This is a genomic window from Streptococcus rubneri, from assembly GCF_004785935.1.
GTDB classification, from domain to species: domain Bacteria; phylum Bacillota; class Bacilli; order Lactobacillales; family Streptococcaceae; genus Streptococcus; species Streptococcus rubneri.
This window is the reverse complement of sequence record NZ_SRRP01000001.1, coordinates 1,036,971-1,094,641: the sequence shown is the minus strand read 5'-3', so window position 1 is coordinate 1,094,641 and position 57,671 is coordinate 1,036,971. Positions and strand designations below refer to the sequence as shown.

Below are 57,671 nucleotides of genomic sequence, written 5' to 3'. Positions count from 1 at the left end.
TTCAAAACCCAAAACGGAATTAGTCTATGATGATGCAGAATTGGTCCATGACAAGACCACGATTGATCTTTTCTTGGCCTTTTCAAAATTGTTGACGAAAAAGAAAGAAGAATTTCGACAAAATCATACGACCATTGTTCGAGACGAGTATAAAATTGAAGACCTGATGAATGTTGTTCGTCACTTGTGTCAGCCTGGTAAGAGAATCTTGCTACAAGATATTTTTGAGGAAGCCAAGGATGTCAACGAACTGATTACAGTCTTTTTGGCGACTTTGGAATTAATTAAAGTACAAGAAGTTGAGGCTCTTCAGGAAGAACCATTTGGAGATATTATTTTAGTAGGATTAAAGAATGAGTAAAATTGCAGAGATGGAGGCCCTCTTGTTTGTTGCAGGAGAAGATGGTTTGACGGTGAGGCAGATTGCCGACCTCTTATCCCTTCCTCCCACAGGAGTAATTCAAAGTTTAGAAAAATTGGCCCAGAAGTACGAGCAGGATCAGGATTCTAGTATGGCCTTATTGGAGACAGCGTCAACCTATAAATTAGTGACCAAGTCCCAATATGCAGAGCTGTTACGTGAGTATTCAAAGTCACCAATGAATCAAAGTCTCTCTCGAGCTGCCTTGGAAACTCTCTCCATCATTGCCTACAAACAGCCGATTACTCGGATTGAAGTCGATGATATTCGAGGTGTCAACTCCAGTGGGGCCATTTCAAAATTACTTTCTTTTGAACTGATTAGAGAAGATGGGAAAAAAGAAGTCATAGGAAGACCAAATCTTTATGTTACCACAGATTACTTCCTTGATTATATGGGGATTAACCACTTAGAAGAACTTCCAATTGTTGAGGAAACGGAGTTAATTGGTCAGGAAAGTCAATTGTTTACAGAAAGAACAGAGGAAATCGATGAGAATTAATAAATACATTGCTCATGCTGGTGTTGCGAGTCGACGCAAAGCAGAGGAATTGATCAAACAAGGTCTTGTAACTGTCAATGGTCAAGTGGTTCGTGAATTGGCAACTATTATTAAATCTGGGGATCTAGTAGAAGTGGAAGGCCAACCCATATACAACGAAGAGAAGGTTTACTACCTCTTAAATAAACCAAGAGGAGTCATTTCCAGTGTATCAGACGATAAAGGGAGACCAACTGTTATTGATTTGTTACCGCAAGTCAAGGAACGGATTTATCCTGTCGGTCGTTTGGACTGGGATACTTCTGGTGTCCTGATTTTGACCAATGATGGTGATTTTACGGATGAAATGATCCATCCGCGTAATGAGATTGATAAGGTTTATGTTGCGCGTGTGAAGGGATTGGCCAACAAAGAAAACTTGCGCCCCTTAACTCGTGGTGTGACCATTGATGGCAAAAAGACCAAGCCAGCAACCTATGAGATTCTAAAGGTAGATCCAGAAAAGAATCGCTCGGTTGTCCAATTGACCATCCATGAAGGCCGTAATCACCAGGTTAAAAAGATGTTTGAAGCTGTGGGCCTTTTGGTGGATAAATTGTCTCGGACGCAATTTGGGAATTTAGATGTGTCAGGACTTCGCCCCGGTGAATACCGCCGTCTCAATAAAAAAGAAATTAGCCAATTGCATACTCTTGCAGTGACAAAGACGAAAAAATAATGAAGAAATGTGCAATCGGCCTTGTTCGTCTCTATCAACGCCTTCTTTCACCCCTCTTTCCACCTTCCTGTCGCTATAGTCCTACCTGTTCAAACTATATGATTCAATCTATTGAACGGCATGGTCTGAAAGGGATTCTAATGGGGCTTGCTCGGATTCTTCGTTGCCATCCCTGGAGTAAGACAGGCTTTGACCCAGTTCCGGATCATTTCAGTTTGAAAAGCCATTTAGAAGAGAATGAAGAAATTGGGAATGGAGATCATTTTTGATTTTTTAAGACAACTAATTTTAGAGAATAGAAAAAAAGTTTTGGAATCATTTCCAAAACTTTTTTAACGTCTAGACCAAGTTCTTGGCATAAAGAGAAGTAACATCGGGTAGATTTCTAACCGACCTGCAATCATGGCAATCGATAGTAAGAACTTCGAGATGGGGCTAAAGATAGCGAAGGTATCCGTTGTCCCAATCATCGGTCCGATATTGTTAAAGCAACTAAAGACTGCACTGACAACCGTCATAAAATTGTTGCTGTCAAAGCTGACAACCGCAATGAGGGCGATCGTAATCAAGGTATAGACCACGAAATATTTTAAAATTTTGTGCTGGGTATCCTTGTCTAAAGATGAACCATTGATATGAAGGGTCATCACCCGATTGGGTGATAGCATGGAACGGATTTGATTTTTTCCGATCCGAGCTAGAATTAAGCAACGAATCACTTTCAGTCCCCCAGCCGTTGACCCAGCGGATCCACCAACCACCATGAGCATGAGAAGGAGAAACTGAGAAAAGAGCGGCCAATCAACAGTATTGCCAAAACCAAATCCAGTCGTGGTAATGACATTGGAGACTTGGAAAAAGGACATTTCAAAACTATCTGCAAAATTATGATAGAGATGGAAAATGTTGCAGGCAATCAGAAGGGAAGAAACCCCGACAATCATCAGGTAGGTGCGAAGTTCTTCATCGCCGAAGAAGGCTTTGAACTTGCGAAGCATGATGTAGTAATAAAGGTTAAAATTGACCCCAAAGACCAAGACTCCGAAACTGACCAAATAAGTGATGAGGGTCGAATGGTAGTGGGCAATCCCGTCATTGAAGACGGTGAACCCACCAGTACCAGCAGTTCCCATAGCAATGATAAAGCTATCATAAAGAGGCATGCCAGCACGGAAGTAGATCACGACAAAGAGGAAGAAGAGGGCCAAATAGAGGTAATAAAGGATTTGAGCTGTGTTCTTCAATTTGGATACAATTTTACCAAATACGGGACCAGGCACTTCTGCCTTCATCACTTCGAGGTGGCTGTTCTTGTTATTGTCCATAATAGCTAGGGCAAAGACCAGCACCCCCATCCCTCCGATTAAGTGGGTGAAACTACGCCAGAAAAGAAGGGAAGGACTGAGGACGGAGACGTCATTTAAAATGGTTGCCCCTGTGGTCGTAAAACCAGAGCTAACTTCGAAAAATGCATCAATGATGTTTGGGATTTGTCCTGAAAAGACAAAAGGAAGAGCACCAAAGAAGGACCAGAGGATCCAACACAAAGCCACAATCAGAACGCCTTCTTTGGCATAGATGTGAAAATCTTTGGGCTTGAATAAGGTTCCCATTCCTCCAAGGATGAGGAGAATGGCAATGGTTGCAATAATGGAGAGGAAGACAGTTGGACTATCTTTGACAACAAAGTCATTCTGAAGATTTAGAAGACCTACGATGATTGGAACACCAAGAAGCATGGCTTCAATCAAGAGGAGTTTTGCTAAAAGGTAGCGAATCATACTTTTATTCATGGCTTACCCCTCTAACAAATCATAGATTTTCGTGATATTGCTGATTAAGGTGGTGACGATAATCCGGTCTCCAATCAAGAGGTGGTCATCTCCAGTTGGGAAAATAGCTTTGCCATTCCGGATAATAGCAGCAATGAGGACACCTTTTTTCAATTTTAGTTGAGCCAAAGGTTTGCCTGTCATCTTATTTTCTTCTCGAATCTGGAATTGAAGAGTCTCGATTTGACCGTTGGCAACGTGGTGCAAGGCTTCAAGATTTGAATAGCGGGCATTATAACGTCCACGGATGAAATGCATGATGGTATCTACCGCAATGCCCTTCGGTGTCACAATACTTGAAAAATCTTGCCGATCAATGATTTCCAGCAGGCTAGTTCGGTTGACCTTGGTAATATTCTTTTGTACGCCAATGCTATTCAGGAACATGGAAGCAATGATGTTCTCTTCATCAACGCCCGTCAAGGTTGCTACGGCATCAAAGTTACTAGCCCGTTCCTCCATGAGGATATCTTTTGATGTCCCATCTCCTTGGATAACATAGAGATCAGGGAATTCTTGACTAAACCATTCTGCTCGTTTTTGATCGATTTCAATGACTTTTAAGTCGATCTTCCGTTTGCTATTTTCCAAAATATTTAGGAGATAGTAGGAAATCTTACCAGCTCCGATCAGGAGGAGACTTTTAACGACCTGAGGACGAATGCTATTGTGGAAATTCACAATTTCCACTCGATTTCCCGTCATAAAAATCTTATCAAAGGCTTGTAAAGTGAAGTCCCCATCCGGAATCGTTAACTGACCTTGTCGTTCGATGGCACAGATAATAATGTTTCCATATTTTTTCCGGAATTGAGAAAGGGTCATCTGGCAGAGAGGGCTTTCCTCTTTGATTTTGAATTCCATAAAGGCAACTCGTCCACTAGCAAAGTGCTCGACAGACAAAGCATTTGGGAAATCAACGCTATTAGCAATATAGCGAGCTGCGAGGAGCTCAGGATTGACGACCAGGGAGAACCCAAGTATATTTTTTTCTTTAAAGTAAGGGTTTGAGTATTCTGGATTGCGGACGCGGACAACGGTCTCTTTAGCTCCCATTTTCTTAGCCAGGACGGCAGAAACCATGTTGACTTCGTCTTGCTCTGTGAGAGCAACAAAGATGTCACAGTCGGCCACATCTGCTTGTTCGAGAATCTTAAAGTTGGCACCATTACCAACAATACCAATGATATCGTAGCGTTTGGTAATATGATTAACAACGGCTTCATCTTGTTCAATCAAGATGACATCGTGATTTTCCGCGACGAGGGAACGACAGAGTGCTGTTCCGACTTTTCCGCCTCCAACTACAATAATTTTCATGAATATTTCCTCCAAAGTATGATTCTATCTTACTCTATTTTCAAAAAAAAATCATCTTTTAATGGGAGAAACAGTAGAAGATTCAAGTAATGAGAAGAAATTTGGAATAATATTGTAAAATTATGAAATTTTTAGGGCAAAGTAGTTGACATGACGGATGAAAGTGGTATACTGATACAGTAACTTGATTGATTTACCTCAAACCTGTTGTGAGTTAAGTTAATGAAGTCGTAACCACGCTGTTTGCTGAGCTTGACTCCGGGCAGTGTGGCTATTTTTTTGCCAGAAATGAGATCGTGATGAATATTGAAGAATTAGCTTATACAGAAACCAAATCAAAAAACCATGTAGTTCTTTACCAACCTCAAATTCCCCAAAATACTGGGAACATCGCTCGCACTTGTGCAGCTACCAATGCTCCTCTCCATATCATCCGTCCCATGGCTTTTCCTATTGATGATCGAAAGATGAAACGTGCGGGACTGGATTATTGGGATAAGTTAGATGTTCGCTTTTACGACAGCTTGGATGAGTTTATGGAGGCTGCGGCAGGCGGAAAGGTCCACCTGGTTTCAAAATTTGCTGATCAGACCTATTCGAATGTAAATTATAATGATAATTTAGAACATTATTTCATCTTTGGTCGTGAGGACAAAGGCTTACCAGAAGATTTTATGCGGCTCCATGCTGAAAAGGCAATTCGGATTCCGATGAATGATGAACATGTCAGAAGCTTGAATGTCTCCAATACCGTTTGTATGATTGTCTATGAAGCCCTCAGACAACAGAAATTTGCTGGATTAGAGCTGGTCCATCAGTATGATGGAGATAAGTTGAAGTAGGGCAAATGCTCTTTACAAAAGTCCACTTATTGTAACTTTTGATATTACAAAACACTTGCAATAGCAGGTGTTTTTTGTTATGATTAAGGGGTCTTCAGGGCAGGGTGTAATTCCCGACCGGCGGTGACTTTTACTAGGAAATGGTCTTTTCCTTTTATACTTTGTTGCCAAGCTTTACCTAACTATAAGTTATGTCTACAGCTTGGCGCCTCGTCAAAAAGAAAAGACCATTTCCATACTCTAAAAGAAGTCCGCGAGCGCAAGCTGATGTGGTGCGATTCCACAACCGACAGTATAGTCTGGATGGGAGAAGACGAGAGAGGAACAAACCTGTTCTTTTTGACGCTGGACTTGATAGAAATTTTGTTGATTTTATAAGAAATCAGTCTTCGAGCTTTTTTCTTGTAGCATTCTGACATCTTTAGTCAAGTACCAAGGAACTGTTTAAGTTTTCTTTAAAACGATTGAAATAGAATAAGGTTAAGGGAATCTTTCCAACTTCTTCTAATTTTAGTAAAAATTGGAGGAACCTGTGATGACAAATACTCGCAAACTGACCCTAGTGGCTGTTTTATCAGCACTTTCTTTTCTATTGATGTTTTATCAACTATCAATAGGGATTGATTTTTTAAAGGTTGATTTTAGTACGATTCCAATCTTACTCGCCTTAGTTCTGTTAGATTTGAAGAGCTCATTTCTGGTACTGGTGATTCGATCTGTTCTCAAATTGGTACTAAATGGGCGAGGAGCCGAGACCTTGGTTGGCTTGCCGATTAATATGATTGCTGTATTCGTCTTTATTCTAGCATTTGCAATCATTTGGAATCAGAAGAAAACCATAGTGCGGTTTGTGATGGCTAGCCTATTTGGAACCATTGGCTTAACCCTTTCCATGCTTCTGGTTAATTACTTTTATGCCATCCCTCTCTATGCTAAATTTGTTGGATTTGACATAGCGAAGATGGTCGGAGTTGAAAAGTATCTTCTCAGTATGGTTGTTCCCTTTAATCTAATAGAAGGACTGATTTGGGCTGCTACTTTCTGGTTGCTCTATAGTGTCTTGCAGCCCCTACTTAAAATCTATGAAAAATAAACAATCTCATTTTTTAAAGGGCTCTTTTGCCCTTTTGTTATTTATGATTCTAGGCTATGTAGTCAAATTTTATCCGGAAAATGTAGTCGGAATCGATCAACCGATTCAATCGGCTATTCGCGGGGATTTACCAGCCTATCTGACTGACTTCTTTACCCGTGTGACAGTGCTGATGAACACACCAGTTGTCGTATCCTGGGTTGGCGTCATTGTCCTCTTCTTTGTCTGTAAGAAATGGTATACGGAGGCCCTCCTCCTCACTGGGAGTTTAGTTACAACTGGATTACTCGTGGTGATTCTGAAACACATCTATCTGCGCCCACGTCCAGCACTTCAACACTTGGTACAAGAGGGTGGCTATTCTTTTCCGAGTGGTCACTCTTTAGCAGCCACCCTCGTATTTGGTGGTTTGATTATTATTGTAGGACAACGCATGACCTCTCAAGTCGGAAAAGTCCTGGCTCAGATTGCCCTCTTCCTTTGTATGGTGACCATTGTTGTATCTCGTGTCTACGTTGGGGTTCATTACCCGACAGACGTCACAGGAAGTATGCTTTTGGGATTCGGTCTTTTACAAATGGTCTTTCCTTATTACGACCGTTTGCGTTTTGAATGGCGCTTTAAGAGTAAGCAGAAGTAAAGCATGAACGATTTATTTGAAGAAAAGGTCCTAAAGGTCGTTGCTCAGGTTCCCCTGGGACGTGTTGCGACCTATGGACAAATCGCCCAACTCATCGGCTATCCTCGCCATGCCCGCCAGGTCGGCAAGGTCTTGGCAACTTCTACAAAAGATGTAGCCTATCCTTGTCATCGGGTCGTGACGTCTACTGGTCGCTTGGCTCCTGATTGGGAAGAGCAAGGCACGCTTCTCTGGGCAGAAGGGGTAGACCGGAAAAAGAATGGTTGTATCGATCTTAAGAAATACAAATGGAAAGCAGAGGAGACTCAACTTTGAGTTCACTCTGCTTTTTTGCTATAATGAGGGGTATGAAATCCTATTCGACCTTAAATGATTATTATCGAACTTTATTTGGAGAAAAGACCTTCAAAGTCCCGATCGATGCGGGATTTGACTGTCCCAACCGTGATGGAACAGTTGCTCGTGGGGGCTGTACTTTTTGTACAGTTTCTGGTTCTGGAGATGCCATCGTAGCGCCAGATGCTCCTATTCGGGATCAGTTCTATAAAGAAATTGACTTTATGCACCGTAAATGGCCGGATGTCAAAAAGTATTTGGTCTATTTTCAAAATTTCACCAATACCCATGAAGCTGTTGATGTCATTCGGGAGCGCTATGAGCAAGCCATCAATGAGCCAGGTGTCGTAGGGATGAACATCGGGACACGGCCAGACTGCTTGCCAGATGAAACTTTAGCCTACCTAGCAGAATTGACAGAGCGCATGCATGTGACCATTGAGCTGGGCTTGCAGACGACTTATGAAGCAACTTCTGAACTGATCAACAGGGCTCATAGTTACGAGCTCTATGTAGAAACGGTGAAGCGGATTCGCCAACAGGTCCCTAAGGCAGAGATTGTTTCACATTTAATCAACGGTCTTCCTGGGGAGACGCATGAGATGATGGTAGAAAATGTCCGTCGTTGTGTAAGGGACAACGATATCCAGGGCATTAAATTGCACCTGCTCCATCTCATGACCAATACCCGGATGCAGCGAGACTACCATGAAGGGCGATTGCAATTGTTGAGTCAGGAGGAATACGTGTCGGTCATCTGTGATCAACTGGAGATCATTCCTAAGGAGATCGTCGTCCATCGGATTACAGGAGATGCTCCAAGAGAGATGCTGATAGGACCGATGTGGAGTCTCAATAAGTGGGAAGTACTGAATGCTATTGAAACAGAAATGCGTCGTCGAGGAAGTGTTCAAGGCTGTAAAGTAGGAAAATTGGAGGACTAGCATGTTGCGACCATTAGAAATGGCCCATGATTTTCTTAGGGAAGTCATTACGGATCAAGATACCGTCGTTGATGCGACCATGGGCAATGGCCATGATACCCTTTTCTTGGCTAAACTAGCCAAAGAAGTTTATGCATTTGATATTCAAGAGCAGGCCTTGGTCCATACGCAGAAGCGTTTGGAAAAAGCAGGTCTTTCCAATGTCCACCTTCTTTTAAAGGGGCATGAAGAAGTAGATAGTTATGTCGACCAGGTCAAGGCAGCTATCTTCAACTTAGGCTATCTTCCTTCAGCAGACAAGTCGATTATTACCCAGCCCAGAACAACGATTCAGGCCATTGATAAGTTATGTCACTGCTTAATCAAGGGTGGGCGGATTGCCATTATGATCTATTATGGTCATGAGGGTGGAAATTTAGAGAAGGACGCGGTTTTAGATTTTGTCTCCCAACTTCCTCAACAAGAATTTACGGTCACTAGTTACCGGACTCTGAACCAAATCAATCATCCCCCATTTTTAGTCATGATTGAAAAATTAGAAAGTTATCGCCATGGATAAAGAATTTTTAAAAAATAAAATTGAAGATCTTCGCCACAATTTTGTGGAGTCAACCTCTCATGAACGTGCAGTCGGTTTTTTGGATGAAGCACGGATGAGCAAAAAGATGATCAAAATCAAGAAGAAGCTGGTCTCTCTTGAAATGGAACGTTGCCAGAAGAAAATTGAGCACAAGGATCTGACAAAGATTGATCAAAAGATCCAAGAACAAAAGCAACTCTTTGAGGACTGTTGTAACCAACAATCAGGAGGATAAGAGATGGAGATTCTTGTCTATGCCATTGTCTTTTCCCTGATCCTGATTGTCTCCAATGCGACCAATAAGTTGATTCCGACCTTGCCCCTCCCCTTGATCCAGATCGTCCTTGGGATTGGGATTGGCTTTCTCTTACCCAATTCTGAGTATCACTTAGATACCGAACTCTTTTTGGCCTTGGTTATTGGACCATTACTCTTTCGAGAAGCAGAAGAAGCAGACATTACCTCGATTTTGAAGCACTGGCGCATTATTGCCTTTTTAATCTTCCCAGTCATTTTTATTTCGACCCTTAGCTTGGGCTGGATGGCTCATCTCATGTGGATGGGAATTCCTTTGGCTGCTTGTATGGCAGTTGGAGCAGCGCTCGGTCCGACAGATTTAGTGGCCTTTGCCTCTCTATCGGAACGCTTTTCCTTTCCAAAACGAATCTCCAACATTCTAAAAGGAGAGGGCTTGCTCAACGATGCTTCAGGCTTGGTCGCCTTTCGTGTGGCACTGGCTGCATGGACCACTGGAGTATTTTCCTTGGGCCAAGCTAGTTGGGACTTGGTTATCTCCATTTTAGGCGGTTTTGCGGTAGGGATTGTGACAGCAGCTGTCAACCGTGGGCTTCAAAAATTACTGCTCAGTGTTCGGGCAACAGATATTGCCAGTGAACTCATTTTAGAATTGAGTCTTCCGTTGTTAACCTTCTTTATCGCAGAAGAGATCCATGTGTCGGGGATTATTGCGGTGGTCGTGGCTGGGATTCTAAAGGCCAGTCGGTTTAAGAAAATTACCCTATTAGAAGCCAAAGTCGATACGGTCACGCATACAGTTTGGAATACAGTCAATTTTGTCCTCAACGGTTCTGTCTTTGTCCTCTTGGGGATGGAGCTAGAGATGATCTCTGAGCCAATTCTTAGAACTCCCTTTTACAACAATCTGCTCTTGATTGTGACTGTTCTCTTATTGACGGGACTCTTATTCCTGATTCGCTTTTTGATGGTGTTTGGATTTTACTGGTACCGGGGTTTCCGATTAAAAAAATCCATTGATAAGTATCTGAAAGATGCCCTCTTGTTGACCTTTTCAGGGGTCAAAGGAACGGTGTCTATCGCGACCATTCTCTTGATACCGACAAATTTAGAAACAGAATACCCTGTTCTCTTGTTTTTAGTAGCAGGAGTCACCTTGTGTAGTTTCTTAATCGGGCTTCTCATCCTACCAAAACTCTCTGAAGACAAAGAGGAATCCAATGATCATTTAATGCACATTGCTATCTTGAACGATGTCGTCATGCTATTGGAAAAAGAGTTGACGGTGACCAAGCAGAAGGGTCCTTTGTATGCGGCGATTGATAATTATCATGGTCGGATAGAGAATATGATTCTCAGTCAGGAGGATAAGGCGACTCAAAGAGATTGGGAACAACTGAAACTCCTTATTCTTAGTATTGAGAATGATGGTCTGGAACAGGCTTATGAAGAAGGAAAGATTCGAGATAGAAGTTACCATGTCTATCAACGTTATCTTCGATCCATGGAGCAGAAGGTCAACCGCAATCTGTCATCCCGCTTGACCTATTATTTCTTGGTACTCTTCCGCTTAATTAGACTCCTCTTCCACGAAGTAGTGACCTTCGGTTCTGGTCTTCGGGCGTGGAAAAACGGAGAGAATTACAAGCTCGAAGCCATTGACTATGACCAGATTGCTGCCTTGTATTTGGCTAATACGGAAATTATTATCGAGAGTTTGGAAAATCTAAAAGGAGTCTATCGCAGTAGCTTGGTTTCCTTCCTTCAAGAATCTCGTCTGCGTGAAACGTCATTGATTACTAGTGGAGCCTTTGTAGAACGGGTTATCAATCGCATCAAGCCCAATAATATTGATGAGATGCTAAGAGGTTATTACTTAGAGAGAAAATTGATTTTCGAATATGAGGAACAGCATTTGATTTCGGCCAAGTATGCGCGTCGCATGCGGCAAAATGTCAACGAATTGGAAAACTATTCCTTAAGAGAAAGTGCCAATACTCTTCCTTATGATATGATCAATTACGCTCGAAATCGATAAAAATGATTTTCAGCTAAATAGAAGAAAAGAGATTGGTGACGCTTGTCCCAATCTCTTTGTTTTGTATCTTAGCAGACTATTGATTACTGGTCTGGTTGAATGTAATAGCGGTCCTCTCCGATTGGAATTAGCTGGACTTGTCCTCCATAAAAGGCGGATAGAGTCTCTTGGGTGAGGATTCCCTTCTTAGGTCCTTGAGCAAAACTTTGTCCGTCTTTGAGGAGAAGGACATGGCTAAAGGACTTGGTGATTTCCTCTGCATGGTGGGTGACAAAGAGAATGGTCGGTGCCTTTTCCATCTGTTTGATCTGGTGGATCAGCTGAAAAATCGCTTCCCGAGCAAACAAGTCGAGCCCACTTGAGGCTTCGTCAAAGATAAGAAGATCGGGTTCTTCCATGAGACTGCGGGCGATAAGAATCGTCTGTTTTTCCCCTTGAGAGAGGGTCCGGTATCTTCGCCCAATCAAAGCATTGGCTCCGATGCGACGCAACATGTCCCTTGCTTCGTCGAGTTCTTTTTCTCCATAAGCTGTATAAAGAATGCTACTTTTGTATTTTCCAGTGAGGACAATCTCTTCTGGAGAAAGAGATTCGGGGATGCGCTCTGAAATAAAGGAACTGACCACTCCGATTCGTTTGCGAAGCTCAGGAATGCCCCCTTGTCCAAATTGTGTCCCAAGAACGGAAACCTCTCCTTCCGTTTTCCAATATTCCGCCATTAAGAGACGAAGTAGGGTCGATTTACCAGCACCATTTAGTCCAAGGATGGCCCAGGTTTCCCCCTTATTGACGGTCCAATTTAAATGCGAAAGGAGATTGTTTCCATCTTTTCTTAGGGTGACCTCTTTTAGTTCAATTAAGCTATCTTTCATCTTTTTAACCTTCATAAAAATATTCTCTATTTTACCATAAATATGATAAAATAGCAGATAGGAGGAAAGGGATGTTTCATAAAAGTAAATTATTCTTTTGGACCTGTGAAGTCCTATTATTAACCATCATATTCTATATTTGGGGGACCATGGGAAATTTGATTTCGCCATTTGTGTCGGTCCTAAATACTATTATTCTTCCGTTTTTGATTGCGGGCTTCCTATATTATATTACCAATCCGATCGTGGAATTTTTAGAGAAGAGATTTCGTCTAAATCGAATGTTAGGAATCCTTTTAACTCTGGTAACTCTTTTTGGGTTGATCATCTATGGAGTAGTCTATATTCTTCCTATCTTGATTAATCAGTTGACTAGTTTGATCAATTCGACTCAGAGCCTCTATTGGGAAGTCCAAAGTTTTGTTACTAAGTTATCTAAGAATCCAGCCTTTCAGAATATCAATATCCAATCAACCATTCAGCAACTGAACTTATCCTATGTAGATATCCTACAAAATATTTTGAACAGTGTGACCAATAGTTTAGGTAGTGTGGTATCGACGATTGTCAACACGCTCTTTATTCTCGTGATGACGCCTATTTTCTTGGTTTATTTCTTGATCGATGGGAAAAAATTATTACCGATGCTAGAGCGGACCATTCTGAAAAATGACCGACGGAATATCAGCTCTCTCTTAGTGAGCCTCAACCAAACGGTTTCTCACTATATTAGCGGGATTTCAATCGATGCCTTGATAATCGGCACTCTCGCCTATATTGGTTACAGCATTATTGGTTTGAAATATGCCTTGGTCTTTGCCATTTTCTCAGCCTTGGCCAACCTCATTCCTTATATTGGGCCTACGATTGGCTTGATTCCTATGGTGGTTACCTATGCCTTCACGGATTTCAATATGATGGTCAAAGCGGTTATCTTCATGTTGATTGTTCAACAAATCGATGGAAATATTCTTTATCCACGGATTGTTGGAGGCGTAATGAAGGTGCATCCCATTACGATCATGGTTCTCTTGCTCTTGTCTAGTAACATCTACGGGGTCATTGGAATGATTGTGGCGATTCCGGTATACTCCATTGGAAAAGAAATCGTCAAATTTTTAGCAGCCTTATACGAAAATCATAAGCGGAACGAAAAACAAAAGAAACAGGAAGAATTTGGGATTATCAACAAATCCAAAGGTAGTTTTAATGAATAATGAATAGGGAGAACAGGACTCATTTTATCAAAATGACTTCCGTTTTCCCTTTTTTCTTGTACAATAGATATAAAATTATAAAGAATATGGTCCTTTCGTAAATTCTTACGCTTTTTTTAGGAAATGTGTTATAATAACTAGTGAATTGTGTAAATCAAGGAGAACTTAGGCATGTTAGAACTACTTGCTAAGAAACAACGGCGCCAAATGCGCTTGTTAGAAACATTAATACGTGAAAAACGCTGGTTCCATTTAAAGGAATTAGCAGAAATGCTAGATTGTACAGAGCGTTCGTTAAAGGAAGATCTTTCCAATTTACGGACAGTTTTTGATGACTTTTTGATTGAATCTTCTACCAATGGGATTAAAATTAGCTATGATGATTCTATCGGAATTGAGGTTGTTTACCATCACTTTTTCAAGGAATCTGTTGCTTTTTCTTTGTTAGAGTATCTATTTTTCCACAAGGATGTCTCAGCTGATCGGATCTGTCGTCGTTATGACCTGAGTCAACAGTCCTTTTATCGATTAATTCGTAATATCAACCAGATTTTACAAGAGAAGTACAATATCAGAATTACGTTGAATCCTCTCAATGTGGAAGGGGATGAGATTGATGTCCGCTTTTTCTATTCGCAATATTTCGCGGAGCGGTATTATTACTTGGATTGGCCTTTTCCAGACATCAGAGAGCAGGTTATCACAGATTTTATTACCTTTTTCTACAAGCTGACAGATTACCCCTTGTCCTTCTCTCTATTCCATTCCTACAGAATTATGTTGACGGTTTATCTTTGCCGGATCAAGCAAGGATATCGTATTGAGTTAGCGAATAAGTATGGCCAATATGCCTATCTCTACCAAGATTTACCAAAGATTAATGAGATGCTCCATTATTTCGGTCTCCAACTAGGTGTCGAATTTACTGAAGAAACCATCGAGCAACTCTTTATTATCTTCTTACAAAAACGCTTTTATTTTAGTCCTGAAGATTTGATTGCTGCGACCAAAGAAGATGCAGTCACCTATAAATCCTATAATCTAGCAAAAGAACTCCTTGAGAGAACAAGCCAAGCCTATGGCTTAGAGGTTCCAAATTTTGATGAAATGATTATGCATATTCACAATACGGCTCATTTGGAACGTCGTGAGATCTTTGCAGAATATCTTCTTTATGATACCAAGTCTAATACCAATGGAGATTACAAGACCCTCTTCCCTAAATTCTACCAAGATGTAGAGGAGAGTTTGTATCAATATTTAGTGGCGATGGGCTTCCATGAAAATCCGGAGAATCTCAAGCATTTGGTTTATACCGTCTTTTCTCATTGGGAAACCCTCTTGCCACAGCTCTTACGTCGCCGGAAGGCTGTGAAGGTTCTTATTATTAGTCGCTTTGATGATAACCATGCTAGATCGATGATTGATTTCTTGAAGTTTTATTGTACCGACAACTTTGAGTTTTCACAGTTAATTCAGCATGATGTTACGATTAGTGAATTGGAAAAATCTGAATATGATGTCATCGTTGCAAACTTCATGATTCCGAAACTGAAGGGAAAAGATTTTATTTGTACCAGCAGTTTGACCTTATTAGAACTAGTCGAAAAACTCAACACTCTCTTTTATGACTTTACGCGTCAGGAAGACTAAACCAAATTTCCCTCCGCTTTTGGAGGGAAATTTTTGCAATCATGCACCATTTTAAAAAATATGGTATAATGAGCATTATTATTTATACATTGAGGAGAAGATCCATGGAAGACCCTGGCAGTCAGGATTTAATACTGCAATTTGTTTTACTATTTATATTGACGCTATTAAATGCATTTTTCTCTGCGACAGAAATGTCGATGGTATCGCTGAATCGCTCTCGGGTGGAACAGAAGGCTGAAGAGGGTGATAAAAAATACATTCGCCTCTTAAAAGTATTGGAAAATCCAAACCACTTTTTGTCTACGATTCAAGTCGGCATTACCTTGATTACCATCTTGTCTGGGGCAAGCCTAGCCCATGATCTTGGGAAAGTCATAGCTTCTTGGATGGGAAATACGGAGACAGCGCGTGCGATGGCTAGTTTCCTCTCACTGGCTTTTCTGACTTATATTTCGATTGTATTTGGTGAGTTATATCCGAAGCGTATTGCCATGAATCTAAAAGATAGTTTGGCTATTCGGACGGCACCGATTGTTATTTTACTTGGTAAAATCGTTAGTCCCTTTGTCTGGCTCTTATCGGCATCAACCAATCTGGTAAGTCGTCTGACACCAATGCAATTCGATGATGCAGACGAAGAGATGTCACGAGATGAGATTGCCTATATGCTGGCTAAGAGTGAAACGAGTCTGGATGCTGACGAGATTGAAATGTTGCAAGGAGTCTTTTCGCTAGATGAGCTGATGGCGCGTGAGCTAATGGTTCCTCGTACGGATGCCTTTATGGTGGATATCCAAGATGATACCAGAGAAATCATCGAAAGTATCTTAAAACAGAATTTTTCTCGTATCCCTGTCTATGATGACGACAAGGATAATGTTATTGGTCTCATTCATACTAAACGCTTGCTCAACGAAGGGTTTGTGAATGGCTTTGAGAACATATTTCTTCGCAAGATTCTTCAGGAACCTCTCTTTGTACCTGAAACGATCTTTGTTGATGATCTCCTGAAGGAGCTTCGGAATACACAGAATCAAATGGCCATTTTGCTCGATGAGTATGGAGGAATGGCTGGTCTGGTAACCTTGGAAGATCTTCTTGAGGAAATCGTCGGGGAAATCGATGATGAAACCGATAAGGCTGAGAATGATGTTTTTGAAATTGAGCCTAACCTCTATATTGTTCAGGGGATTGTGACCCTAAATGATTTCAATGAGTATTTTGATGTGAAGTTAGAAAGCGATGATGTGGACACCATCGCAGGCTACTACCTGACTGGGGTTGGTCGCATTCCAGGTCATAAAGAACGCTTGAGCTTTGAAGTAGACAGTATGAAGAAACATTTGATTTTGACCAATGATAAAGTCAAAAATGGTCGTGTAACCAAAGTCAAGGTTGAGGTCAGTGATCTAGTGGATGAAGAAGAAACAATATCCAAATTACAGGATGCCTAATAGCATCTAAAACCAAGGGCTTTCCTTGGTTTTTTTGGTAGAGTGAAGATCAGCTCCTTTTGAGGCTTGGTTGCTTGTCCATCTGATTTAGTTTATAATAAAACTAAGAATCGCGAAGGAGGAAATAGGATGAAACAAGAAGAGTGGTTAGCGGAATTTGAACGAATTCATGGACGACCAGCTAGTCAAGAGGAATACCAACAAGCATGGGGATTGTTTAGAAATCCCGAAACTTCACAAGGGACGGTGGATGGAAACCCAAGTCCACAGGTTCATGCACCGACGGACGTTTCGGACTCAAGAATGGGGCAAGCAGTGCCACCAGTTGCGTCTCAGCCACAAGGAGGTCTAAACCAAGAGCAGGCTGTTTTTCCAGCGTTGAATGGGCCACAAGTTCAAGTGACTTCTTTCCCAAATGGTCAGGTGAATGGGACAATGGCGTATCCGGGTATGGGATCAATAGCTCCTAAGAAATCGAAAAAGGGATGGATTATTGGGATCTGTTCACTACTGGCAGTTGCTAGTTTGGCAGTCGGTGCTTTTTTCCTTTTTTTCAAGAATCCAAATAGTATTCAAGGGACTTGGCAGGCAACTTCTGAGACTAAAAAAGAATTGCTGTCATATGTAGGAAAAGGCTTCTTAGATGATACCGACATCCCGGAAGAATACATGAAGGATTTGAATGTTTCTCTTGAGGTGAAAGATAAAAAAGTAAAGATGGTGGCAACGGCCAAGATTGATTTCAAAGCCCTAGCTGATTATATGGTGGAAGGAAGCGGTGGAGTAATCGCTTCATCTTCAGATGCCTTGAACTATATCGAAACCTATGGTAACAGTTTACTTTTTGATCAAATAGGCATTAAGATAGATACCAAAAAGGGGACCATTGAGTACATGATGTTTCAAGGAAAGCTTAATGAGAAGGATAAAGAATTTGTATCTGAAAAAGATACAACCCTGATCAATGTAACCTTAGATTATACCACTAAGGATGGTATCTTAACTATTAAAGAAAAAGATGGTAAAGGCGACGAGAAGTTAACGTTTAAAAAATAAAAAGTCATTAAATCTATTTTGAGGCTGGGCAAAGAGTGTCCAGCCTTTGCTGTGTGATAGTAGTAGATGCATGATGCAGTACTTGATGGCTAAAGCACTGTTTTGAGCTATGTGGGAGTGGGGAAAGGAACTCTATTTAATTAGTTGGAGTCCTTTGCCACTCCCATTCTCGTTTGTGGATGAGAAAGAAGTTCCATCAAAAAATTTAAAAAATTCTGAATTTAGGGTTGACAAGGGGAAATAATTACGATAAGATAATCAACAAATAAAAAACGAAAGCAGAATGTTATGAAAAACACACACACCTCATTGTTAAATCAAAACTTTTATTTTAGCTACTTTAGATAGTGTTTGTAGACATGAACTCATGGATGCAAACGAAACGAGCAATTTGTTTGTATCTATGTGGCTAAGATTTTTGATTGTGGTCCATATAGATGATATCTAAATGGACGGCAATGCTGGCATACTTTTTAAGTTTGTGAGGAATCATACCAACCGTTTAGAGATCATCTAAACGGTTTTTTGTTTCCTGTTTGGATTTTTTAGAAAAGGAGATCTTTTTAATGAAAGTTGTAAAGAAATTAATTGCACCAGTTTTGGTTGTCGGTCTACTGATGACTTCCCTCTTGACCCTACATCAGTTGAAGACCTCCAAGCATCAAAAAATTAGGATTGGGATTTCCCAATATATTACCCATAAGTCTCTAGATGCGACTCGCAAAGGCTTTGTAGAAGAGTTGGCCAAGCAAGGCTATGTGAATGGAGAAACGATTGAAATCGACTATCAAAATGCCCAAGGCGAACAAAGAAATTTGAAAAATATTTCGAAACAATTGGCTCAAAAGAGTGATTTGGTCTTTGCAATCGCCACTCCATCAGCTCAAAGTTTAGCCAATACAACTCATACAACCCCTGTCCTTTTCTCAGCGGTAACGGATCCTCTGGCTGCCAAGCTAGTCAAGAAATTGGATCAACCTGGTGGGAATGTGACGGGAACGAGTGACCAGTCTTCAGATGCGATTGCTACTCAGGTTGATATGATTAAAACTGTCTTACCCACTGCTAAGATCGTAGGAATTCTCTACACACAAAGTGAACCTAATTCTGTCGTTCAAAAGGACGAAGCAAAAAAGATTCTTGAGGCTAAAGGCTATCTAGTGGTGGAGAAAACTATTTTAGACAGCAATAATGTGAAAGCTGCAGCTGACAGTTTGATGTCAGAGGTGGATATAGTCTTTGTTCCAACAGACAACATCATTTCTTCCACTATGGAAACCATTAAACAAGTTTCTTTGAAGCATCAGGTTCCGGTGTTTGGGGGATCTATTGAAATGATCCAAGTGGGCGGTCTTTATACCTATGGTACAGACTATAAAGCCTTGGGACGTCAATCTGCCCGGATGGCGATTCGTATCCTGAAAGGGGAAAAGGCAGCCGAACTGGCAGTGGAGGCCCCTAAGAATCTAGAATTGTATGTCAACAAAGAGATGGCGAAGAAATTAGGAATTGATCTCTCTGGTATGAACGAAAAGAAATAGGAGATGGATGATGGATTTAGTATTATCAAGTTTATCTGAAGGTTTATTGTGGTCAATTATGGCCATTGGTATTTTCTTAACATTCCGCATCTTAGATATAGCGGATATGACAGCGGAAGGGGCCTTTCCACTAGGAGCTGCTGTAGTTGCTTCCCAAATCCAAGCAGGTCAAAACCCTTGGTTAGCGACCCTCTTCTCGATTTTAGCAGGGATGTTAGCAGGTCTAGTTTCTGGCCTTCTGCATACCAAGATGAAGATCCCCGCCCTCTTAACAGGGATTGTGACACTGACTGGTCTCTATTCAATCAATATTAAGATTATGGGGGGCGTCCCTAATTTATCCATTGGTGATTCTAGTACCATTTTCAAGTCTGTAATGGGCTTGGGTTTGTCCAATGAGGCGGCTGTCTTTGCTGTTAGTATTGCTTGTTTGTTATTGGTTTGTCTGATTTTGACCCTCTTGATGAAAACCCAGATTGGTTTGGTTCTTCGTTCGACTGGTGACAATATCCCGATGAGTGAGGCCAATGGGGTGAATGTGGACACCATGAAGATTTTCGGTTACATGATTTCCAATGGACTGGTTGCATTGTGTGGGGCTCTTTTCGCTCAGACAGACGGCTTCTCCGACGTGACTTCTGGTACAGGGACCATCGTCGTAGGTCTCAGTGCTGTTATTTTAGCAGAAGTCCTAATTCATGATTTGACCATTGGAGGACGCTTGCTTTCGATTGGAGTGGGGGCAATTGTCTACCGCCTCATTATCCTCAATATCTACGAAATTCCAAACCTAGACCAAAACTTAGTCCGTTTGTTTAACGCCATTCTCTTGGCTTTGGTCTTGTTCGCACCAGAAGTACAGAAACGTGTCAAGATTCGTGGATTAAAATTAAGCAGCAACTAGAAGGAGAAGATAAATGGCAACATTGTTAAAAATTGAAGATATCCATAAGACATTCGAAGCAGGTACGGTCAATGAAAACCATGTTCTCAAAGGCTTGGATCTAACAGTAGAAGAAGGGGATTTCATCTCCGTCATCGGAGGAAATGGAGCTGGGAAATCGACCTTGATGAATATTCTGGCTGGTGGCTTGCAAGTGGATCAAGGAGATATCCTTTTGGAAGGGAAATCCATTAAGCAGACCAGTGTTCGGAAGCGTGCTAAAGATATTGCGCGTGTTTTCCAGGATCCTAAGATGGGGACGGCTTCCCGCTTGACCATTGAAGAAAACATGGCCATTGCTAAAAAACGTGGAGCAAGACGGAGCCTCAGTTGGGGTGTCAAAGAAAAGGACCGCGAGGAATTTAAAACGGCTTTGAAGGAACTCAATATTGGTTTGGAAAATCGCCTCAAAGTGGATACGCAATACTTATCAGGCGGGCAACGTCAAGCTTTGACCTTAGTGATGGCTGCCTTGGTCAAACCGAAACTCTTGCTACTGGATGAACATACCGCGGCGCTCGACCCCAAGACCAGTGAAATGGTCATGGAACTGACGCAAAAGATTGTCGAAAGCCATGATTTGACAACCTTGATGATTACGCATGATATGAACCATGCCATCGCATATGGCAATCGCTTGATCATGCTCTACCAAGGCAAGATTGTAGTCGATGTTAAAGGGGAAGAAAAGAAGAACCTGACAGTTGAAGACTTGATGCGCCTTTTCCATCAGAACAGTGGTGAAACATTGGTGAGTGACGAATTGGTATTAGGATAAACGAAAAAGAGAGTGGGACAGAAATCGGTAATTCGTTAGAATTCGATTTCGTCGTCCTACCTCCGCACAGTTGAGTAGGGCTGTAAAAGCTGATGAAATCAGCGTAGTAGAGCCCACTCAACCACTGCGTCTTGCTCGATAATCCAAAGACAATTGAGAGGCTAGGACTTTTGTCCCAGCCTCTTTTATATTGAAGAAAAAGTAATCCTAGTAACTTTCCTTAGGTGAGTGCGGACGTCAGCGAACTTCTACGAAATTCCATGACTTAGTTTTGAATCTAAGGTTTCAAAACTCCCGAATGCTTGAAAAAAACAGTGTTTCAAGCATTTTTCTCACTGCGGAAAGTTTCAATGCTTAGCTTAATGCTAAAAAGACGAAATTTATTTTTTTATTGAAGAATCACTAATGTTCTTTTATTGATGTAGCTAACAACATCAAGCTAATCCTGTTCCTTTTTCTCTAGGAAGCTAGCTGCGAGAACAAGGCTGAGTCCTGCTAAGAAGAGTAGGTATGAACTGTGTCCAGTATTCGTTTTTGGAAGTTGTCTTTGCGAAGCCTGGTCTTGTTTAGAGTTGGGAACACTCATCAAAGCATCACCGGCCTTCCTTGGACTAGTGCTCTCTGAAATTGGCTTGTATGGCTCCCTTCTTTCTGATGTAGTCGGCTCAACTTTTTCACTGGAGTCTGACTGGTAGACAATGGCATAGGTTCTTAACTCTTGTGCCATGAATTCAATCATGCCCTCTCTGAGTGTGAATTCTAATGGTTGGAGTCCTTGATTAGGAGTCAGGACATAGAGTTGCTTCACTTCTTTTGATAGTGGAAGTCGTACCAGTACACTTCCTTTCACTGGAACTGGATTCCCTTCTTTATCCTTGAGTTGAAGGTTGAAAGCATCGTAGGTTTTACCAAAGAGACCTTGGTCAAGGACCTTTTGAATCTCTAAATGACTGTCACTACCAATCTCATTCTCTCCGCTAATGACCTCTACCTTGCTTGCTTGGTCTTTCAGTACTCGAAGGACATATTCAGGTAGAGAGTGGATAGGTGCCTCCTGCCCAGAAGTGCCGATTGGCTCTGTGTACTCAGGAAGGGTCACTACAGGTGGTTTTTGGTCTCCCAAACTTGTCACTATAGCAGGTAAGAGAGAGACGACCGGACTAGTGATGGTCTTTCCTCGGATGGCATAGGCTGAGATGATCTGATTTTGTTTTTGGTGAAAAGTTTCTGGGATCGGCAGTTCAATCTGCTGGTCCTTAATCGCTAACACTCGATTTCCATCTGATAGAGTAACGTGCTGTTCGTCCCTTTTTTTGAGGAAAATAGGATCTTTTTCGCCAGGGAAATGAAGGGCAATAGCATCCCACTCCCCAGACGGAAGTGTGAGGGTAATCGTCTGATCGCCTGCTTTTACTGGGGCTAGGCTTGGAGTATCCAGGGATACTGTTGGTGGCTTTAAGATGTCGAATGAATCTAGAGAAATCATCTTTCTGTCATCAAGAGAATTAGGATCCACTGTCAAGGTGAGGATATGATCTCCATTGCTTAAGTTTGTATACTCGCCAATTAATACGTTCTTTTCATAGTCAGCACTTGAGTAGAAGTTCAAGCTTGGCATTTCTTTTCCATCCAGGGTTACTAAGGCTTTTCCATAGTCAGAAGATTTTAAGCCGTAAATGCGAATACCTGTACCAGTGAAGGGAATGGTTGCCTTGGCCTCAGAAAACTGAGATGGATCCACGTTTTGGAGAGTCGCGTATTTTTCTGTCGTTTGATATAAGCCTGATTCATTCCAGTCCTTGAACAAGGAGCCATAGTGGATGCGGGGGTCTCTGTCATCCATCTTTTCAACAGTCGCACCTTGGCCTGGATAGATTTTAAAGTAATCCAAGGAAATTTTTGAGCGTTCATCCCCTCGGTTCAAGTGCTCCTTCTTCACAGTTAGAGTTAGGAGGTGATCTCCATCAGGAAGTCCTGTAAAACGACCGATTAGAGCACTTTTTTCCGTCTCTCCAGATGTGTGGAAATCTAGGTCTCCTATTTTTTTGCCATCGATTTGGACTTCTGCCAGGCCTAATTCAGATGATTTGAGACCATAGATTTCAATTCCTCTCCCCTTGAAAGAGATCCTAGCAGTAGCATCTTTGTCAGAATAGCTATCGACAGTTAGGTCAGCGTATTTTTCAGTTCCTGCAAATAGATCAGCATCCTCCCAGTTATGGAAGGCAGGACCGTATTGAACACGGGGATCTCTGTCGTCCATCAATTCGACAACTGGCTGGATTGACGCAGCTTCTGATGCTTGCCTTGAGCGCTCCCCAATCATGGCTCTAACAGTATAGCTATAGCTGTGGAGAGAATCAATGGAGCGGTCGATGAAATGAGTGACATTGGTTAGGAATTCCTTGACAGAAGAAGCGTCATTGCTTTCATCTTTGCTTTCTCGACGGATGACATAGTGGGTTGCATCTGTAACCGGATTGAAATCGAGTTCAGCTGTTACAGCATCTTTTCTCACAGCAGATAGGCGAGTGACCTGCTCTGGCAACTTCTCAAAGGTAATCTGATCCCCTTTTTGAGTGGCAATCTGAATCCGATTGCCCTTCAGAAGAGTTGGCTTGATTTCTTTCCCGTTAATCTTGACAATACTCGATTCGATATCTGGATAATCGACCACTAAATCTCCCCCAGCATGGGAAAGGAAAGCTAATGACTCAAGATTTTTTTCTTTCCATTTCATGCTGACTTCAAAGTTACCACGAGCGACTAGACCTGAGACTTGCCCGTCTTTCCAGGCATCCGGAAGAGCTGGTAATGGAGCAATATAGCCTGTGTGAGACTGAAGGAGCATTTCTGCCATCCCGCTGGTGGCACCAAAGTTTCCATCAATTTGGAAAGGCGCGTGCGTATCCCAGAGGTTTTCTAGAGTTGAAGATTTAAGCTGTTCAGCCAACAAACGATGGGCACGATTTCCATCTAGTAGACGAGCCCAGAGGTTGATTTTATTGGCCTTGGACCAACCAGTCCCCCCATCTCCACGATGGTTTAAGGTTGCGCGTGCGGCCTCCAGGTATTCCGGCTGATCCTTGCCAAATAAAGTACCTGGGAAGAGTCCAACTAGATGGGAAACGTGACGGTGATGGTTTTCAATTCCTTCATTAGTGAATTGAGGACTGTCTTCTTCGTACCATTCCTTGATTCGGCCCTCTTGGTTGATATGAAGTGGTTTGAGCTTGTCAAATTTAGTCTTCACTTCTGTCACCAAGTCTTGGTCGACATTGAGATGATTGGCTGCTTCCATATAGTCGTGGAAGAGCTGCCAAACTAGAGATTGGTCAAAGGTATTCCCAATCGTGATGGTTCCATGTTCTGGTGAGTAGGATGGAGAAGACACCCAACGGTCACTAGATTTGTCGTAGTGCAAGAAGGAATTCCAGAACTTAGCAGTTTCCTTGAGCATTGGATAAATCTTTTCTTTGAGATAGGTCTCATCCTTGGTGAATTTGTAGTAGTCATAGACATTCTGCATCATCCAAGCATTGGCAGCCGGAGACCAACCCCAATAATAGTCCCAACCTGGAGTGGTCCAGCCAAACGGTGTAGCTTGGGTGTGGACCAGCCAACCATTTTCTTGGCCTTCTTTGGACTCGATCCCTGCATACTCTTTAGCAGCGATACGGCCATAGTAGCGCAGGTCATCGATATAATTGACCATTGGTTTAGCCGTTTCTGCGAGATTGCTCATATAGGCAGGCCAGTAGTTCATCTGAAGGTTAACGTTGAGGTGGTAATCAGCGTTCCAAGGTGGATTGTCTACAGCATTCCAGACTCCTTGCAAGTTAGCAGGAAGAGCATCAGTACGGTCACGAGACGAACTGATGAGGAGGTAACGTCCGTATTGGAAGAAGAGTTCCTCTAGTTGTTGCCCTTTTTCCGGATTATAGGTTTGGAGAGCTTCTTTTGTCGTTTGAGTAGACTTGCTACCGCCAAGATTTAGTTGAACACGGTTGAAGAGACTTTGATAGTCCTCGATGTGGTCATGTTTTAGAGTTTCATAATCTTTGGCCTTAGCAGCTTCGACAATCGATTTGACAGTTGTTTCTACATTAATATCCTTGCGATAATTGGTTTTTGGATTTTGAGCATAATTGGTCTTGGCACTGAGTAAAAGGGTCGCATAGCTAGCTCCAGTGACAGTCAAATAGCCATCTTGTGCAGTGACTTGTCCGTCTGTCTTGATTCCAAGATAAGAAGCAAATTGTAGTCCATTATCTTTGACAGTCCCCTTGAGCAAGATACCATTCGAATCAGTCGTAACCGCCCCTTGTTTATAATTCGAATATTCCCAAGAGTAATCGCCATTAGCAAGTAAATCTTCTGTTAAGCTATTCCAAAGGGTAAAATCGAGGGTCTTATCTCCTTTTTTACTCAAATGGGTTACAGTAACATCGTCAGGATAGCTAGAGAAGGTTTCGCGTTTAAAAGTGGTTCCATCTTGGCTATAAGAAGTAGTCGTAATAGCTTGGGTAATATCTAAGTCACGATGATAGTCGGTAACATTTTCCAAGCCTTTCTTTTGGTTGTTAAAGACCATAAAGATATCACCAAAAGATAAATAACGACCATACTGAGCATTGTTTGGTCCTACTAGATTTTGTTCAGCTAATTGTTTCGCTTTTTGGCGGTCTCCAGCTTCAAGGGCCTTACGGATTTCTGCTAAGACTTTGTAGCGGTCTTCGTAGTTTCCTCCTTTATAGTCTGTACTATCTGGCTGAGGGCCTCCAGACCAGAGTGTTTTTTCGTTGTACTGGATTCTCTCCTCACCAATTAATCCGAAGACTTTGGCCCCCATCTCGCCATTTCCGACTGGGAGAGCCTGCTTTTCCCAACCGTCATAGGAAGGAGCAGCTGGTTGATTGTAGGTCAATTGATAATCAGTTTGTTTGGCCACGGGAGTCTCAACTTTCATAGTTTCCTTATCTTTATTCGGCTCAATTGAACTAGTCGAACCGTCTGTATGATTACTTTCAACAGATCTATCAGGAGTTGAGTCTCTTTCTTCAGAAATAGGAGCAATAGGTGGATTTTCTGGCTTGGATCCTCCAGTTCCGTCAGTCGGACTCTCTATTGTTGGGGCAGATTCAGTAAGGTTGTTTTCATTTTGACTTCCCGTAATACTATCAGCCAATACCTGATGTGAGCTGAGAAAAAATGCACCTAGTAAAACAGAAGCCGTACCGACTGTTAGTTTGCGGATGCTATAACGACAGGATTTTTCCAAAAATCTTTGGTCCATAGAACTCTCCTCTAGCTTTTTGAGACCGCTTACATTTTTAGTTAAAGACAGTCCCTTCATATTTTATTTCTATCATATCCAATTTAATAGGGAAACAGGAAAATGTCAATAGCTTTTAGGTAAGATGCATATTTGAGAGTGTTATTTCTTAAAATAGGAGAGAAATAAGAGATAAATAAGCTATTATTTTGGGCTGAAACAGTTTTCATTTTCGGATATCGTAAAAAAAACAGTTGAGTCCATTCTCAACTGCCAGCGGAGTACTCTATTTTTGATTTCTTTTTGCATAGTCGACAAAATGAAACTTGTCTAATTTGTGACGGCTTTCGGTGAACTGGAATTGCCGACCGTCTGCTAAGTAAACCTGGGAGCGGACTGTTACAACGTGTTGGTCTTTTCCAAGATCCAGTAAGATTTTATCGCGATTATCGATTGGTGAAATCAAGATTTCTTAAGATATTAAAAAAAGAAAACGGCTCTTCGTTTTCTTTTTTTGCTATAGAGAATAGGTAAGAGTAACAGCTACTGGAATGACCTGTACTAATACAATGGGATGAAATTGGAAAACAGTTTATTTTCTAAAAAATCATTAAAATCCTTTTATTCACAAGGAATCGTGATATAATAAAATCATAAATCGTTTTCAAGAGAGAAGGACAAGACATGGAAAATGAAACAGTTGACTATGGAAAAGTAACAGGAATGGTACACTCTACGGAAAGCTTCGGTGCGGTGGATGGACCAGGGATCCGTTTTATTGTCTTCCTTCAAGGCTGTCAAATGCGGTGCCAGTATTGCCATAATCCAGATACTTGGGCTATGGAAACCAATAAGTCCCGTGAACGGACGGTGGATGATGTTCTAGAAGAAGCCTTGCGGTTTAAAGGCTTCTGGGGAAATAAAGGAGGAATTACAGTCAGTGGAGGAGAAGCTCTGCTTCAAATTGACTTCTTGATTGCCCTCTTTACCAAAGCTCAAGAACTAGGCATCCACTGTACGCTGGATACCTGTGCTCTACCTTTCCGAAATACACCTCGTTATTTGGAAAAATTCGACCGCTTGATGGCGGTGACAGACTTGGTGCTTCTTGATATCAAGGAAATCAATGATGAACGACACAGATTTGTGACCAGTCAAACTAACAAGAATATTTTGGCCTGTGCCAAGTACTTGTCTGATATTGGAAAACCCGTTTGGATTCGTCACGTTTTGGTACCAGGTTTAACGGACCGAGATGATGATTTGATCGAGCTTGGAAAATTTGTTAAAACCCTTAAAAATGTCGATAAATTTGAAATTCTCCCTTACCATACTATGGGGGAATTCAAATGGCGTGAATTGGGAATTCCGTACAAATTGGAGGGTGTGAAACCTCCAACAAAAGAACGGGTTCAAAATGCTAAGGACTTGATGGAAACCGAAAGTTATCAAGATTACTTGAAACGAGTTAAAGGATAAAGAAGTTAAGACAGTTGGTTCTTCCAGCTGTCTTTTCTGATGAAATGCACAACTATTCCCTTTCTTTAAACGGAAAAACGTGCTAAAATAGAGTTAATAGACAAATGAAAATGAAGAGGTAGAAACATGTCAAAAATTCTTGTTTTTGGTCACCAAAACCCTGATTCAGATGCCATTGGTTCATCTGTAGCTTTTGCTTACCTTGCAAAAGAAGCATATGGTTTGGATACAGAGGCAGTGGCCCTTGGAACTCCAAATGAAGAAACAGCTTTCGTCTTGAACTATTTTGGTGTAGAAGCACCGCGCGTGATCACATCTGCTAAAGCAGAAGGTGCAGAGCAAGTCATCTTAACAGACCACAATGAATTCCAACAATCTGTTTCAGATATCGCTGAAGTAGAAGTGTATGGTGTGGTGGACCACCACCGTGTGGCTAACTTTGAAACTGCAAGCCCACTTTACATGCGTTTGGAACCAGTTGGATCAGCATCCTCTATCGTTTACCGCATGTTCAAAGAGCATGGCGTAGCTGTTCCAAAAGAAATCGCAGGTTTGATGCTATCAGGTTTGATTTCAGATACTCTTCTTTTGAAATCACCAACAACCCACCCATCTGATAAGGTGATTGCGCCTGAATTGGCTGAATTGGCTGGTGTAAACTTGGAAGAATACGGTCTTTCCATGCTTAAGGCTGGTACAAACTTGGCAAGCAAATCTGCTGAAGAATTGATTGATATCGATGCGAAGACTTTTGAACTCAACGGAAACAATGTCCGTGTGGCTCAAGTGAACACAGTTGATATTGCTGAAGTCTTGGAACGCCAAGCTGAAATCGAAGCAGCTATCCAAGCCGCAAATGCAGCTAACGGCTACTCTGACTTTGTCTTGATGATTACAGACATCGTCAACTCAAACTCAGAAATTTTGGCTCTTGGTGCTAATATGGACAAGGTAGAAGCAGCTTTCAACTTCAAACTTGAAAACAACCACGCTTTCCTTCCAGGTGCTGTTTCACGTAAGAAACAAGTGGTACCACAATTGACTGAAAGCTTTAATGCATAATCATAGATGGGGAAGCCCATTGTTAAAAAGGAGTTTCGGCTCCTTTTTTGCTAGGAGAGAAAGATGTTAGAAAATGGCGATTTGATTTTTGTGAGAGAAGATACGGAAATGGGGCAGGCCATCCAGGCTTCGACAGGTAATTACAGCCATGTGGCTATCTTTTTGGACGGTTTCATTTATCATGCAACGGTAGAAGGTGGTGTTCTTTCCCAGTCACCCGAAGATTTCTTTGAAGCTGGAAAATTCTATGACCTTTATCGCTATACGGAGATTGATCACGAAGAGGTCAAAAAGCGAGCAGAGAGTCTTTTAGGGGCTCCCTACAATGCGTCCTTTTATCCAGATGGAGATGGTTTCTATTGTTCCCAGTTTGTAGCAGAAATTCTCCCTATTTTTGAAACCATTCCCATGAAGTTTGGAGATGAGGAAGAGGAGATTAGTCCGTTCTGGCTGGATTACTACAAGGAGCTTGGTCTAGCCGTTCCTTTAGATCAGCCCGGGACCAACCCGAGTCAGTTAGCCCAGTCTCCCCATCTACAATTTAAAGAAAGGTATTTGGATGATTACAATCATTAACCCCACACGTTTGACACGTCAGCCTTTTTTTAAGGACTTGATCAACTATTTGGATCAGCAGGATGATGTGATTTTGCGGCAAATCAAGGCCCAATTTCCAGATCAACCAGTGGATAAACTGATGGAGGAGTATATCAAAGCGGGCTTGATCCTTCGAGAAAATAAACGCTACACCCTCAACCTGCCTTTCTTGGAGTCAGCTGATCTTGTTGATTTGGATCAAGAAGTCTTTGTCCGAGAGGATAGTGAATTTTATCAGGAACTGAAAGTCAAGGTCTTCCAAACGGAACTCCGCAACACGACCAATGCAGTGCTTCTCATAGAGGAGACTGACTTTGAGCGAAATGCACAGACCCTTTCCAATTACTTTTACAAGGTGGCTCACCAATACCCTTTGACGGAGGAGCAAGAGAAGCTCTATGCCATTTTGGGAGACGTCAATCCAGAGTATGCTCTCAAGTATATGACTAGCTTTTTGCTCAAGTTCCTCAAAAAAGAAGAAGCCCAGCAAAAGCGCAGAGACATCTTTGTAGACAGTTTAGAAATCTTAGGCTATATCCGAAAAAATGATGAAGGCAAATATGAATTAGTAGTGGACTTGGACAAGGAAAGACTGATGTTTAGTAAACAATAGAAAAGGCTAGGAAAATTTCCTAGCCTTCTTTCGTTTGATTATAGGTAACGTTCAGCAATGGCGGCATCCCCTGGATACTCTTCTTTTACGCCATTGACGATTTGGTAGCAGTCAGCTCCTTTTCCGGCGATAATAACAGCATCCTCAGGCTTGCTGGTCGTTGCCATAGCCTGTTGAATGGCTTGTTCGCGATCTGCGATTTTTTCGACAGGGCGCGTGATGAAACTGCCAATCTCTTCAGCGATGGCCAAAGGATCTTCATAGTTAGGGTCATCCGCTGTGAGGAAGACTTGAATTTCAGGATGGTCTTCTAAGAGCAAGCCAAAGTCCTTGCGGCGGCTCTCTCCTTTATTCCCAGTTGATCCAAGGACCAGTGAAATGGTTCCCGATTGATGGGTTTCGACAACTGAGAGCAGTTTTTTCAAGCTATCTCCATTATGGGCATAGTCGATGAAGACCTTGGCCCCATTCTTTTGAGTCAAGACTTCCATTCGGCCAGGAACGCGCGTCTTGGCAATTCCTTTTTGGATGTCTTCGAGACTCGCACCTAGACGAAGGCAGGCAAGACCTGCAGCCACAGCATTTTCTTGGTTGAAGCGACCAATCAGTTGGGTCTGGTAGTCGCCGGCTAACTTGCCAGTGACAGAAAAGCTAAAGGCTTTAGAGTTGTGGACTTGGTTGCTTGATTGACTACCGTAAAAGTCGTGGTCTTGCTCAGCGACCTCTTCCGCAAGAATCTCAAAATGATCCATATCGCTATTGACGACAACAGCACGACTATTTTCCATCAAGAGACGTTTATGGTAGAAGTAGTCCTCAAAGGTTGGATGCTCAATCGGTCCAATATGGTCAGGGCTGATGTTGAGGAAGACACCAACATCAAAAGTAAGTCCGTAAACCCGTTTGACTAAATAGGCCTGACTAGAGACCTCCATAATCAGGTGGGTCCGATTATTGGCTACTGCCTGGGCCATCATTTCAAACAAATCAATGCTTTCTGGAGTCGTCAAGGTTGATTTGAAGAAGGTCTTGCCATCCAAGGTTGTGTTCATAGTGGATAGCATAGCTGGACGGTGGCCTTGTTCAAGAATCTTGTAGGCATAGTAAGCAGAAGTGGTTTTGCCCTTGGTCCCTGTAAAAGCTAAGAGTTTTAGCTGGCGCTCAGGGTGGCCATAGAATTCCATGGCAATCAAGCTCATAGCCTGTTTGATATCCGTAACGATAATGGCTGGGATGCTAACCTCAAAGTCTTGCTCAGCGACATACCACTGAAGGCCTTGTTCGATTGCTTGTTCCAAAAATTCCTTCTTGAAATTTGCCCCCTTCACAAAAAAGAGGGTCTCAGCGTTGACCTTTCGACTATCGTAGCTAATTTGATTAAAAGAAACACCACTTGCAGAATAGTGGTATTCTCCGTCTTGTAGGATCTCACGAAAGTTGTGATCCTCTTTTAAAATGTTTAGTACAGTTTCTATCTTCATCATAATCCTATTTTAAACTGAAAGCCCTTATTTTACAAGTGTAAAGGAAAAGTTTATAATGAAAGAAGACTATCTAGTAGAGGAAACATATGAGTAACGAAACAAGTAATCAACAGGCCCAGATGCTGCGTGGAACAGTCTGGTTGACAGCTAGCAATTTTATCAGCCGTCTCTTAGGAGCGGCCTATATCATCCCTTGGTATATCTGGATGGGGAAACATGGGGCAGAAGCAAATGGTCTCTTTACTATGGGGTATAATATCTATGCTTGGTTTTTGCTGATTTCAACAGCAGGCGTCCCGGTAGCAGTCGCTAAGCAGGTGGCTAAATACAATACTAAGGGGCAAGAAGAACATAGCTATGCCATGATTCGAGGTTTTCTCAAGTTCATGTCCTTGTTGGGACTAATTTTTGCCATTATCATGTATTTGCTTTCTCCAGTCTTTGCAAAGCTGTCTGGGGGTGGGAAAGACCTAATCCCTGTCATGCAAAGCCTGTCTTGGGCAGTCCTCATCTTCCCTTCCATGAGTGTCATCCGTGGCTTCTTCCAAGGGCATAACAATCTGAAACCTTATGCCATCAGTCAAATTGCTGAGCAAGTGATTCGGGTTATCTGGATGCTCTTGACAGCCTACTTTATTATGAAAGTTGGCTCAGGTGATTACGTTGAAGCAGTGACCCAGTCCACTTTTGCAGCCTTTATTGGGATGGGGGCAAGTCTATTTGTTCTCTTCTATTACCTCTGGAAGACAGGCCTTTTGAAACATATTATTCATCGACCAGAGTCTGACAATGAGATTGATACCAAGGCCCTCTTGTGGGATACCATTCGTGAAGCGATTCCGTTCATTGTAACAGGATCAGCCATTCAGCTCTTCCAGATTATCGACCAGATGACCTATAGCAATGTCATGTCTTGGTTCACCAACTTCTCTCGCTCAGAGCTTTTGGTTCAATTCAGCTACTTCTCAGCAAATCCAAATAAAATCACCATGATTTTAATTGCGGTAGCGACCTCGATTGGAGGAGTGGGGATTCCGCTTTTAACAGAAAACTATGTCAAGGGGGATTTTCGAGCTGCTGGTAAGCTAGTTCAGGATAACCTGACCATGCTAGTAGCCTTCTTGCTTCCAGCTACGATTGGTGCAGTAGCCATTGCAAAGCCTCTCTATACCGTCTTTTACGGGAAACCAGATTCCCTTGCTTTGGGGCTTTTTATCCTAGCGATGTTGCAAACGGTCATTCTAGGCTTGTATACAGTCCTATCCCCAATGATCCAGGCTCTTTTCCAAAATAGGAAGGCGATTCTTTACTTTGGTTATGGGGTATTGGTGAAACTGATTCTACAAGTGCCTTTTATTTATCTCTTTAGAGCCTATGGCCCTCTTCTTTCTACTACTATTGGTCTCATGATTCCAATCGTCCTCATGTACAAAGAAATTCATCGAGTGACTCATTTTAATCGCAAAATAGTCTTCAAACGGAGCTTATTAACAGCTATTTTAACCTTAATTATGCTATTAGTGGTTTTACTTTCAGTCTTGATTTTTAGTTTTGTCTTAAAACCAAACGGTCGAGTGATGAGTATGATCTATGTAGCTCTGATTGGTGGTGTGGGAATCATCGTTTATGGTGGTCTTGGTCTTCGTCTTCGTTTCTTAGATCGTTTTATTGGGAACAAGGCAGCTACTCTTCGAAATAAATTTCACATCTCATAAACTATGGAGGTTGGGTTTAGCGCCCACCTCTTTTTCATTATAGTTTGAAGCTATATCTAGCTCTTGAAAAAGGAAAAACCGTATCATCTGAAGAAGTGATACAATAGAGACAACTGAATTTACGTCCATTGGAGGTTTGTATGAGTCGCAAAAAGAATATTAACACTATCCTAGCGCAAGCTGGAATTAAATCGGATCAAGCAACGGGGGCTTTGATTACTCCGCTTCATTTTTCAACTACTTACCAGCATCCAGAGTTTGGTCAATCTACTGGATACGACTATATCCGTACAAAGAATCCAACTCGGGTAAATGCTGAGAAGACTTTAGCAGCTATTGAGAGCGCAAAGCATGCATTGGTGACGAGTTCAGGTATGTCTGCCATTGTCTTAGCCTTTAGTATTTTTCCAGTGGGAAGCAAGGTCTTAGCAGTACGGGACCTTTATGGAGGCTCTTTTCGCTGGTTCAACCAGATGGAGCAAGAAGGCCGCTTCTTCTTTACCTATGCGAATTCAGAGGAAGAATTGATAGAGGGTCTGAAGGAAGAAGTGGATATTCTCTATATTGAAACGCCAACCAATCCTCTCATGTTGGAGTTTGATATCCAGAAACTGGCTACCTTAGCTCATGAAAAAAGGGCAAAAGTGATTGTAGACAATACCTTCTATAGCCCTATCTACCAACGTCCAATTGAAGAAGGAGCAGATATTGTCCTCCACTCAGCGACCAAGTATCTAGCGGGGCACAATGATGTCTTAGCGGGTGTTGTTGTCACAGATGACGAAGGTCTCTATGAGCAACTTTTTTATAACCTTAACACAACTGGAGCTGTTCTTTCACCTTTTGACAGCTACCAATTGATCCGTGGTTTAAAAACCTTGGCTCTTCGTATGGAGCGCTCTACAGAAAATGCGAAGAAGGTAGTGGAATTCTTGAAGGGGCATCCAGCTGTTAAGGAAGTCTTGTATACCGGCAAGGGAGGCATGGTTTCCTTTAAAGTAAGGAAGGAAGAAAAAATTCCAACCATTTTGAATCATTTGCAAGTCTTTACCTTTGCAGAGAGTTTAGGTGGTGTGGAAAGTTTGATTACCTATCCAACGACCCAGACTCATGCAGATATTCCTGCAGAGGTTCGTCATTCCTATGGGTTAACGGACGACTTGCTTCGCCTCTCCATCGGAATTGAAGACGCAAGGGATTTGATAGAGGATTTAGAACAAGCATTGGCTAGATAGGAGTCCATCATGGGAAAAGAACAATTTTTGACCGCCCCTGATCGTTTGGGGCACCACACTAGTAAGTGGAAGGAGTCAGAACAAGATCCTGAGCTTCTTCCTGCTTGGATTGCCGATATGGATTTTGAATCCTTACCTGCTGTTCGACAAGCCATTCGAGACTATGCGGATCAATTGGTCTACGGCTATACCTATCCAAGCGAGGAGCTCTACCAAGCCATTCAGAATTGGGAAAAAACCGAGCATGGCTATGAGTTTGCTAAGGAAGCCATTGTCTTTATGGGAGGGGTTGTTCCTTCCATTTCAACGGCTATTCAAGCTTTCACCAAGGAAGGGGACTCTGTCCTCATCAATACACCAGTCTATCCCCCATTTGCTCGTAGTGTTCGTCTCAATCAACGCAAATTAGTGACCAATTCTCTTCTTGAAGAGGAGGGACTCTTCCAAATTGATTTTGAGCAATTGGAAAAAGATCTAGTCCAACATCAGGTAAAACTCTATATCTTGTGCAATCCTCATAACCCGGGTGGGAGAGTTTGGGAGAAGGAAGTCTTAGAAAAAATCGGTCGACTTTGCCAAAAATATGGAGTCTTACTTATTTCAGATGAAATTCACCAAGACTTGGCGCTGTTTGGGCACAAACATGTGTCTTTTAATACAGTAGATCCCAGCTTTAAAGAATTCACACTTGTCTTATCTAGTGCGACAAAAACTTTCAATATTGCAGGGACAAAAAATTCCTATGCCATCATTGAGAATGAAGGCTTGCGGAAGTCCTTCTTAGCCCAGCAATTGCGAAACAACCAGCATGAAATCTCTGCCCTTGGTTATATGGCAACAGAAGTTGCCTATCAGAAGGGAAAGGATTGGTTGGAAGACTTAAAAACTGTCTTGGAAGAAAATATCGATTATGCTGTGGATACTATACGAGAGCGGACCGATATCCAGGTGATGAAGCCTCAGGGGACCTACCTTCTTTGGCTAGATTTTTCTGACTACGGATTGTCTGAGGAAGAACTCCATGCTCGTCTTCATGATCAGGCCAAGGTCATCCTCAATAAAGGAACAGACTTTGGAGTAGAAGGGAAGCAACATGCTCGTCTAAATGTGGCGGCTCCGAAAACCCTAGTCCAAGAGATTGTTGCTCGGATCGTAACTGCCTTTCCTAAAAAAGTTTAATGTGAGGGTTGACTTTTCTATAGGGGAGGAGTATACTCAAGGGGAATAACGGTAGGTGAGGCTACCACAAGGATACGGATGACTACCGCAAAGCAGTGGAGACACTACTCGTTGGTCAACAGTCCTGATCGCAAAGGTCAAGACTAAGCTCATTTCATTGCCTTGCGGAGCTAAAGCTTGGACGGTCTATTTTTTGAGAATTTTCATTAAAAAATAAACGACGAGTTTAATGAGTCCTACCTGTTAGAGGGAGGGCTCTTTTCTTATGCTTAAGAAGCCTTTCACCTATCAAGTAGAAAAGGAGAACACTATGATACAAATCGACGATCATCCCGAACCGCACATAGCCAGCCAATCGCTGATTTGTGTCATCGGGACTCTATAAGCGTTTGGCTCCTGATAAAAAAGGAGATTTCAATGCAAACAACAAAAGAAAGACTCATTGCTGCATTGCAAGATGCAGAAACAAGAACCTTATCCAACTATCAATCTAGCTGGTCTGGATTGACGGAAGACCAAGTAGAAGAAAACCGGGAAAGTTATGGAGAAAATGTCCTTACCAAAGGACAAGAAAGCTCTATCTGGAAACGGATTGTTGAATCGATCATCAATCCCTTCACAGTCATCCTGCTTCTCATTGCCCTTGTTTCTTTGGTGACCAATGTTTGGTTAGCCAAGCCGGGTGAGGAAGATCCAACGACCTCTCTTATTATCGTCGTCCTCGTTCTTCTCTCAGGGGGGATTCGCTTTATCCAAGAATTACGCAGTGACAAGGCTGCTAGTAACCTTTCTCGCATGATTGTTAATACAGCAACAGTGATTCGAGAAGGCAAGGAAGAAGAAATTCCCATTGATGAGATCGTTGTGGGAGACTTGATCAAACTGAGTGCAGGCGACATGATTCCAGCGGATGTGGTCTTGTTAGATTCTCGAGACTTCTTCGTCCAACAATCCGGTTTGACTGGTGAGAGTGATGCTGTCGAAAAAGTTTGTTTAAAAAAAGCAAGTGGCCAAAATCTGGATAGTCTCCTGGAGAGTGAGAGTCTAGCTTTCATGGGGACCAACGTCATCTCAGGCCGAGCAACTGCCTTGGTCTTAGTAGTCGGGGATGAAACCATGATGGGAGCGATTGAGCAGACCATCAATACTTATGATGAACCAACCTCTTTTGAACGAGAAATGAACACCATCTCTTGGTTGTTGATCCGACTCATGATGGTGATGGTGCCCATCGTCTTCTTTATCAATGCTTTGACAGACGGGGACTGGCTGGAAGCAGGCGTCTTTGCCCTCAGTGTAGGAGTGGGTTTGACTCCGGAAATGCTTCCAATGATTATCACAGCTAGCTTGGCTAAGGGTTCCATTATCATGGCCAAAGAAAAAGTGGTTATCAAAAAGCTCAACGCTATTCAAGATCTAGGCGCTATTGATATCCTCTGTACGGACAAGACAGGAACCTTGACCCAAGATGAAATTGTACTCGAATACCCACTCGACATTCGTGGGGACTTGGATTTATCCGTCCTACGTCGGGCATATCTCAACTCTTACTTCCAAACCGGCCTCAAAAACTTGATGGACCGCGCCATTATCAGTCGGACAGAAAGAGAAGCTAAGAAACACGAAATTGTCAGAGGCTTGGACCAAAGCTTCCAAAAAATTGATGAATTGCCTTTTGACTTTGAACGCCGTCGGATGAGTGTCATTGTCAAGGATGAGCTGGGAATCGTGAGCATGGTCACCAAGGGAGCCTTGGAAGAAATGCTAACAGTCTCTAACTATGTGGAATACAAGGATGAGATTATCCCCCTAACAGACCAAGTGCGGGAAGACGTCTTGGCAGAAGTGGCTCAACTGAATGAACAAGGTTTGCGCGTGCTAGGGGTTAGTTACAAATCAAATCTTGAGGAAGGCTATGCCTTTGAAGTAGGGGATGAAGCAGACATGATCTTGACGGGCTATCTAGCCTTCTTGGATCCACCAAAACCATCCGCAGCACCAGCCATCAATACCCTTGCGGAATACGGAGTTGCTACTAAAATTCTTACGGGTGATAATGAGAAAGTGACCCAAGCGGTTTGTGAAAAGGTGGGACTGGATGTTGACCGCATTTTGCTGGGTAGCGATATCGACAGTCTCTCTGATTCAGAGTTGGCTCAAGCAGTCGAAACAACCACCGTTTTTGCAAAATTATCTCCAGACCAAAAAGCACGCATTATCTTGCAGCTCAAAGCGAATGGGCACAAGGTGGGGTATATGGGAGATGGCATCAATGATGCACCTTCTATGAAAGTAGCAGATGTGGGTATTTCGGTTGATACAGCTGTCGATATTGCCAAAGAAACAGCAGATGTTATCCTTCTGGATAAGGACTTGATGGTCCTCGAAAAAGGCTTGGTAGAAGGACGCAAGGTTTATGCCAATATGACCAAATACATCAAGATGACCGTTTCTTCTAATTTCGGGAATATCTTCTCCCTTCTCTTTGCCAGTATTTTCCTTCCTTTCCTTCCAATGGCCCCTATCCATCTCATCGTCTTGAACTTGGTTTACGATCTTTCCTGTATTGCCTTGCCTTTTGACCGAGTGGATAAGGACTTCTTGAAGAAACCACGAATCTGGGAAGCCAAATCCATTACCCGCTTTATGGCCTGGTTCGGTCCTATTTCCTCTATCTTTGACATCCTGACCTTCATCATTCTCTACTTTGTCATTGTACCCATGATTACAGGCTATGGCTATGTCCATGGTGCTGGTAGTGCAGGACTCTTCATCATGCTCTTTCAAACCGGCTGGTTTATCGAGTCCATGTGGTCCCAAACCATGGTCATCTATATGCTGCGGTCTCCAAAATTGCCCTTTGTTCAAAGTCGGCCAGCCCTTGCTGTCATGGCAACGACCTTATTGGGCGCCCTCTTTGTGACCTTCCTACCATATGGCCCATTGGCTTCCTTGCTAAAAGTAGCGCCACTAAATAGTCTTTACTTCCTATTACTAGCGGGGATTCTCTTCCTTTATATGGCAAGTGTCACCCTGGTCAAACACTATTATATTGGTAAGTACAAGGAGTGGCTATAAGCTACTAATGAAAATAAGAAAAGAAAAGGTTTGCATATTTGTAGGCCTTTTTCTTCCTTTTTGATATAATAAGATGAATATAGAGAAAGAAGGAACTATTATGGGAAAACTTGAAGTCATTAAACATCCACTTATTCAGCATAAATTGTCCATTTTGCGCCGGACAGATACCTCTACAAAGGCTTTTCGTGAATTAGTTGATGAAATTGCCATGTTGATGGGGTATGAAGTGTTGCGTGATCTTCCACTAGAAGATGTAGAAATCGAAACACCGATTACCAAAACAATTCAAAAACAAATTGCTGGTAAAAAACTAGCGATTGTCCCAATCCTTCGTGCGGGAATCGGGATGGTAGACGGACTCTTGAGTTTAGTACCAGCTGCCAAAGTTGGGCATATCGGAATGTATCGCGATGAAGAAACCTTGAAACCGGTCGAATACTTGGTGAAATTGCCAGAAGATATCGACCAACGCCATATCTTTGTCGTGGATCCAATGTTGGCTACAGGTGGTTCAGCTATCTTGGCTGTTGATTCCTTGAAGAAACGTGGTGCCAGCCATATTACATTTGTCTGCTTGGTTGCAGCTCCAGAAGGAGTGAAAGCTTTCCAAGACTCTCATCCAGATGTCGAAATCTTTGCAGCAGCCTTGGATGAACGCCTGAACGAAAACGGTTATATTGTGCCAGGTTTGGGAGATGCAGGGGACCGTCTCTTTGGTACAAAATAATTACATCTCCTGAAAGTCTTTGAAAGAAAGTAAAAATTTGACCTTTGTTGACCAATGGGATATAATAGCTTTTAGAAAAGATCGAAGGTGAAGAACCTCTCGAAAGAAAGCCGGTCCCCAAAGAAGAAGGGGACTGGTGAAATTGGATAAAAGGAGATGAATCAATGATTCCAGTAGTAATTGAACAAACTAGTCGTGGGGAACGCTCATACGACATTTATTCTCGCCTCTTAAAAGACCGGATTATCATGGTAACAGGACCAGTAGAAGATCAAATGGCCAATTCCATTATTGCCCAATTGCTTTTCTTGGATGCTCAAGATAATACCAAAGATATCTACATGTATGTTAATACACCGGGTGGGTCTGTTTCAGCAGGGCTGGCCATTGTAGATACCATGAACTTTATCAAATCAGATGTCCAAACCATTGTTATGGGAATGGCGGCTTCCATGGGGACTGTGATTGCGTCAAGTGGTGCTAAAGGCAAACGCTTCATGTTGCCAAACGCGGAGTACATGATTCACCAACCAATGGGTGGTACTGGCGGTGGTACCCAACAAACAGATATGGCGATTGCAGCAGAACACCTCTTGAAAACACGTCACAGATTGGAAAAAATCTTGGCGGAAAATTCTGGGCAAACCCTCAAGAAAATCCACGCAGATGCGGAACGCGATAACTGGATGACTGCTGAAGAAACATTGGCCTATGGTTTTATCGATGAAATCATGTCCAATAACAATTTAGGCTAATCAAGCTTTTGCAGAGCAAAAATCTCCTCTAAAATATAGAGGAGATTTTCTTATTTCAAGAGAGTTTTTTGAAAAATATAGTATTTTTACTTGAAATTTGCTATACTGGTAGAAGAACCAGAAAGGGACAATGTATGTTTGAGAAACAAGCAAGAACAGGTTTAATTGTTAAGTTGTACTATAATCGTGATGCAAAAAAATTACAGGCAATTGGGGATGTGATTTATCATTCCAAAAAAATGCGCTATGTACAGGTCTATGTCGATAGTTCTCAAGTCCTTGAAATCGTGCAGCAATTAAAAAAGGAACGCTTCGTGAAGAAGGTTCAAATTTGCCATATTCAAGAATTGGATCGTGATTTTGTAGGAAGTTTGCATCGTCAACAGGATGAAATACGAGTAGAAAACGCAATCATTTAGAGGATTGCGTTTTTTATGTTGACAATTTTCAGATAATTCGGTATATTCTTAATATATATTTAATTTTTAGATTTATTTAAGGAGATTATTACAAATGAAGAAAAAATTTGCTCTTTCATTTTTAACAATTGCAAGTGTCGCTCTTCTTGCGGCCTGTGGTGAAGTTTCAACTTCAGGTTCAAACACAACTGGTAACGAAATCGGCAAAGAACTAAAAATCGGTTTTAACTTTGAAAAAACTGGTGAAGTAGCAGCATATGGTAGTGCTGAACAAAAAGGTGCTCAATTAGCCGTTGATGAAATCAATGCTAATGGTGGAGCTGATGGTAAGAAGATTGTTGTCACAGACAAAGATAACAAATCTGAAACAGCTGAAGCAGCTACAATCACTACAAACCTTGTCACTCAATCAAAAGTGAACGCTCTTGTAGGGCCTGCTACTTCAGGTGCCACTGCCGCAGCTGTTGCGAATGCTGGTAAAGCAGGTGTTCCATTGGTAACACCATCAGCAACACAAGATAATTTGACAAAAGGTCAAGATTACCTTTTCCGTGCAACCTTCATCGATAGCTTCCAAGGACAAATCATTGCTAAATATACAACGGATAACTTGAAAGCGAAGAAAGTTGTTCTTTATTACGATAATTCATCTGACTATGCTAAAGGGATTGCTGAAGCCTTTAAGAAATCTTATAAAGGTGAAATCGTAGCAACAGAAACTTTCCAATCTAAGGATACAGACTTCCAAGCTGCTCTTACAAAAATCAAAGACAAAGACTTCGATGCGATTGTCCTTCCAGGGTACTACACTGAAACTGGTAAAATCGTAAACCAAGCACGTGGTATGGGAATCAAACAACCAATCATTGGTGGTGATGGATTTAGCGATGCTAAATTCGTTGAACAAGCAACACCTGCTGCAGCTACAGACATCTACTACGTAGCTGGATTCTCTACTGAAGGTGAAATGACTGATAAAGCCAAGAAATTCGTAGAAGCTTATAAAGCAAAATACAACGAAGAACCTTCAATGTTTGCAGCTTTGGCGTATGATTCAGTTTACATGGTTGCAGAAGCATCTAAAGGTGCTAAGAACTCTGTCGAATTGAAAGACAACCTTGCGAAGTTGAAAGACTTGGAAGGTGTTACTGGTACAATGTCTATTGACAAAGACCATAATCCGGTTAAATCTGCACTTATGATTGGCTTAAAAGATGGTAAAGTTGAGTCAGTTGAGTCGGTTAAACCTTAATTATCATTTGTTGTTTGTACAAGAGGCTGGGAGAATGAAAATTCCTGGCCTCGCTCTTTATTATTAGAAAGGATGGTTCAAATGCTCCAGCAATTAGTGAACGGTCTAATCTTGGGAAGTGTCTATGCACTCTTAGCCCTTGGTTATACTATGGTGTATGGAATTATCAAATTGATCAACTTTGCCCATGGGGATATCTACATGGTAGGTGCCTTTATGGGATATTTCTTATTGAACTCATTGAAGGTTAACTTCTTTGTAGCCTTGCTTCTGGCTATGGTCGGGACAGCTATTTTAGGGGTTGTGATTGAATATCTGGCTTATCGTCCGCTTCGCCATTCAACTCGGATTGCAGCCTTGATTACAGCCATCGGGGTTTCCTTCTTGCTCGAATACGGGATGGTCTTCTTTGTAGGGGCCAATACCCGTTCCTTCCCACAAGTCATTGAAACTGTTCGTTACAATTTTGGTCCCATTTCGATCTCTAACATTCAGTTGATGATCTTAGGAGTGTCTATTTTCTTGATGGTCGCTCTTCAATTTATTATCCAAAAGACAAAGATGGGGAAAGCCATGCGTGCCGTTTCTGTTGATAGCGATGCCGCTCAATTGATGGGGATTAACGTAAACCGGACCATCAGCTTTACCTTTGCCTTGGGATCAGCCTTAGCGGGTGCTGGTGGGGTTTTAATCGGTTTGTATTACAACTCAATCGAACCTTTGATGGGGATGACACCAGGGATCAAAGCCTTTGTCGCAGCCGTTCTTGGAGGAATCGGAATCATTCCAGGCGCGGCCCTAGGTGGCTTTGTCATCGGTTTATTGGAAACTTTCGCTACAGCGATTGGTCTTTCAGACTTCCGTGATGCTATTGTGTATGCCATCTTGATTGTGATCTTACTTATCCGTCCTGCAGGTATCCTCGGTAAAAATGTGAAAGAGAAGGTGTAAGCCATGAAACAAAATTTAAAAGTGAATTTAGTCTGGCTTGGTCTTTTGATTGCAGGTTTTGCCTTGATCCAAGTCTTGGTTGCAGCAGGTGTCCTCAACCTCTTCTATATCCAAATTTTGGAACAAATCGGGATTAATATCATCCTTGCAGTTGGTTTGAACCTCATCGTTGGTTTTTCAGGTCAATTCTCACTCGGTCATGCCGGATTTATGGCCATTGGTGCCTACTCTGCAGCCATTCTCGGTTCTAAATCACCAACCTACGGTGCTTTCTTTGGCGCTATGGTTTTAGGGGCCTTGATTGCAGGTCTCGTTGCCTTGATCGTTGGGGTTCCAACTCTTCGGTTGAAAGGAGACTACCTGGCGATTGCAACACTTGGGGTTTCAGAAATTATCCGGATTTTGATTGTCAATGGTGGTACTCTAACAAATGGTGCCGCAGGTATCCTTGGTTTGCCAGCCTTTACAACCTGGCAATTGGTTTACCTCTTTGTCGTGATTACAACGATCTTTACGATTAACTTCTTACGCAGTCCAATTGGGCGTTCTACCCTTTCTGTTCGTGAAGATGAAATCGCAGCAGAATCTGTTGGGATCAATACGACCAAAGTCAAAGTCATTGCCTTTGTATTTGGTGCGATCACAGCAGCGATTGCTGGATCTCTTCAAGCTGGCTTTATCGGTTCCGTTGTTCCTAAAGATTACTCTTTCACCAATACCATTAATGTCTTGATTATTGTCGTTTTCGGTGGTTTGGGATCGATGTCAGGAACAGTTGTGGCAGCCATCGTCTTGGGGATCTTGAACATGGTGCTTCAAGACTTCTCAAGCGTCCGTATGATCATTTACTCATTGGCTTTGATTCTCGTGATGATCTTCCGTCCAGGTGGTCTTCTAGGGACATGGGAATTTAGCTTGAAAAAACTACTCTCAAAAAAGGAGGCTAACTAATGGCACTTCTTGAAGTAAAAAATTTAACAAAAAACTTTGGTGGTTTGACAGCCGTTGGGGATGTAACCATGGAACTCAATGAAGGGGAATTGGTTGGTTTGATCGGACCCAACGGTGCCGGTAAAACAACTCTCTTCAACCTCCTAACAGGGGTATATGAACCAAGTGAAGGAACCATTACTTTAGATGGGCACCTATTAAACGGTAAAGCACCTTATAAAATCGCTTCTGGTGGTCTTGGACGGACCTTCCAAAATATCCGTCTCTTTAAAGACTTGAGCGTTTTGGACAATGTCTTAATTGCTTTTGCCAATCACCACAAACCACATGTCTTTGCTAGTCTGTTCCGTTTGCCAAGCTATTACAAAAATGAAGAAGCGTTGAAAGCAAAAGCCCTTGAATTGTTAGCGATATTTGGTTTGGAAAAAGAAGCAGAAACCTTGGCTAAGAACTTAGCTTACGGACAACAACGTCACTTGGAGATCGTTCGTGCCCTTGCTACAGAGCCAAAAATTCTCTTCTTGGATGAACCTGCTGCAGGAATGAACCCTCAAGAAACAGCAGAATTGACCCAATTGATCCGTCGCATTCAAAAAGAATTTAATATTACGATCATGCTGATCGAACACGATATGAGCTTGGTCATGGAAGTAACAGAACGGATTTATGTATTGGAATATGGTCGTTTGATTGCCCATGGTACGCCAGAGGAAATTAAGAATAACAAACGAGTAATCGAAGCATATCTAGGAGGTGAAGCCTAATGTCTATGTTAAAAGTTGAAAATCTTTCTGTACACTATGGCATGATCCAGGCTGTCCGTGATGTCAGTTTCGAAGTCAATGAAGGAGAAGTTGTTTCTCTTATCGGTGCCAATGGTGCTGGGAAAACCTCTATTCTTCGTACCATTTCAGGTTTGGTGCGTCCAAGTGCTGGGAAAATCGAGTTTTTGGGTCAGGAGATTCAAAAGGTTCCGGCTCAAAAAATTGTAGCTGCTGGGCTTTCTCAAGTTCCAGAAGGCCGCCACGTCTTTCCAGGCTTGACTGTTATGGAAAACTTGGAAATGGGAGCTTTCTTGAAGAAAGATAGAGAAGAAAATCAAGCTAACTTGAAGAAAGTCTTCTCACGTTTCCCACGTTTGGAAGAACGGAAGAACCAAGATGCCGCTACTCTATCTGGTGGGGAACAACAAATGCTCGCAATGGGTCGTGCACTTATGTCAACACCAAAACTCTTGCTTTTGGATGAACCTTCTATGGGATTAGCTCCAATCTTTATCCAAGAAATCTTTGATATCATCCAAGATATCCAAAAACAAGGAACAACCGTTCTCTTGATTGAGCAAAATGCCAACAAGGCCCTTGCCATCGCAGACCGCGGTTATGTTTTGGAAACAGGAAAAGTGGTTCTGTCCGGAACAGGAAAAGAACTCTTAGCCTCAGAAGATGTCCGCAAGGCCTACCTTGGTGGATAACGGATAAAAAAGAGCCCTTGGGCTCTTTTTTAAAAATAGTTTATCTGCAATTAGAGAATTTAGTTTTCATAGGGATGAATGCAAGGATTATTAGGCAATTCTGAATTTTGAAAACAAGAGAAAACTGCTGAAAGCGTTTGAAATAGCACTAAAAATCAAGTATAATAAAACTAACAAAAGTATAGGAGAATGGTTATGGCTGTTAAAGATTTTATGACCCGTAAAGTAGTCTATATTAGTCCAGATACAACAATTGCTCATGCGGCAGATTTGATGCGGGAACAAGGCTTGCACCGCTTGCCGGTCATTGAAAATGACAAATTGGTCGGTTTGGTGACAGAAGGTACGATTGCAGAAGCGAGTCCATCTAAAGCAACTAGTTTATCTATTTTTGAAATGAACTACCTGCTCAATAAAACCAAAGTTAAGGACGTCATGCTTCGTGATGTTATTACTGTCTCAAAATTTGCCAGCCTTGAAGATGCGACCTATCTCATGTATAAGAACAAGGTGGGGATTCTTCCGGTTGTAGACAATGAACAAGTTTCTGGTGTGATTACCGACCGTGATATTTTTCGTGCCTTCCTCGAAGTATCCGGTTATGGAGAAGAAGGAGTTCGTGTTCGTTTTGTGACAGAAGACAAGGTGGGCGTTCTTGAAAAAATCATCCATTTGATCGTAGAAGAAGGGTTGAATATCTCCAATACGGTCAATATCCCAACCAAGGATGATCGTGTGGTCATTGAAGTTCAAATTGACGGCATTACCGATACAGAAGTCATCAAGAAGAAATTTGAAGAAAATGGTATTGGTGTGGATGAAATTAGTCGTACGTCTGCAAAAGCATTTTAAATAAACAAAGAGAGGCTGGGACAAAAGTCCTAGCCTCTCAATTGTCTTTGGATTATCGAGCAAGACGCAGTGGTTGAGTGGGCTCTACTACGCTGCTTTCATCAGCTTTTACAGCCCTACTCAACTGTGCGGAGGTGGGACGACGAAATCGAATTCTAACGAATTACCGATTTCTGTTCCACTCTCTCTTTGTTTTAGCGAGCAATGGGTTGCTTGTTGGTATCCAAGGTAAATCCTTCTCCTAGGATTTCGTGGGCTTCTGTAATGGTAATGAAGGCAAATGGATCAATTTTATTAATCAAGTCTTTCATTTGTTTCATTTCATTCCGAGAGACTACGCAGTAGATAATCTTCATTTCTTGTTGGCTATAATAGCCCATGCCGTTCATGAATGTGACCCCTCGGCCCAAATCAGTCGTGATTTGTTTGGCAATTTCATCCGGTTTAGAAGTCACCACGAGGAATCCTTTCCCTGCAAAGCCTCCTTCACCAACGATATCAATGACGACGGTGTCAATCAGGATAAAGAGGAGGGTGTAGGCCGCAATTCGGAAGTCCTTAAAGACGATCAAAACAGTTGTCAAGACGATGGCATCCACAATCAACATGAGGCGTCCCATAGAAAGCGTCGTGTACTTGTTAAAGATACGTGCGACAATATCGGTTCCACCTGTAGTTCCTCCAGCATTGAAGATAATCCCCAGCCCAGTTCCAAGGATAACCCCTGATCCGATACAGGCGAGGAGGATATCTCCATCTAAAGCAGTGAAAATCGCATTCTGGAGATGATGACTCCCTGGGATCAGCTCAAAGATAGCCATCCAAGAAGAAACGGAGAAGGTTCCTATCAGACTGAGATAGAGAGATCGGAGACCCAGTAGTTTCCAGGCCAGGAAAAAGAGGGGAATATTAATGGCCAAGTTCATGACTGAAACTGGAATTTTAAAGAGGTAGTAGGTGATCAGGGTAATCCCTGTAGCCCCTCCTTCATAAAAGTGGAATGGAATCACGAGGAAAAAGATTCCAAAAGAAAAAATGCCAGCCCCAAAAATAATGGTTAGAATATTTTTTACCTTAAACATGCTCGTTCTCCTAATCGTTTTTCACCATACATTTTACCAAAAAAAATGAAAAATAGGAAATTATTTTCATCAATTTTCACTGATTGGGACAGGATTTTTACCCCTATTTTTGGTAAAATAGGAGGAAGTAAAACAAGCAAGAGAAATAATCATAGAAAGTTAAGAAGAGAGAATGAAGCAAGGAACATTAATTTCAATTGAAGGACCAGAAGGTGCTGGGAAATCCTCCGTTTTAGAGGCCTTGTTACCACGTTTGGAGAAGGCAGGGATTGCGTATATTACCACGCGGGAACCGGGAGGGGTCACAATTGCAGAAAAAATACGAGAAGTTATCTTAGATCCCTCCCATACGGAAATGGATCCCAAAACAGAATTGCTTCTTTACATCGCCAGTCGTCGTCAACACTTGGCAGAGCGTGTCCTTCCAGCTTTGGAAGCTGGGAAGCTCGTCATCATGGATCGCTTTATCGATAGTTCGGTAGCTTACCAAGGTTTTGGCCGTGGATTAGCAGTAACGGATATTGAATGGTTGAACCAGTTTGCGACCGATGGTCTCAAGCCAAACCGGACCTTCTATTTTGACATTGATGTAGAAGAAGGATTGGCTCGAATTGCTAAGAGCTCTAGTCGTGAAGTCAATCGCTTGGATCTAGAAGGGCTTAGTCTCCATCAGAAAGTTCGACAAGGCTATCTGGCCATCCTCGAAAAAGAACCACAACGAGTGGTGAAAATCGATGCCAGTCAACCTTTTGACCAGGTGGTTGAGGATACGTGGCTTTTATTAAAAGAAGTCTTGGAGATTAGCGAATGAAGTTAGAACTAGTGCGAGAACTTCAACCCCAGCTAGTGGATCGCTTCCAAGCTGTTTTAGAACAGGAACGATTGAGTCATGCCTATCTCTTTACTGGTGATTTTGGCAGTTTTGAGATGGCCCAGCTCTTATCCCAAAGTCTTTTTTGTACGGATAAGAAGGGTGTTTGGCCCTGTGGGACTTGTCGGGCTTGTCGTTTAATTGAAGAAGATGAATTCTCAGATGTGACGGTTGTTCGGCCGATCAATCAGATTATTAAAACGGATCGGATTCGAGAGTTGATCCAGAATTTCTCTCAGTCGGGCTACGAAGGATCCAAGCAGGTCTTTATCATTTGCGATGCAGACCGAATGCATGTTAATGCTGCGAATTCCCTCCTCAAGGTGATTGAGGAGCCTCAGAGTGAAGTCTATATTTTCTTGTTAACGGCCGATGAACAATTGGTTCTACCGACCATAAAAAGTAGGGCGCAACAGATTCATTTTCTGAAAAACCAAAATTTCTTAAAAGAGTATCTCCTTCAAGAAGGTTTGCTCCTTCAACAGGCAAATCTATTAGCCGACTTTAGTCAAGGTTTTCAAGAAGCACAAACCCTTGCTCAGAGTTCAGCCTTTTTCGATTTGGCAAGGGAGTGTGAGCGCTTTGTCACGGCCTGTCTAAAAGCGGATCCTCATGTTTACCTACTTGTATCTCGCTTAGTACAAGAGACGGATGATAAAGAAAAACAGGCCCAGGCCTTCCGCTTGTTGGAGTTGCTCTTTGCCCGCTCCATCAGTCTTGCTCTAGGAAGAGATTATCTAGAACATTTGGTCTTGGCTAAACAAATGTGGGAACGCAATGTAAGTTTCCAAAATGCTCTTGAGTATATGGTTTTGCAGTTGAAAAATAGAAGGTAAAGAGATGAATAAAAAAGAATTATTTGATGCTTTGGATGGCTTTTCCCAGGAATTATTAGTCACCTTAGCAGAAGTTGAAGCCATTAAAAAGAATCTCAGACTGATTGTTGAGGAAAACACTGCTCTACGTCTTGAAAATGATAAACTACGTGAACGATTAGGAGAAGTGGAGAAAACTACCTCACCAAAATTTCATCGCAATGGACGTGAAAATTTACAAAGAATTTACAACGATGGTTTTCATGTCTGTACTGACTCCTATGGTCAACGCCGTGAAAATGATGAAGAGTGTATTTTTTGTGATGAGTTGTTATTTAGGGAGTAAGCATGCAGATTCAACGAAGTTTTAAGGGGGATAGAGGGACAGGGACTCTTTTCTTAGTGCCAACTCCAATTGGCAATCGGGATGACATGAGCTATCGCATGATCCAAACCTTAAAAGAGGTAGATCTGATTGCGGCGGAAGATACCCGTAATACAGGACTCTTGCTCAAGCATTTTGAGATTAGTACGCCTCAAACCAGCTTTCACGAGCACAATGCTATGGAGAAAATCCCTGATTTGCTGGCTCATTTGGAGTCAGGAAAGGACTTGGCCCAGGTTTCGGATGCAGGATTGCCAAGTATTTCGGATCCAGGTCATGACTTGGTCAAGGCAGCCATTGAGCGAGAGATTCCGGTTGTGGCGGTTCCTGGTCCGAGTGCCGGTATTACCGGTCTAATTGCGAGTGGTCTGGCACCTCAGCCTCATATCTTTTATGGCTTTCTCCCACGCAAGGAAGGGCAGCAAAAGGCCTTTTTCCAAGAGAAATTGGCCTATCCTGAGACCCAGATCTTTTATGAGTCTCCGCACCGAGTTCGTGCGACGCTTCAAAATATGCTGGCAGTTTATGGGAATCGTCCAGTTGTGCTGGTCCGAGAATTGACCAAGATTTATGAAGAGTACACGCGAGGGACTATTGAGGAGTTAGTGGCTTACCTAGAGGAAAATCCCCTCAAGGGGGAGTGCCTTCTGATTGTAGAGGGAGCCAGTGAGCAGGAGCCAGATTTAGAAGAAGTGGATCTGATCCAAGAGATTGATCTTCTGGTCCAGTCTGGCATGAAAAAGAACCAGGCAATCAAACAGGTTGCCAAACAATTCGGGCTGCAAAAGAGTGATCTCTATGCCCGTTACCACCAAGAGGAGGAAAAAGGAGAGTCTGATGGAAATTAGAATGGCCTATCCCAATGAAATCAATCGGATTATGGAAATCATTCAAGATGGCAAGGACAGCTTAGCTGCAGCTGGCGTGGACCAATGGCAGGATGGTTATCCGGATCAAGAAATCATTTTTGAGGATATCCTAGAGAGCCGTGGTTATGTAGCTGTAGAGAATCAAGAAGTCGTAGCATATGCCGCTCTCTATAAGGGAAATGAAGCAGCTTATAATGATATTTATGACGGAAAATGGGAACATGATAACTATCTCTATATCAGTTTTCACCGGATCGCTGTTGCCAAAGAAGCTGCTGGACGAGGCGTAGCCCAAACCTTCCTTCAAGGCTTGATCGAAGGAGAGAAAGGCCCGGATTTTCGCTGTGATACCCATCCTGACAACAAGGTCATGCAATATCTTTTAGAGAAGTTAGGCTTCCATTACTGTGGAAAGGTTCCAATTGATGGTGTCCGTCTCGCTTATCAGAAGATTAAACGGAAGGCAGAAACCAGCCTCTTCCAAGTGATTAGCGAAGACGATCGCTGGGACTACCGTGCAGAACAATCTCAAAATGACTAGGTTCTATCGGCAACTCTATCAGAGTCCCTTGGGACCTCTATCTATTGTGGTGGATGAGGAAAGTCTAGTTGGGGTCTGGTTTTGTGACCAAGCCAATTGTGAGCAAGGGATTGATCACATCAAAGCAGCTTGTCGACCTCTTCATGAAGCTGTCTTTGAATGGCTGGATCAGTACTTTTTAGGGGAAGATCTTCCCATCCCCTTTGCCCTGTCTCCTCAAGGGACAGACTTTCAACAAAGAGTCTGGGCCTACCTAGCTCAGATTCCCTATGGGGAGAGTCGGACTTATGGAGAGATTGCCCGAGCCTTGTCTTGCAGATCGGCCCAAGCCATCGGTCAAGCAGTAGGTCGGAATCCCTTGCTCCTTCTCCTCCCTTGTCACCGAGTGCTAGGACGGGAGAATCAATTGACAGGCTATGCGGCTGGATTAGACCGCAAACGTTGGCTGTTGCATCATGAGGCCATATCTTGGAAAGAATAAGGAGAAAAAATGTTATCATTTATTGAATACCCAAAATGTTCGACCTGTCGCAAGGCAAAGTCGGAGTTAAACGACTTAGGCTGTGAGTTTGATAGCCAAGACATCGTGGTAGATACCCCGACCAGTGAGCAACTACAAACCTGGATGACGGAATCTTCCCTACCGATCAAATCGTTCTTTAATACTAGTGGAATGAAGTATCGGGAATTGGGCTTGAAAGACAAGGTGAACCAGCTTTCGATAGAAGAAGCAGCGGACCTTTTAGCTAGCGATGGCATGCTGATCAAACGCCCTCTCTTAGTGAAAGATGGAAAAGTTGTTCAAGTGGGTTACCGGAAGCCATACGCAGACTTAGGTTTGTAGTAGGAAAGGGAGTTGGACTCCCTTTTCATTTTATCTTGAAGATGGTATAATCATACGAGTGAAGTCAATGAAAGAGAGTCAATCATGAGTATTTTAGAGGTAAAAAATTTAAGCCACGGCTTTGGAGACCGGGCTATTTTTGAGGATGTGTCCTTCCGTTTGTTAAAGGGTGAGCATATCGGATTAGTCGGAGCCAATGGTGAAGGGAAATCGACCTTCATGAGCATCGTGACAGGGAAGATGTTGCCTGACGAAGGAAAGGTTGAGTGGTCTAAGTATGTGACCGCTGGGTATCTGGATCAGCACGCTGTTCTAAAAGAAGGACAAACTGTGCGTGATGTTTTGCGGACAGCTTTCGACGAACTCTTTAAAGCAGAGGCTCGCATCAATGACCTCTATATGGAAATGGCTGAAGATGGAGCGGATATGGATGCCCTCATGGAAGAAGTCGGAGAGCTCCAGGATCGGTTAGAGAGTCGGGATTTTTATACCTTGGATGCCAAGATTGATGAAGTGGCTCGGGCTCTAGGGGTCATGGACTTTGGCATGGAGACAGATGTCACGGCCCTTTCAGGTGGGCAGCGGACCAAGGTCCTCTTGGCCAAACTCTTGCTAGAAAAACCTGATATCTTGCTACTAGATGAGCCGACCAACTACTTGGATGCGGAGCACATCGATTGGCTCAAGCGCTACTTGCAGAATTATGAAAATGCCTTTGTCCTTATTTCCCACGATATTCCTTTCTTGAATGATGTAATCAACATCGTCTACCATGTAGAAAATCAGCAGTTGACTCGCTATTCTGGGGACTATTACCAATTCCTCGAAGTCTATGAAATGAAAAAATCGCAATTGGAAGCGGCTTATGAGCGCCAACAAAAAGAGATTGCTGACCTCAAAGATTTCGTGGCCCGCAATAAGGCACGTGTGGCAACGCGGAATATGGCCATGTCTCGTCAGAAGAAGCTGGATAAGATGGAACTCATTGAGTTGCAAAGCGAGAAACCAAAACCTTCCTTTGAATTTAAAAATGCCCGTACACCTGGACGCTTTATCTTCCAGGCCAAGGATCTCCAAATTGGCTATGAACGTCCCTTGACTAAGCCTTTGAACTTGACCTTCGAGCGCAATCAAAAGGTAGCCATTATCGGAGCTAATGGGATCGGGAAAACCACTCTTTTGAAGAGTCTTTTAGGAATTATCCCTCCAATTGCTGGTGAAGTCGAGCGCGGGGATTATCTTGAGCTTGGCTATTTCGAGCAAGAGGTCGAAGGAGGCAATCGTCAGACACCGCTAGAAGCAGTCTGGAATGCCTTTCCAGCTCTCAATCAAGCAGAGGTTCGTGCAGCCCTTGCCCGCTGTGGCTTGACGACCAAGCATATCGAGAGCCAAATTCAGGTACTATCCGGTGGGGAGCAAGCCAAGGTACGCTTCTGTCTCTTGATGAACCGTGAAAACAATGTCTTGGTACTAGATGAGCCGACCAACCACTTGGATGTGGATGCCAAAGAAGAGTTGAAACGGGCCCTGAAAGAATACAAGGGATCGATCCTCATGGTTTGCCACGAGCCAGACTTCTATGAAGGCTGGATGGACCAAATCTGGGACTTTAATGAATTGACATAAAGACAAAAAGAGAACCGTCAGGTTCTCTTTTGCTTATTTCTTGAAATCATAGTCTTTGACGACTTCCATCTTTTCAATTTTGACATCTTCTTTTGGTTTGTCTTTGTCGTCAGTTTCAACTTCGGCGATTTTGTCAACTACATCCATGCCGTCGATGACCTGTCCAAAGACGGTGTAGTTGCCACCATCAAGGGTAGGGTTTCCACCATTCTTATAGGCTTCGATGATTTTAGCTGGAAAACGATCAGTTGGAAGCTTGCTTGAGATATCCGCCTTATTTTGGTTGATATAGAATTGGCTTCCATTTGTGTTTGGACCGGAATTGGCCATAGCTAAGGCACCTCGAAGATTGTAGAGGTAAGGGGAGTATTCATTTTCAAATCCAGAACCTGGATCTTTAGAGGTATCTTTGCCTTTCCAGATGGATTCACCACCCGTACCATCACCTTTAGGGTCTCCTGTTTGGATCATGAAGTTGTTAATCACACGGTGGAAGAGGAGACCGTCATAATAGCCTTCCTTAGCGTGGGTCAAGAAATTCTCAACGGCTAAAGGTGCGTATTTCGGAAAGAGCTTAACGGTAATGTCCCCTTTGTTGGTAGTGATTTTCACGACAGCTTCATCTTCGGCAACTTCGTTGGAGAGCTGAGGGAAGACCGCATTTTCATTGGTCATGGCATCGTTAAAATCTTTGCGCAGTTGTTCTAATTTCTTTTGTTCTTCTTCAATTTTCTTTTGATCTTTTTGATTAGAGCTAGACGTTGAAGTTTGCTCAGTTTGTTCTTTGCTTGAACTTGAAGAGCTAGAATTTGTTTTATTTGTTGTACAAGCTGTCAAAGCCAAGCCAGAAAATAATAGTAGGGCGATAATTTTTTTCATATTAATCCTCTCAACACATTTGTCTATTCTCTATTGTACCTTAATTTTTCATTTGATTCAAATCTAGTCATAGGAGGGGCTTATATTCAGCTTGCGTGCCTAAGAAAAATGAGGTAAGATAGGAGGTAACTTGTTTTGATGTCAGAGAATCTGTTTTCAAGTAAAAATAAAGTCTATAAATAGGAGGCTACAAATTGGATTATAAAGCACTAAGAAAAAACTATAGGCTCTATGTTAGAGCAGCAGGGCTTTTGGCAATACTCCTGATTTTTTGTATAGGGATAGTAGTCAGAGATACCTTTCTTCAAATTGGTGCAGTCTTATTGGTCCTTGCAGTCTTGTTTTTATTCATTCAATGGATCAAAAAGAACTATGCAAACAAGTGCAACACCTTGCTCCATGTAGACTTAGATTTAGTATCTTGGAGGCAATATCTTCAGCTGAACAAGGATGTGAAAAAACCTATCTTACGGACAGACATCAAACTTACCTCGGTTGCCTATTCTTTTATGATGGGAGAATTTGATACTGTCATAAAGGAAACCAGAGACGAACTTAGTCAGGCGGATTGTCCGCAGAAGTATAAGAACTTTTTTGAAAGTTATCTTATTCGATCAACCGTGCTGACAGATCCTGATTTGTCCAGAGAAGAGCTAGAGGCTCGGTTAAATGAATTGACCATTACAGACCCTACACTAGCTGAGAAAACAAGAAAGGTCTGTCTTGCTCTCTATGATTTAACCGTTGCCCACCAAAGCAATGATTATTTCGAAGACTTGACCAATGACTTCAAGTACCAGCAGTTAGAAATCATCTACTATCAAGCTTTGAATGCTACTCTTAAAGGTGATAAGGATAGAGCGAAGGAGCTTTTTAATAAGTTGCTATCAGAAGATACGTCGCTCTATATTGTTCGGATGGCAAAACAATACTTGGAGGATGAAGTTGGCGATGGGCTAGCGATTGAGGAGTAAGAGGAGAAGTGCTGGTTTTCTTGAGTGGAACAGTTGACGTTCTATTTAATAGCAAGTCTGGTGAGAAGAACTACTAAAAACTGACAGAATCAAAAGCTGGAGTAGACTATTGAAGTGAAAAAGTGACTAGCTTGCCACATATGTACAGTAAGGGAGGTTTAAAATGCATAGAAAAAATAGTTTAATTTATATAATGCGTTTTGCTGGTAAAGAGTACTACTTAGATATGATAAGAATGAAACTTTATGTGAATGATCAAAAAAAGCCCATTCGATTTGATAAGTGGACGGTTGGTCTAGCCTTCGTCATTGGTTTCGTAATCCTAGTCCCTTATTGGATCCATTCCATTTCTGTGGTTTATAAGACTGTCTTGCTTGTAGTGGGCTGGTTGGCGACTGCTAAATGGATCAGCCGTATGCTGACCATGGAACGAGATCCAAGTTTTGGAGAGTTTCATATAGAGGCGCTCGACAAGCAGGCAGAGTTTCTTTTAAGAATGAAATCAAAGCTTTATTATAAACTGTGGATTGGTCTGGCCTTGCTATATGCTAGTATTTTTCATGCAGTTCATTACATCATAGAAAATCTTCCGGAAAGCTATTGTATGAGTCTGATGATGTTCTATGGAGTCTATCTCTGTTTAGGTCAATCCCATATACTATCTCAGAGGAAGGTCCACAAAGAGCTAACAAAAAGCCTGACTAGATAAGGGTCAGGCTTGTACTTGGATGTGCTGATTTCATGTAAATTAATGAACAGAAAAGGGAATATTCAGATAAAAGTGAACCAGTAAAACTATTTGGGTCTGCCATAAAAGATGAAGTAAATAGAGAATCGAATCTTAATAATACTCAAATTGTAAGTGGAGATAGAAAACTGACTGTAGAAACCTATAAATTGTTTATGAATTAGGGAGGCAGTGCAAGGGATGTTTCTTCATCCGATTTATATTATGGTTTAAATTACATAGAATATAATTTCTCAAAACAAGGATATATTACATTTCAAAGGTAGAGTTATAATGCTTGGGATCCCTTTGGTTTATCGTCGAACGATGATCAAATTAAATAAGAAAACAAATGGTGATAAGAATGAATGTTAATATGAATTAAATACTATTTGGCATTGCTGTAGTTGTATCAATTGCTGGACTGTCATGGTATATTTTATATAATAGTACCTTTAAAAAAATACAATAATAGGAAATTTGCCTCACATTTGACCGTTCAAACTTTTGAAGATCAAAAATTGTTTTAGTTAGCCAAAAAGAGAACAAAGGCTATATTTACCATGGTCAAGATTATGTAATAACCTATTCAGAACATTGCCTGTTTACTGGAGATCTAAAGACACCTCCTTTAATTGGGGAAGAAGAATATTTCAAAGTAATTAGTTATGACCTGAATCATTTAGGCCACAAAAAAAGAATTTGATATTTATCGTCTATTAGGTAAAGATAATACATACCGTAGTGTTTGGAAAGTACCTGATAGCGATGGATATGCTGACGGGAATGATTATCTATCCTTAAACATACAAAAAATTGATAGAGGTAACTATTCTGATTTGAAGGACCCTAACAATATGCGGATCCTTTTCACTTTCACAGGAGCAAATTGTTCAAGGTGATGTTGAATCAAAGATCAACTATCTAGAAGATCAACCATCAGTCTATCAACGAAAAATTGATTGGGGCTGAGGAAGAATATATGATCAGTTGAGAAAAAAATTTAAATACCTATGGTTTAATTTTTTACCAATTAGGTTATCGAATGAAGTAAATAATGATAAAGTAAATATTTTTGGTACAAATTTTGCACATATCTACCCGGAAGTTGCAAAAAATATGAAATATATAGAAAAATTATATTTCCGCCTTAAACAATACAATGAACGCGAATGGTTTGATAAAATCATTCATTGGTTTGCGCCAGAAGGTCAAGAAGTTATGGAACTTTATGCTACTGACGAGACAACTCTGGAGAAAAAACACAAATTCACTCTTATGACGAGTTTGTAGCGTGGATTGAGTCTCATCCGAAACATTAATCATCTTCTAATCAAATTCAAGTTTTGAAGATCAATCTCTCTCATCTGTAGAGGGATTTTTTTCTTTAAAAGGTATAAAAATACCTCTTTTTTGCATAACTATCTATTCTGTTTTAGCGCTCTGTTCATATGTTGGACAATGTGAAAACGGTCAAGAACAATATTAGCATTTGGAAAAATAGTTTTGATTAAAGGGATGTAATTACCAGACATATCCATAGTAACAATTTCCCCCCCTTCTCGAGCTTCTTTAGAGTATTTGAAAAAGTGATTACGAATGGTTGTTTGTCGTCTGTTATCAAGAATAGTGATGATTTTCTTAGTCTCATAATCCTGAGCAATAAAGGCTAGCTTTCCCTTTTGATAAGAGAAATCATCCCAAGACAGTACTTCAGGTAAGGTAGAATGGTCATCCTTGAACTGAAATTGTTTAAGCTTACGATACACAGTTGAGGTCGAGATGGCAAGTTTTTCAGCGATGTGCGTCAAAGCTTCTCGATTAAGCAAGAGTTGAGCTGTTTTCTGCTTCACTAATTCAGAGATTTGACAGTTCTTCTGAACAAGGGAGGTCTCAGAAACCGTCACTTTATGGCAGTC

General features: G+C 42.0%; 54 protein-coding genes, 2 pseudogenes and 2 riboswitches (2 of these 58 cut by a window edge). Of the genes and pseudogenes, 47 read left to right on the top strand and 9 right to left on the bottom strand.

The features are described 5' to 3' along the window. The 4 genes in view from E5S68_RS05500 to yidD are tightly spaced (each overlapping or abutting the next) and all read left to right on the top strand, a layout consistent with a single transcriptional unit that may run on beyond the window. Positions 1-361 carry the 3' portion of a segregation/condensation protein A gene (locus E5S68_RS05500; RefSeq protein ID WP_135782676.1) on the top strand. 350 nt of this gene lie to the left of the window's left edge, so 361 of the gene's 711 nt are visible here — the last part of the coding sequence; its start codon lies off the left edge, out of view; the stop codon is at positions 359-361. Further along, positions 354-923, top strand: coding sequence for an SMC-Scp complex subunit ScpB (scpB, locus tag E5S68_RS05495; RefSeq protein ID WP_135782675.1), 570 nt, complete (start codon positions 354-356; stop codon positions 921-923). Before E5S68_RS05500 ends, scpB begins: the two co-directional genes overlap by 8 nt. Next, a complete protein-coding gene (locus E5S68_RS05490) occupies positions 913-1,641 on the top strand; it encodes a pseudouridine synthase (protein ID WP_135782674.1) in 729 nt (242 codons plus the stop codon). The genes scpB and E5S68_RS05490 overlap by 11 nt, the downstream gene beginning before the upstream one ends. Beyond that, positions 1,641-1,910, top strand: coding sequence for a membrane protein insertion efficiency factor YidD (yidD, locus tag E5S68_RS05485; protein ID WP_135782673.1), 270 nt, complete (start codon positions 1,641-1,643; stop codon positions 1,908-1,910). The genes E5S68_RS05490 and yidD overlap by 1 nt, the downstream gene beginning before the upstream one ends. A 63-nt stretch (positions 1,911-1,973) precedes the next feature. On the opposite strand, the gene E5S68_RS05480 is transcribed toward yidD, so the two are convergent. Together E5S68_RS05480 and trkA are read right to left on the bottom strand one after the other, a co-directional pair. Continuing rightward, complete coding sequence (locus tag E5S68_RS05480) at positions 1,974-3,434, bottom strand: TrkH family potassium uptake protein (RefSeq protein ID WP_135782672.1); 1,461 nt, start codon at positions 3,432-3,434, stop codon at positions 1,974-1,976. 3 nt (positions 3,435-3,437) lie between these two features. Beyond that, the gene (gene trkA / locus E5S68_RS05475; protein WP_135782671.1) at positions 3,438-4,793 is read right to left on the bottom strand and encodes a Trk system potassium transporter TrkA; all 1,356 of its coding nucleotides are present in this window, start codon (positions 4,791-4,793) and stop codon (positions 3,438-3,440) included. Positions 4,794-5,092: 299 nt separating this feature from the next. Between trkA and E5S68_RS05470 the strand changes: the two genes are divergently transcribed. The 8 genes from E5S68_RS05470 to E5S68_RS05435 all read left to right on the top strand — a co-directional run bounded on the left by E5S68_RS05470 (position 5,093) and on the right by E5S68_RS05435 (position 11,521). Continuing rightward, positions 5,093-5,635 (top strand): tRNA (cytidine(34)-2'-O)-methyltransferase, encoded by a 543-nt coding sequence (locus E5S68_RS05470; RefSeq protein ID WP_135782670.1) that lies wholly within the window; start codon positions 5,093-5,095, stop codon positions 5,633-5,635. Between the two features lie 86 nt (positions 5,636-5,721). Next, a riboswitch (FMN riboswitch) is annotated at positions 5,722-5,954 on the top strand. A gap of 216 nt (positions 5,955-6,170) precedes the next feature. Next, positions 6,171-6,728, top strand: a complete 558-nt coding sequence (locus tag E5S68_RS05465) for an ECF transporter S component (protein WP_135783104.1) — start codon at positions 6,171-6,173, stop codon at positions 6,726-6,728. Further along, positions 6,718-7,368 carry a phosphatase PAP2 family protein gene (locus tag E5S68_RS05460; protein ID WP_135782669.1) on the top strand — a complete coding sequence of 217 codons (651 nt, stop codon included), beginning with the start codon at positions 6,718-6,720 and terminating at the stop codon, positions 7,366-7,368. The genes E5S68_RS05465 and E5S68_RS05460 overlap by 11 nt, the downstream gene beginning before the upstream one ends. 3 nt (positions 7,369-7,371) lie before the next feature. Then, a complete protein-coding gene (locus tag E5S68_RS05455) occupies positions 7,372-7,683 on the top strand; it encodes an MGMT family protein (protein ID WP_135782668.1) in 312 nt (103 codons plus the stop codon). Between the two features lie 23 nt (positions 7,684-7,706). Further along, complete coding sequence (gene mnmL / locus E5S68_RS05450; protein ID WP_135783103.1) at positions 7,707-8,648, top strand: tRNA modification radical SAM protein MnmL/YtqA; 942 nt, start codon at positions 7,707-7,709, stop codon at positions 8,646-8,648. A gap of 1 nt (position 8,649) precedes the next feature. Then, positions 8,650-9,207: a tRNA 5-(aminomethyl)-2-thiouridylate-methyltransferase MnmM gene (gene mnmM, locus E5S68_RS05445; RefSeq protein WP_135782667.1), complete on the top strand. Its 558-nt coding sequence runs from the start codon at positions 8,650-8,652 to the stop codon at positions 9,205-9,207. Continuing rightward, positions 9,200-9,463 (top strand): hypothetical protein, encoded by a 264-nt coding sequence (locus tag E5S68_RS05440; RefSeq protein WP_135782666.1) that lies wholly within the window; start codon positions 9,200-9,202, stop codon positions 9,461-9,463. Before mnmM ends, E5S68_RS05440 begins: the two co-directional genes overlap by 8 nt. 3 nt (positions 9,464-9,466) lie before the next feature. Continuing rightward, a complete protein-coding gene (locus E5S68_RS05435) occupies positions 9,467-11,521 on the top strand; it encodes a cation:proton antiporter (protein ID WP_135782665.1) in 2,055 nt (684 codons plus the stop codon). Between the two features lie 83 nt (positions 11,522-11,604). On the opposite strand, the gene E5S68_RS05430 is transcribed toward E5S68_RS05435, so the two are convergent. Further along, positions 11,605-12,408 (bottom strand): ABC transporter ATP-binding protein, encoded by an 804-nt coding sequence (locus E5S68_RS05430; protein ID WP_135782664.1) that lies wholly within the window; start codon positions 12,406-12,408, stop codon positions 11,605-11,607. Between the two features lie 56 nt (positions 12,409-12,464). On the opposite strand from E5S68_RS05430, the gene E5S68_RS05425 reads away from it, so the two are divergent. From E5S68_RS05425 to E5S68_RS05395, 7 genes are all read left to right on the top strand, one after another. Then, positions 12,465-13,610, top strand: coding sequence for an AI-2E family transporter (locus E5S68_RS05425; protein ID WP_135782663.1), 1,146 nt, complete (start codon positions 12,465-12,467; stop codon positions 13,608-13,610). A gap of 171 nt (positions 13,611-13,781) precedes the next feature. Continuing rightward, entirely contained in the window at positions 13,782-15,263 is a 1,482-nt protein-coding gene (locus tag E5S68_RS05420) for an AcpB/EbpR/MafR family transcriptional regulator (RefSeq protein WP_135782662.1), read from the top strand. Between the two features lie 104 nt (positions 15,264-15,367). Beyond that, positions 15,368-16,720, top strand: coding sequence for a hemolysin family protein (locus E5S68_RS05415; RefSeq protein WP_135782661.1), 1,353 nt, complete (start codon positions 15,368-15,370; stop codon positions 16,718-16,720). A gap of 129 nt (positions 16,721-16,849) precedes the next feature. Continuing rightward, complete coding sequence (locus tag E5S68_RS05410; RefSeq protein ID WP_135782660.1) at positions 16,850-17,776, top strand: hypothetical protein; 927 nt, start codon at positions 16,850-16,852, stop codon at positions 17,774-17,776. 566 nt (positions 17,777-18,342) lie between these two features. Further along, positions 18,343-19,317, top strand: coding sequence for an ABC transporter substrate-binding protein (locus E5S68_RS05405; protein ID WP_135782659.1), 975 nt, complete (start codon positions 18,343-18,345; stop codon positions 19,315-19,317). A gap of 10 nt (positions 19,318-19,327) precedes the next feature. Further along, the gene (locus E5S68_RS05400) at positions 19,328-20,221 is read left to right on the top strand and encodes an ABC transporter permease (protein ID WP_135782658.1); all 894 of its coding nucleotides are present in this window, start codon (positions 19,328-19,330) and stop codon (positions 20,219-20,221) included. Positions 20,222-20,234: 13 nt separating this feature from the next. Continuing rightward, the gene (locus tag E5S68_RS05395) at positions 20,235-21,038 is read left to right on the top strand and encodes an ABC transporter ATP-binding protein (RefSeq protein ID WP_135782657.1); all 804 of its coding nucleotides are present in this window, start codon (positions 20,235-20,237) and stop codon (positions 21,036-21,038) included. Between the two features lie 439 nt (positions 21,039-21,477). Here the strand turns inward: E5S68_RS05395 and E5S68_RS05390 are convergent, their stop codons facing one another. After that, positions 21,478-26,334 carry a glycosyl hydrolase family 95 catalytic domain-containing protein gene (locus tag E5S68_RS05390; RefSeq protein ID WP_135782656.1) on the bottom strand — a complete coding sequence of 1,619 codons (4,857 nt, stop codon included), beginning with the start codon at positions 26,332-26,334 and terminating at the stop codon, positions 21,478-21,480. A gap of 265 nt (positions 26,335-26,599) precedes the next feature. Further along, positions 26,600-26,785: pseudogene (locus tag E5S68_RS05385) on the bottom strand (UTRA domain-containing protein); the annotation flags it as partial. Positions 26,786-26,997: 212 nt separating this feature from the next. On the opposite strand from E5S68_RS05385, the gene pflA reads away from it, so the two are divergent. The 4 genes from pflA to E5S68_RS05365 all read left to right on the top strand — a co-directional run bounded on the left by pflA (position 26,998) and on the right by E5S68_RS05365 (position 30,064). After that, complete coding sequence (gene pflA / locus E5S68_RS05380; protein WP_135782655.1) at positions 26,998-27,792, top strand: pyruvate formate-lyase-activating protein; 795 nt, start codon at positions 26,998-27,000, stop codon at positions 27,790-27,792. Positions 27,793-27,918: 126 nt separating this feature from the next. After that, positions 27,919-28,854 (top strand): manganese-dependent inorganic pyrophosphatase, encoded by a 936-nt coding sequence (locus E5S68_RS05375; protein WP_135782654.1) that lies wholly within the window; start codon positions 27,919-27,921, stop codon positions 28,852-28,854. A gap of 63 nt (positions 28,855-28,917) precedes the next feature. Beyond that, positions 28,918-29,430 (top strand): YiiX/YebB-like N1pC/P60 family cysteine hydrolase, encoded by a 513-nt coding sequence (locus E5S68_RS05370; RefSeq protein ID WP_135782653.1) that lies wholly within the window; start codon positions 28,918-28,920, stop codon positions 29,428-29,430. Further along, a complete protein-coding gene (locus tag E5S68_RS05365; protein WP_135782652.1) occupies positions 29,414-30,064 on the top strand; it encodes a DUF1803 domain-containing protein in 651 nt (216 codons plus the stop codon). The genes E5S68_RS05370 and E5S68_RS05365 overlap by 17 nt, the downstream gene beginning before the upstream one ends. Before the next feature lie 38 nt (positions 30,065-30,102). Here E5S68_RS05365 and E5S68_RS05360 read toward each other — a convergent pair whose 3' ends face one another. Continuing rightward, on the bottom strand, positions 30,103-31,548 hold the full coding sequence (locus E5S68_RS05360; protein WP_135782651.1) for a UDP-N-acetylmuramoyl-L-alanyl-D-glutamate--L-lysine ligase: 1,446 nt from the start codon (positions 31,546-31,548) through the stop codon (positions 30,103-30,105). A gap of 86 nt (positions 31,549-31,634) precedes the next feature. Between E5S68_RS05360 and E5S68_RS05355 the strand changes: the two genes are divergently transcribed. The 13 genes from E5S68_RS05355 (at position 31,635) to E5S68_RS05295 (ending at position 46,139) form a co-directional block, all read left to right on the top strand. Next, a complete protein-coding gene (locus tag E5S68_RS05355; RefSeq protein ID WP_135782650.1) occupies positions 31,635-33,263 on the top strand; it encodes a putative polysaccharide biosynthesis protein in 1,629 nt (542 codons plus the stop codon). Positions 33,264-33,403: 140 nt separating this feature from the next. After that, on the top strand, positions 33,404-34,498 hold the full coding sequence (locus tag E5S68_RS05350; protein ID WP_135782649.1) for a cystathionine gamma-synthase: 1,095 nt from the start codon (positions 33,404-33,406) through the stop codon (positions 34,496-34,498). Between the two features lie 9 nt (positions 34,499-34,507). After that, the gene (locus E5S68_RS05345; protein WP_006595822.1) at positions 34,508-35,677 is read left to right on the top strand and encodes a MalY/PatB family protein; all 1,170 of its coding nucleotides are present in this window, start codon (positions 34,508-34,510) and stop codon (positions 35,675-35,677) included. A gap of 40 nt (positions 35,678-35,717) precedes the next feature. Beyond that, positions 35,718-35,872: riboswitch (M-box (ykoK) riboswitch) on the top strand. Between the two features lie 222 nt (positions 35,873-36,094). Continuing rightward, entirely contained in the window at positions 36,095-38,755 is a 2,661-nt protein-coding gene (gene mgtA, locus E5S68_RS05340) for a magnesium-translocating P-type ATPase (protein ID WP_234697687.1), read from the top strand. A 100-nt stretch (positions 38,756-38,855) separates the two neighbouring features. Continuing rightward, entirely contained in the window at positions 38,856-39,485 is a 630-nt protein-coding gene (upp, locus tag E5S68_RS05335; RefSeq protein ID WP_006597185.1) for a uracil phosphoribosyltransferase, read from the top strand. 164 nt (positions 39,486-39,649) lie between these two features. Further along, positions 39,650-40,240: an ATP-dependent Clp protease proteolytic subunit gene (locus E5S68_RS05330; protein ID WP_006595825.1), complete on the top strand. Its 591-nt coding sequence runs from the start codon at positions 39,650-39,652 to the stop codon at positions 40,238-40,240. A 134-nt stretch (positions 40,241-40,374) separates the two neighbouring features. Continuing rightward, on the top strand, positions 40,375-40,659 hold the full coding sequence (locus E5S68_RS05325; RefSeq protein WP_135783102.1) for a DUF2129 domain-containing protein: 285 nt from the start codon (positions 40,375-40,377) through the stop codon (positions 40,657-40,659). A 94-nt stretch (positions 40,660-40,753) separates the two neighbouring features. After that, positions 40,754-41,911, top strand: coding sequence for an ABC transporter substrate-binding protein (locus E5S68_RS05320; protein WP_006595827.1), 1,158 nt, complete (start codon positions 40,754-40,756; stop codon positions 41,909-41,911). A gap of 81 nt (positions 41,912-41,992) precedes the next feature. After that, positions 41,993-42,862, top strand: a complete 870-nt coding sequence (locus E5S68_RS05315; RefSeq protein ID WP_009731472.1) for a branched-chain amino acid ABC transporter permease — start codon at positions 41,993-41,995, stop codon at positions 42,860-42,862. A gap of 3 nt (positions 42,863-42,865) precedes the next feature. Then, positions 42,866-43,813: a branched-chain amino acid ABC transporter permease gene (locus E5S68_RS05310; RefSeq protein WP_006595829.1), complete on the top strand. Its 948-nt coding sequence runs from the start codon at positions 42,866-42,868 to the stop codon at positions 43,811-43,813. Further along, the gene (locus tag E5S68_RS05305) at positions 43,813-44,577 is read left to right on the top strand and encodes an ABC transporter ATP-binding protein (protein WP_006595830.1); all 765 of its coding nucleotides are present in this window, start codon (positions 43,813-43,815) and stop codon (positions 44,575-44,577) included. The genes E5S68_RS05310 and E5S68_RS05305 overlap by 1 nt, the downstream gene beginning before the upstream one ends. Then, positions 44,577-45,287: an ABC transporter ATP-binding protein gene (locus E5S68_RS05300; protein WP_006595831.1), complete on the top strand. Its 711-nt coding sequence runs from the start codon at positions 44,577-44,579 to the stop codon at positions 45,285-45,287. The genes E5S68_RS05305 and E5S68_RS05300 overlap by 1 nt, the downstream gene beginning before the upstream one ends. A gap of 195 nt (positions 45,288-45,482) precedes the next feature. Continuing rightward, entirely contained in the window at positions 45,483-46,139 is a 657-nt protein-coding gene (locus E5S68_RS05295) for a CBS domain-containing protein (protein ID WP_006597187.1), read from the top strand. A gap of 194 nt (positions 46,140-46,333) precedes the next feature. On the opposite strand, the gene E5S68_RS05290 is transcribed toward E5S68_RS05295, so the two are convergent. Next, positions 46,334-47,221, bottom strand: a complete 888-nt coding sequence (locus E5S68_RS05290) for a YitT family protein (protein WP_135782647.1) — start codon at positions 47,219-47,221, stop codon at positions 46,334-46,336. A 172-nt stretch (positions 47,222-47,393) separates the two neighbouring features. Between E5S68_RS05290 and tmk the strand changes: the two genes are divergently transcribed. The 8 genes from tmk (at position 47,394) to E5S68_RS05250 (ending at position 53,172) form a co-directional block, all read left to right on the top strand. Further along, positions 47,394-48,032 carry a dTMP kinase gene (tmk, locus tag E5S68_RS05285; RefSeq protein WP_135782646.1) on the top strand — a complete coding sequence of 213 codons (639 nt, stop codon included), beginning with the start codon at positions 47,394-47,396 and terminating at the stop codon, positions 48,030-48,032. Further along, positions 48,029-48,928 carry a DNA polymerase III subunit delta' gene (locus E5S68_RS05280; protein WP_135782645.1) on the top strand — a complete coding sequence of 300 codons (900 nt, stop codon included), beginning with the start codon at positions 48,029-48,031 and terminating at the stop codon, positions 48,926-48,928. The genes tmk and E5S68_RS05280 overlap by 4 nt, the downstream gene beginning before the upstream one ends. Positions 48,929-48,932: 4 nt before the next feature. Further along, positions 48,933-49,253, top strand: a complete 321-nt coding sequence (gene yabA / locus E5S68_RS05275) for a DNA replication initiation control protein YabA (RefSeq protein ID WP_135782644.1) — start codon at positions 48,933-48,935, stop codon at positions 49,251-49,253. Positions 49,254-49,255: 2 nt separating this feature from the next. After that, positions 49,256-50,140 (top strand): 16S rRNA (cytidine(1402)-2'-O)-methyltransferase, encoded by an 885-nt coding sequence (gene rsmI, locus E5S68_RS05270; RefSeq protein ID WP_135782643.1) that lies wholly within the window; start codon positions 49,256-49,258, stop codon positions 50,138-50,140. Continuing rightward, positions 50,130-50,702 (top strand): GNAT family N-acetyltransferase, encoded by a 573-nt coding sequence (locus E5S68_RS05265; protein ID WP_135782642.1) that lies wholly within the window; start codon positions 50,130-50,132, stop codon positions 50,700-50,702. Before rsmI ends, E5S68_RS05265 begins: the two co-directional genes overlap by 11 nt. Next, complete coding sequence (locus tag E5S68_RS05260) at positions 50,695-51,183, top strand: methylated-DNA--[protein]-cysteine S-methyltransferase (protein ID WP_135782641.1); 489 nt, start codon at positions 50,695-50,697, stop codon at positions 51,181-51,183. The genes E5S68_RS05265 and E5S68_RS05260 overlap by 8 nt, the downstream gene beginning before the upstream one ends. Positions 51,184-51,192: 9 nt before the next feature. Next, positions 51,193-51,546 (top strand): arsenate reductase family protein, encoded by a 354-nt coding sequence (locus E5S68_RS05255; protein WP_135782640.1) that lies wholly within the window; start codon positions 51,193-51,195, stop codon positions 51,544-51,546. A gap of 84 nt (positions 51,547-51,630) precedes the next feature. Next, positions 51,631-53,172 carry an ABC-F family ATP-binding cassette domain-containing protein gene (locus E5S68_RS05250; protein ID WP_135782639.1) on the top strand — a complete coding sequence of 514 codons (1,542 nt, stop codon included), beginning with the start codon at positions 51,631-51,633 and terminating at the stop codon, positions 53,170-53,172. 33 nt (positions 53,173-53,205) lie between these two features. On the opposite strand, the gene E5S68_RS05245 is transcribed toward E5S68_RS05250, so the two are convergent. Then, positions 53,206-54,051 (bottom strand): peptidylprolyl isomerase, encoded by an 846-nt coding sequence (locus E5S68_RS05245; protein WP_135782638.1) that lies wholly within the window; start codon positions 54,049-54,051, stop codon positions 53,206-53,208. 194 nt (positions 54,052-54,245) lie between these two features. Here E5S68_RS05245 and E5S68_RS05240 point away from each other — a divergent pair, with 194 nt between their 5' ends. The 3 genes from E5S68_RS05240 (at position 54,246) to E5S68_RS05230 (ending at position 57,045) form a co-directional block, all read left to right on the top strand. Beyond that, on the top strand, positions 54,246-55,025 hold the full coding sequence (locus E5S68_RS05240; protein ID WP_200773478.1) for a hypothetical protein: 780 nt from the start codon (positions 54,246-54,248) through the stop codon (positions 55,023-55,025). A gap of 163 nt (positions 55,026-55,188) precedes the next feature. Continuing rightward, on the top strand, positions 55,189-55,734 hold the full coding sequence (locus E5S68_RS05235) for a hypothetical protein (protein ID WP_135782637.1): 546 nt from the start codon (positions 55,189-55,191) through the stop codon (positions 55,732-55,734). 1,008 nt (positions 55,735-56,742) lie between these two features. After that, entirely contained in the window at positions 56,743-57,045 is a 303-nt protein-coding gene (locus E5S68_RS05230; protein ID WP_135782636.1) for a hypothetical protein, read from the top strand. Between the two features lie 131 nt (positions 57,046-57,176). On the opposite strand, the pseudogene E5S68_RS05225 reads toward E5S68_RS05230, so the two are convergent. Continuing rightward, positions 57,177-57,671: pseudogene (locus E5S68_RS05225) on the bottom strand (ISL3 family transposase) (its annotated part continues 249 nt past the right edge of the window); the annotation flags it as partial.

Bases quoted from the DNA above. Each gene is read 5' to 3' on its own strand.
- scpB (WP_135782675.1), top strand. From the start codon at position 354: ATGAGTAAAATTGCAGAGATGGAGGCCCTCTTGTTTGTTGCAGGAGAA.
- E5S68_RS05490 (WP_135782674.1), top strand. From the start codon at position 913: ATGAGAATTAATAAATACATTGCTCATGCTGGTGTTGCGAGTCGACGC.
- yidD (WP_135782673.1), top strand. From the start codon at position 1,641: ATGAAGAAATGTGCAATCGGCCTTGTTCGTCTCTATCAACGCCTTCTT.
- E5S68_RS05480 (WP_135782672.1), bottom strand. From the start codon at position 3,434: ATGAATAAAAGTATGATTCGCTACCTTTTAGCAAAACTCCTCTTGATT.
- trkA (WP_135782671.1), bottom strand. From the start codon at position 4,793: ATGAAAATTATTGTAGTTGGAGGCGGAAAAGTCGGAACAGCACTCTGT.
- E5S68_RS05470 (WP_135782670.1), top strand. From the start codon at position 5,093: ATGAATATTGAAGAATTAGCTTATACAGAAACCAAATCAAAAAACCAT.
- E5S68_RS05465 (WP_135783104.1), top strand. From the start codon at position 6,171: ATGACAAATACTCGCAAACTGACCCTAGTGGCTGTTTTATCAGCACTT.
- E5S68_RS05460 (WP_135782669.1), top strand. From the start codon at position 6,718: ATGAAAAATAAACAATCTCATTTTTTAAAGGGCTCTTTTGCCCTTTTG.
- E5S68_RS05455 (WP_135782668.1), top strand. From the start codon at position 7,372: ATGAACGATTTATTTGAAGAAAAGGTCCTAAAGGTCGTTGCTCAGGTT.
- mnmL (WP_135783103.1), top strand. From the start codon at position 7,707: ATGAGGGGTATGAAATCCTATTCGACCTTAAATGATTATTATCGAACT.
- mnmM (WP_135782667.1), top strand. From the start codon at position 8,650: ATGTTGCGACCATTAGAAATGGCCCATGATTTTCTTAGGGAAGTCATT.
- E5S68_RS05440 (WP_135782666.1), top strand. From the start codon at position 9,200: ATGGATAAAGAATTTTTAAAAAATAAAATTGAAGATCTTCGCCACAAT.
- E5S68_RS05435 (WP_135782665.1), top strand. From the start codon at position 9,467: ATGGAGATTCTTGTCTATGCCATTGTCTTTTCCCTGATCCTGATTGTC.
- E5S68_RS05430 (WP_135782664.1), bottom strand. From the start codon at position 12,408: ATGAAGGTTAAAAAGATGAAAGATAGCTTAATTGAACTAAAAGAGGTC.
- E5S68_RS05425 (WP_135782663.1), top strand. From the start codon at position 12,465: ATGTTTCATAAAAGTAAATTATTCTTTTGGACCTGTGAAGTCCTATTA.
- E5S68_RS05420 (WP_135782662.1), top strand. From the start codon at position 13,782: ATGTTAGAACTACTTGCTAAGAAACAACGGCGCCAAATGCGCTTGTTA.
- E5S68_RS05415 (WP_135782661.1), top strand. From the start codon at position 15,368: ATGGAAGACCCTGGCAGTCAGGATTTAATACTGCAATTTGTTTTACTA.
- E5S68_RS05410 (WP_135782660.1), top strand. From the start codon at position 16,850: ATGAAACAAGAAGAGTGGTTAGCGGAATTTGAACGAATTCATGGACGA.
- E5S68_RS05405 (WP_135782659.1), top strand. From the start codon at position 18,343: ATGAAAGTTGTAAAGAAATTAATTGCACCAGTTTTGGTTGTCGGTCTA.
- E5S68_RS05400 (WP_135782658.1), top strand. From the start codon at position 19,328: ATGGATTTAGTATTATCAAGTTTATCTGAAGGTTTATTGTGGTCAATT.
- E5S68_RS05395 (WP_135782657.1), top strand. From the start codon at position 20,235: ATGGCAACATTGTTAAAAATTGAAGATATCCATAAGACATTCGAAGCA.
- E5S68_RS05390 (WP_135782656.1), bottom strand. From the start codon at position 26,334: ATGGACCAAAGATTTTTGGAAAAATCCTGTCGTTATAGCATCCGCAAA.
- pflA (WP_135782655.1), top strand. From the start codon at position 26,998: ATGGAAAATGAAACAGTTGACTATGGAAAAGTAACAGGAATGGTACAC.
- E5S68_RS05375 (WP_135782654.1), top strand. From the start codon at position 27,919: ATGTCAAAAATTCTTGTTTTTGGTCACCAAAACCCTGATTCAGATGCC.
- E5S68_RS05370 (WP_135782653.1), top strand. From the start codon at position 28,918: ATGTTAGAAAATGGCGATTTGATTTTTGTGAGAGAAGATACGGAAATG.
- E5S68_RS05365 (WP_135782652.1), top strand. From the start codon at position 29,414: ATGATTACAATCATTAACCCCACACGTTTGACACGTCAGCCTTTTTTT.
- E5S68_RS05360 (WP_135782651.1), bottom strand. From the start codon at position 31,548: ATGATGAAGATAGAAACTGTACTAAACATTTTAAAAGAGGATCACAAC.
- E5S68_RS05355 (WP_135782650.1), top strand. From the start codon at position 31,635: ATGAGTAACGAAACAAGTAATCAACAGGCCCAGATGCTGCGTGGAACA.
- E5S68_RS05350 (WP_135782649.1), top strand. From the start codon at position 33,404: ATGAGTCGCAAAAAGAATATTAACACTATCCTAGCGCAAGCTGGAATT.
- E5S68_RS05345 (WP_006595822.1), top strand. From the start codon at position 34,508: ATGGGAAAAGAACAATTTTTGACCGCCCCTGATCGTTTGGGGCACCAC.
- mgtA (WP_234697687.1), top strand. From the start codon at position 36,095: ATGCAAACAACAAAAGAAAGACTCATTGCTGCATTGCAAGATGCAGAA.
- upp (WP_006597185.1), top strand. From the start codon at position 38,856: ATGGGAAAACTTGAAGTCATTAAACATCCACTTATTCAGCATAAATTG.
- E5S68_RS05330 (WP_006595825.1), top strand. From the start codon at position 39,650: ATGATTCCAGTAGTAATTGAACAAACTAGTCGTGGGGAACGCTCATAC.
- E5S68_RS05325 (WP_135783102.1), top strand. From the start codon at position 40,375: ATGTTTGAGAAACAAGCAAGAACAGGTTTAATTGTTAAGTTGTACTAT.
- E5S68_RS05320 (WP_006595827.1), top strand. From the start codon at position 40,754: ATGAAGAAAAAATTTGCTCTTTCATTTTTAACAATTGCAAGTGTCGCT.
- E5S68_RS05315 (WP_009731472.1), top strand. From the start codon at position 41,993: ATGCTCCAGCAATTAGTGAACGGTCTAATCTTGGGAAGTGTCTATGCA.
- E5S68_RS05310 (WP_006595829.1), top strand. From the start codon at position 42,866: ATGAAACAAAATTTAAAAGTGAATTTAGTCTGGCTTGGTCTTTTGATT.
- E5S68_RS05305 (WP_006595830.1), top strand. From the start codon at position 43,813: ATGGCACTTCTTGAAGTAAAAAATTTAACAAAAAACTTTGGTGGTTTG.
- E5S68_RS05300 (WP_006595831.1), top strand. From the start codon at position 44,577: ATGTCTATGTTAAAAGTTGAAAATCTTTCTGTACACTATGGCATGATC.
- E5S68_RS05295 (WP_006597187.1), top strand. From the start codon at position 45,483: ATGGCTGTTAAAGATTTTATGACCCGTAAAGTAGTCTATATTAGTCCA.
- E5S68_RS05290 (WP_135782647.1), bottom strand. From the start codon at position 47,221: ATGTTTAAGGTAAAAAATATTCTAACCATTATTTTTGGGGCTGGCATT.
- tmk (WP_135782646.1), top strand. From the start codon at position 47,394: ATGAAGCAAGGAACATTAATTTCAATTGAAGGACCAGAAGGTGCTGGG.
- E5S68_RS05280 (WP_135782645.1), top strand. From the start codon at position 48,029: ATGAAGTTAGAACTAGTGCGAGAACTTCAACCCCAGCTAGTGGATCGC.
- yabA (WP_135782644.1), top strand. From the start codon at position 48,933: ATGAATAAAAAAGAATTATTTGATGCTTTGGATGGCTTTTCCCAGGAA.
- rsmI (WP_135782643.1), top strand. From the start codon at position 49,256: ATGCAGATTCAACGAAGTTTTAAGGGGGATAGAGGGACAGGGACTCTT.
- E5S68_RS05265 (WP_135782642.1), top strand. From the start codon at position 50,130: ATGGAAATTAGAATGGCCTATCCCAATGAAATCAATCGGATTATGGAA.
- E5S68_RS05260 (WP_135782641.1), top strand. From the start codon at position 50,695: ATGACTAGGTTCTATCGGCAACTCTATCAGAGTCCCTTGGGACCTCTA.
- E5S68_RS05255 (WP_135782640.1), top strand. From the start codon at position 51,193: ATGTTATCATTTATTGAATACCCAAAATGTTCGACCTGTCGCAAGGCA.
- E5S68_RS05250 (WP_135782639.1), top strand. From the start codon at position 51,631: ATGAGTATTTTAGAGGTAAAAAATTTAAGCCACGGCTTTGGAGACCGG.
- E5S68_RS05245 (WP_135782638.1), bottom strand. From the start codon at position 54,051: ATGAAAAAAATTATCGCCCTACTATTATTTTCTGGCTTGGCTTTGACA.
- E5S68_RS05235 (WP_135782637.1), top strand. From the start codon at position 55,189: ATGCATAGAAAAAATAGTTTAATTTATATAATGCGTTTTGCTGGTAAA.